General features: G+C 71.8%; 43 protein-coding genes, 8 tRNA genes, 1 pseudogene and 1 riboswitch (1 of these 53 running past the window's edge). Of the genes and pseudogenes, 26 read left to right on the top strand and 26 right to left on the bottom strand.

The features are described from left to right. The 6 genes and pseudogenes from AC07AZ_RS03900 to AC07AZ_RS03875 all read right to left on the bottom strand — a co-directional run. On the bottom strand, positions 1-1,033 hold the 5' portion of the coding sequence (locus AC07AZ_RS03900; RefSeq protein WP_478843525.1) for a sensor histidine kinase. It extends 194 nt beyond the left edge of the window; 1,033 of the gene's 1,227 nt are visible here — the first part of the coding sequence; the start codon lies at positions 1,031-1,033; its stop codon lies beyond the left edge, outside the window. 17 nt (positions 1,034-1,050) lie between these two features. Continuing rightward, positions 1,051-1,827, bottom strand: coding sequence for an ABC transporter permease (locus tag AC07AZ_RS03895; RefSeq protein WP_478843523.1), 777 nt, complete (start codon positions 1,825-1,827; stop codon positions 1,051-1,053). Between the two features lie 340 nt (positions 1,828-2,167). Next, positions 2,168-3,092, bottom strand: a pseudogene (locus tag AC07AZ_RS03890) (ABC transporter ATP-binding protein); the annotation flags it as partial. Positions 3,093-3,241: 149 nt separating this feature from the next. Beyond that, positions 3,242-3,314: transfer RNA gene (locus AC07AZ_RS03885), tRNA-Gly, on the bottom strand. A gap of 80 nt (positions 3,315-3,394) precedes the next feature. After that, positions 3,395-3,466: transfer RNA gene (locus AC07AZ_RS03880), tRNA-Gly, on the bottom strand. Positions 3,467-3,591: 125 nt separating this feature from the next. Continuing rightward, positions 3,592-3,909: a histone-like nucleoid-structuring protein Lsr2 gene (locus AC07AZ_RS03875; RefSeq protein ID WP_356031341.1), complete on the bottom strand. Its 318-nt coding sequence runs from the start codon at positions 3,907-3,909 to the stop codon at positions 3,592-3,594. A 340-nt stretch (positions 3,910-4,249) separates the two neighbouring features. On the opposite strand from AC07AZ_RS03875, the gene purS reads away from it, so the two are divergent. From purS to purM, 7 genes are all read left to right on the top strand, one after another. Next, positions 4,250-4,513: a phosphoribosylformylglycinamidine synthase subunit PurS gene (gene purS / locus AC07AZ_RS03870; protein ID WP_266399704.1), complete on the top strand. Its 264-nt coding sequence runs from the start codon at positions 4,250-4,252 to the stop codon at positions 4,511-4,513. Next, a complete protein-coding gene (gene purQ / locus AC07AZ_RS03865) occupies positions 4,510-5,190 on the top strand; it encodes a phosphoribosylformylglycinamidine synthase subunit PurQ (protein WP_478843520.1) in 681 nt (226 codons plus the stop codon). The genes purS and purQ overlap by 4 nt, the downstream gene beginning before the upstream one ends. Beyond that, positions 5,187-7,445 (top strand): phosphoribosylformylglycinamidine synthase subunit PurL, encoded by a 2,259-nt coding sequence (gene purL / locus AC07AZ_RS03860; RefSeq protein WP_478843518.1) that lies wholly within the window; start codon positions 5,187-5,189, stop codon positions 7,443-7,445. The genes purQ and purL overlap by 4 nt, the downstream gene beginning before the upstream one ends. Before the next feature lie 154 nt (positions 7,446-7,599). Continuing rightward, positions 7,600-8,397, top strand: a complete 798-nt coding sequence (locus AC07AZ_RS03855; protein ID WP_478843516.1) for a maleylpyruvate isomerase family mycothiol-dependent enzyme — start codon at positions 7,600-7,602, stop codon at positions 8,395-8,397. 100 nt (positions 8,398-8,497) lie between these two features. Further along, complete coding sequence (locus AC07AZ_RS03850; protein WP_478843514.1) at positions 8,498-9,256, top strand: META domain-containing protein; 759 nt, start codon at positions 8,498-8,500, stop codon at positions 9,254-9,256. Between the two features lie 73 nt (positions 9,257-9,329). Continuing rightward, on the top strand, positions 9,330-10,859 hold the full coding sequence (gene purF, locus AC07AZ_RS03845) for an amidophosphoribosyltransferase (RefSeq protein WP_478843512.1): 1,530 nt from the start codon (positions 9,330-9,332) through the stop codon (positions 10,857-10,859). Between the two features lie 45 nt (positions 10,860-10,904). Continuing rightward, complete coding sequence (gene purM / locus AC07AZ_RS03840; RefSeq protein WP_478843510.1) at positions 10,905-12,005, top strand: phosphoribosylformylglycinamidine cyclo-ligase; 1,101 nt, start codon at positions 10,905-10,907, stop codon at positions 12,003-12,005. Between the two features lie 100 nt (positions 12,006-12,105). On the opposite strand, the gene AC07AZ_RS03835 is transcribed toward purM, so the two are convergent. Then, on the bottom strand, positions 12,106-12,357 hold the full coding sequence (locus tag AC07AZ_RS03835) for a DUF3073 domain-containing protein (protein WP_010985561.1): 252 nt from the start codon (positions 12,355-12,357) through the stop codon (positions 12,106-12,108). A 287-nt stretch (positions 12,358-12,644) separates the two neighbouring features. Further along, entirely contained in the window at positions 12,645-13,739 is a 1,095-nt protein-coding gene (locus AC07AZ_RS03830) for a Leu/Phe/Val dehydrogenase (RefSeq protein WP_478843508.1), read from the bottom strand. A gap of 223 nt (positions 13,740-13,962) precedes the next feature. Between AC07AZ_RS03830 and AC07AZ_RS03825 the strand changes: the two genes are divergently transcribed. Beyond that, complete coding sequence (locus tag AC07AZ_RS03825; RefSeq protein WP_478843506.1) at positions 13,963-14,814, top strand: DUF8083 family protein; 852 nt, start codon at positions 13,963-13,965, stop codon at positions 14,812-14,814. A 516-nt stretch (positions 14,815-15,330) separates the two neighbouring features. Beyond that, positions 15,331-15,537 (top strand): developmental transcriptional regulator BldC, encoded by a 207-nt coding sequence (bldC, locus tag AC07AZ_RS03820; RefSeq protein ID WP_003949541.1) that lies wholly within the window; start codon positions 15,331-15,333, stop codon positions 15,535-15,537. 462 nt (positions 15,538-15,999) lie between these two features. On the opposite strand, the gene AC07AZ_RS03815 is transcribed toward bldC, so the two are convergent. The 8 genes from AC07AZ_RS03815 to AC07AZ_RS03780 form a co-directional block, all read right to left on the bottom strand. Further along, positions 16,000-16,191: a DUF6274 family protein gene (locus tag AC07AZ_RS03815; RefSeq protein ID WP_478843504.1), complete on the bottom strand. Its 192-nt coding sequence runs from the start codon at positions 16,189-16,191 to the stop codon at positions 16,000-16,002. Between the two features lie 249 nt (positions 16,192-16,440). Continuing rightward, positions 16,441-16,515 (bottom strand) — tRNA-Asp (locus AC07AZ_RS03810). A gap of 94 nt (positions 16,516-16,609) precedes the next feature. Beyond that, positions 16,610-20,566 carry an ATP-dependent RNA helicase HrpA gene (gene hrpA / locus AC07AZ_RS03805; protein ID WP_478843502.1) on the bottom strand — a complete coding sequence of 1,319 codons (3,957 nt, stop codon included), beginning with the start codon at positions 20,564-20,566 and terminating at the stop codon, positions 16,610-16,612. Between the two features lie 82 nt (positions 20,567-20,648). Further along, positions 20,649-21,128, bottom strand: a complete 480-nt coding sequence (locus AC07AZ_RS03800) for a hypothetical protein (RefSeq protein WP_478843500.1) — start codon at positions 21,126-21,128, stop codon at positions 20,649-20,651. 119 nt (positions 21,129-21,247) lie between these two features. Beyond that, positions 21,248-21,321: transfer RNA gene (locus AC07AZ_RS03795), tRNA-Phe, on the bottom strand. A gap of 24 nt (positions 21,322-21,345) precedes the next feature. Beyond that, positions 21,346-21,420, bottom strand: a tRNA-Asp gene (locus AC07AZ_RS03790). A 40-nt stretch (positions 21,421-21,460) separates the two neighbouring features. After that, a tRNA-Glu gene (locus tag AC07AZ_RS03785) sits at positions 21,461-21,533 on the bottom strand. 80 nt (positions 21,534-21,613) lie between these two features. Next, entirely contained in the window at positions 21,614-23,218 is a 1,605-nt protein-coding gene (locus AC07AZ_RS03780; RefSeq protein ID WP_478843498.1) for a metallophosphoesterase family protein, read from the bottom strand. Positions 23,219-23,326: 108 nt separating this feature from the next. Between AC07AZ_RS03780 and AC07AZ_RS03775 the strand changes: the two genes are divergently transcribed. The 5 genes from AC07AZ_RS03775 (at position 23,327) to AC07AZ_RS03755 (ending at position 30,949) form a co-directional block, all read left to right on the top strand. Next, positions 23,327-23,677 (top strand): metallopeptidase family protein, encoded by a 351-nt coding sequence (locus AC07AZ_RS03775; RefSeq protein ID WP_356031301.1) that lies wholly within the window; start codon positions 23,327-23,329, stop codon positions 23,675-23,677. A 942-nt stretch (positions 23,678-24,619) separates the two neighbouring features. Continuing rightward, positions 24,620-26,833 (top strand): DEAD/DEAH box helicase, encoded by a 2,214-nt coding sequence (locus AC07AZ_RS03770; protein WP_478843495.1) that lies wholly within the window; start codon positions 24,620-24,622, stop codon positions 26,831-26,833. A 233-nt stretch (positions 26,834-27,066) separates the two neighbouring features. Continuing rightward, positions 27,067-29,184 (top strand): FG-GAP repeat domain-containing protein, encoded by a 2,118-nt coding sequence (locus tag AC07AZ_RS03765; RefSeq protein ID WP_478843493.1) that lies wholly within the window; start codon positions 27,067-27,069, stop codon positions 29,182-29,184. Positions 29,185-29,232: 48 nt separating this feature from the next. Continuing rightward, a complete protein-coding gene (locus AC07AZ_RS03760; RefSeq protein WP_478843491.1) occupies positions 29,233-30,768 on the top strand; it encodes an amino acid permease in 1,536 nt (511 codons plus the stop codon). Between the two features lie 108 nt (positions 30,769-30,876). Beyond that, a tRNA-Lys gene (locus AC07AZ_RS03755) sits at positions 30,877-30,949 on the top strand. Positions 30,950-31,035: 86 nt separating this feature from the next. Here AC07AZ_RS03755 and AC07AZ_RS03750 read toward each other — a convergent pair. After that, entirely contained in the window at positions 31,036-31,305 is a 270-nt protein-coding gene (locus AC07AZ_RS03750) for a GntR family transcriptional regulator (protein WP_478843488.1), read from the bottom strand. Between the two features lie 188 nt (positions 31,306-31,493). Between AC07AZ_RS03750 and AC07AZ_RS03745 the strand changes: the two genes are divergently transcribed. The 4 genes from AC07AZ_RS03745 (at position 31,494) to AC07AZ_RS03730 (ending at position 34,136) form a co-directional block, all read left to right on the top strand. Further along, positions 31,494-31,826 (top strand): hypothetical protein, encoded by a 333-nt coding sequence (locus AC07AZ_RS03745; RefSeq protein WP_478843486.1) that lies wholly within the window; start codon positions 31,494-31,496, stop codon positions 31,824-31,826. Further along, positions 31,826-32,203 carry a hypothetical protein gene (locus tag AC07AZ_RS03740; RefSeq protein ID WP_478843484.1) on the top strand — a complete coding sequence of 126 codons (378 nt, stop codon included), beginning with the start codon at positions 31,826-31,828 and terminating at the stop codon, positions 32,201-32,203. The genes AC07AZ_RS03745 and AC07AZ_RS03740 overlap by 1 nt, the downstream gene beginning before the upstream one ends. A 143-nt stretch (positions 32,204-32,346) precedes the next feature. Next, complete coding sequence (locus AC07AZ_RS03735) at positions 32,347-33,498, top strand: sensor histidine kinase (protein ID WP_478843482.1); 1,152 nt, start codon at positions 32,347-32,349, stop codon at positions 33,496-33,498. Further along, positions 33,486-34,136, top strand: coding sequence for a response regulator transcription factor (locus AC07AZ_RS03730; RefSeq protein ID WP_478843480.1), 651 nt, complete (start codon positions 33,486-33,488; stop codon positions 34,134-34,136). The genes AC07AZ_RS03735 and AC07AZ_RS03730 overlap by 13 nt, the downstream gene beginning before the upstream one ends. Positions 34,137-34,146: 10 nt before the next feature. Here the strand turns inward: AC07AZ_RS03730 and AC07AZ_RS03725 are convergent, their stop codons facing one another. Together AC07AZ_RS03725 and AC07AZ_RS03720 are read right to left on the bottom strand one after the other, a co-directional pair. Further along, positions 34,147-34,782 (bottom strand): GTP cyclohydrolase II, encoded by a 636-nt coding sequence (locus tag AC07AZ_RS03725; protein ID WP_478843478.1) that lies wholly within the window; start codon positions 34,780-34,782, stop codon positions 34,147-34,149. 142 nt (positions 34,783-34,924) lie between these two features. Then, positions 34,925-35,440 (bottom strand): MarR family winged helix-turn-helix transcriptional regulator, encoded by a 516-nt coding sequence (locus AC07AZ_RS03720; protein WP_478843476.1) that lies wholly within the window; start codon positions 35,438-35,440, stop codon positions 34,925-34,927. Positions 35,441-35,546: 106 nt separating this feature from the next. On the opposite strand from AC07AZ_RS03720, the gene AC07AZ_RS03715 reads away from it, so the two are divergent. From AC07AZ_RS03715 to AC07AZ_RS03700, 4 genes are all read left to right on the top strand, one after another. Further along, positions 35,547-36,674, top strand: a complete 1,128-nt coding sequence (locus tag AC07AZ_RS03715; RefSeq protein ID WP_478843474.1) for a dihydrofolate reductase family protein — start codon at positions 35,547-35,549, stop codon at positions 36,672-36,674. A gap of 82 nt (positions 36,675-36,756) precedes the next feature. Next, positions 36,757-36,830: transfer RNA gene (locus AC07AZ_RS03710), tRNA-Met, on the top strand. A 326-nt stretch (positions 36,831-37,156) separates the two neighbouring features. Continuing rightward, positions 37,157-37,312: riboswitch (cyclic di-AMP (ydaO/yuaA leader) on the top strand. A gap of 11 nt (positions 37,313-37,323) precedes the next feature. Continuing rightward, a complete protein-coding gene (locus tag AC07AZ_RS03705; protein ID WP_478843472.1) occupies positions 37,324-38,367 on the top strand; it encodes a M23 family metallopeptidase in 1,044 nt (347 codons plus the stop codon). A 132-nt stretch (positions 38,368-38,499) separates the two neighbouring features. Next, on the top strand, positions 38,500-39,444 hold the full coding sequence (locus tag AC07AZ_RS03700; RefSeq protein ID WP_478843470.1) for an aldo/keto reductase: 945 nt from the start codon (positions 38,500-38,502) through the stop codon (positions 39,442-39,444). A gap of 111 nt (positions 39,445-39,555) precedes the next feature. Here the strand turns inward: AC07AZ_RS03700 and AC07AZ_RS03695 are convergent, their stop codons facing one another. The 4 genes from AC07AZ_RS03695 to AC07AZ_RS03680 form a co-directional block, all read right to left on the bottom strand. Beyond that, entirely contained in the window at positions 39,556-41,019 is a 1,464-nt protein-coding gene (locus AC07AZ_RS03695; RefSeq protein WP_478843468.1) for a PrsW family intramembrane metalloprotease, read from the bottom strand. Between the two features lie 75 nt (positions 41,020-41,094). Continuing rightward, a complete protein-coding gene (gene trmB, locus AC07AZ_RS03690) occupies positions 41,095-41,979 on the bottom strand; it encodes a tRNA (guanosine(46)-N7)-methyltransferase TrmB (protein ID WP_478843466.1) in 885 nt (294 codons plus the stop codon). Positions 41,980-42,263: 284 nt separating this feature from the next. After that, the gene (gene lhgO, locus AC07AZ_RS03685) at positions 42,264-43,481 is read right to left on the bottom strand and encodes an L-2-hydroxyglutarate oxidase (protein WP_478844144.1); all 1,218 of its coding nucleotides are present in this window, start codon (positions 43,479-43,481) and stop codon (positions 42,264-42,266) included. Between the two features lie 84 nt (positions 43,482-43,565). Beyond that, positions 43,566-44,990, bottom strand: a complete 1,425-nt coding sequence (locus AC07AZ_RS03680) for an MFS transporter (RefSeq protein WP_478843464.1) — start codon at positions 44,988-44,990, stop codon at positions 43,566-43,568. A 715-nt stretch (positions 44,991-45,705) separates the two neighbouring features. Here AC07AZ_RS03680 and AC07AZ_RS03675 point away from each other — a divergent pair. Beyond that, positions 45,706-47,856 carry an asparagine synthase-related protein gene (locus AC07AZ_RS03675; protein ID WP_478843462.1) on the top strand — a complete coding sequence of 717 codons (2,151 nt, stop codon included), beginning with the start codon at positions 45,706-45,708 and terminating at the stop codon, positions 47,854-47,856. Positions 47,857-48,336: 480 nt separating this feature from the next. On the opposite strand, the gene AC07AZ_RS03670 is transcribed toward AC07AZ_RS03675, so the two are convergent. Together AC07AZ_RS03670 and AC07AZ_RS03665 are read right to left on the bottom strand one after the other, a co-directional pair. Continuing rightward, complete coding sequence (locus tag AC07AZ_RS03670; RefSeq protein ID WP_478843460.1) at positions 48,337-50,316, bottom strand: sigma-70 family RNA polymerase sigma factor; 1,980 nt, start codon at positions 50,314-50,316, stop codon at positions 48,337-48,339. Between the two features lie 304 nt (positions 50,317-50,620). Continuing rightward, complete coding sequence (locus tag AC07AZ_RS03665) at positions 50,621-51,427, bottom strand: TetR/AcrR family transcriptional regulator (protein ID WP_478843458.1); 807 nt, start codon at positions 51,425-51,427, stop codon at positions 50,621-50,623. Positions 51,428-51,811: 384 nt separating this feature from the next. On the opposite strand from AC07AZ_RS03665, the gene AC07AZ_RS03660 reads away from it, so the two are divergent. Beyond that, a complete protein-coding gene (locus AC07AZ_RS03660) occupies positions 51,812-53,179 on the top strand; it encodes an NAD(P)/FAD-dependent oxidoreductase (RefSeq protein ID WP_478843456.1) in 1,368 nt (455 codons plus the stop codon). Between the two features lie 222 nt (positions 53,180-53,401). Further along, positions 53,402-55,045 carry an ATP-binding SpoIIE family protein phosphatase gene (locus tag AC07AZ_RS03655; protein ID WP_478843454.1) on the top strand — a complete coding sequence of 548 codons (1,644 nt, stop codon included), beginning with the start codon at positions 53,402-53,404 and terminating at the stop codon, positions 55,043-55,045. A gap of 3 nt (positions 55,046-55,048) precedes the next feature. Here AC07AZ_RS03655 and AC07AZ_RS03650 read toward each other — a convergent pair whose 3' ends face one another. Next, positions 55,049-56,314 carry an MFS transporter gene (locus AC07AZ_RS03650; protein WP_478844142.1) on the bottom strand — a complete coding sequence of 422 codons (1,266 nt, stop codon included), beginning with the start codon at positions 56,312-56,314 and terminating at the stop codon, positions 55,049-55,051. A gap of 134 nt (positions 56,315-56,448) precedes the next feature. On the opposite strand from AC07AZ_RS03650, the gene AC07AZ_RS03645 reads away from it, so the two are divergent. Beyond that, complete coding sequence (locus AC07AZ_RS03645; RefSeq protein WP_478843452.1) at positions 56,449-57,000, top strand: MarR family winged helix-turn-helix transcriptional regulator; 552 nt, start codon at positions 56,449-56,451, stop codon at positions 56,998-57,000. Positions 57,001-57,671: the final 671 nt, after the last annotated feature.

The raw sequence follows: 57,671 nt of genomic DNA, 5'->3' as shown, positions 1-57,671 counted from the left end.
CGTGCTCCGGTGTCACCAGCAGAGCCACCGCGCACTGCCCCGCGTCCCCGTGGCGCAGCACGTTGGTCGTCGCCTCCCGGACCACCCAGCCGAGCGCCGACTGCACCTCGGCGGGCAGCCCGGCGGCCTCACCGCTCACCTCGCACCGGATGCCCGCCGCAGTCAACACGCCCTGCGCACCGGCGAGTTCGACACCGAGATCGGCGTCGCGGTATCCCCGTACGACCTCCCGGACCTCGCGCTGCGACTCCCGCGCGATGCGTTGCACCTCGGTCATCTGGTCCACGGCCTCGGGCCGCCCGCGCCGCGCCAGCTGCACGGCCAGTTCGCTCTTCAGCGCGATCACGGCCAGGTTCCGTCCCATCACGTCGTGCAGGTCGCGCCCGAACCGCAGCCGTTCCTCGGCGACGGCGAGGCGGGCGCGGGTCTCACGGGCCTCGTCGAGCGCGTAGACCGCGTCGAGGAGCCAGACGGAGAACAGGGAGGTGAGGACGAGGAATCCGGCACCGACCAGCACGGCGAGCAGCATGCCGAACGCGCCGGGCGCGGAGAGCCCCAGCGGGAGCGCCAGGACTCCGGCGGCCGCCGCGAAACCGCCCACGACCGCCGGCGCGTGCCACCGGTCGCGCACGCCGAGCGCGACGCCACCGGCGCCGAAGCTGAGCACGCCCACGAAGAGGGCGTCCGCCGTGGAGCGGGTCCCGTCGCCGGCCGGACCCAGTTCGCTGACGGCGATCGCCGTCGCCGCGATCACCAGGGTGACCGCGGTGAGCCCCCACAGCAGACGTGTGGGCCGCTCACGGCGTCCGCGCGTCCAGTCCAGTGCCCGTGACGCGGTGACCGCGCAGAACACCGCGTGCACGCCCACCATCAGGAGCAGCCAGGCCGCCCGCCGCGCCGGCGCCTGGCTGAGCGCCGGGAGCCCGAACGTGGCGACCTCGACCACCATGAAGAAGTGGAACGACCACCGCGTGTACGTCTCGACCTTCGCCGGCGTGCTCTTGCCCCGCCACCATCCCACCGGAGCGCGCACCTCGCTCCCTCCGTCCGTCAGCGTCGCGGCTCCCACCGGAACCACCGCCGTACAGCAAACACTCCCGCGGCGGTCCAGGCCAGGGCGACCAGCAGCGGTCCGAGCGTCTCGTACGCGGACAGGTCGCCGCTCCAGCCGCCGCGCACGAGGGTGATCACCGGGGTCAGAGGCAGCAGTTCGCACAGCACGGCCGTCCGGTCGGGCAGCAGTTCCAGCGGTACGACGACCCCGGAGCCCGTCAGCGAGACGAGGACCAGCGGCAGTGAGGTGACCTGCGCGCTCTCCGCGGTCCGCGTGAAACCGGCCGTGACCGCGGCCAGGACCGCGCACAGCACGAGGCCCAACAGGATTCCCAGCAAGGCGAGTTGGGGCGCCCTGGGGGCGGGCACGTCGAGCAGGACGGCGCAGCCGGCCGCCAGGAGCAGCGACTGGGCGAGACCGAGGGCGGCGGCCGGCAGGGTGGCTCCGCAGAGGATCTCCACGTCGCGCGGCTCACCGACGCGCAGCCGCTTCAGGACGAGTTCCTCACGCCGGGCGGCGAAGACACCGACGAGCGTCGTGTAGACGGCGAAGAGCAGCGAGAAACCGATCGCGGCGGGCAGCATGACCAGGCCGACGCTGAGCCCGGCGTCGCCTAGATCCATCCCGTCGGCCAGTGACCACACGCTGAACGGCAGCGCCAGCGGCACGAACACGGCCGACAGCAGCGCGGTCCGGTTGCGCCCGAGGAGCGTCAGCTCGGCCCGGGCCAGGGCCACCATCCGCCCCGCCGGGGTGGTCAGCACGTCGCTCATGCCACGTACTCCTGACTCGTGCCCGCGGCGGACCGGCCGGCGGCGCACTGCTCCGGCGCCGGCGCCTCCGGCTGCCCCCGCCCCGGCCCGCCCGGCCGGGCTCGCTCCGGCCCGTCCTGCCGTGCCCGCTGCCGCTCCGGCGCGTCGGGCGCGTACGGCTGTGTCCGCTTAGGCCCGTCCGGCCGTGCCCCCTCCGGCGCGTCCGGCCGGGCTCGCTTCGGCGCCCCCGGCACGTCCGGCTGTCCCCGCCCCGGCGCACCACCGCCCTCCCGCGGTCTCCCTCCCGAAGCCCGCCCTTCCCGCTGCCCCCGCCCTTCCCCCTGCCCCTGTCCCTGCCCCGACGCCTCCCGGGCGATTCCCAGGAACGCCTCCTCCAGCGAGGCCGGGCGCACGTCCAGCCGGCGGAGTTCGACGCCTGTCTCCTCGGCCCACACCAGCAGCCGGGTGGCCGTCCGCTGGAGCTGTCCGGTGCGCAGCCGGACCAGGCGGCCGTCGGCCTCGTGTCCGCTCACGCCCAGTTCACCGAGCGGCGGCAGGTCTCCGACGAAGTACCCCTCGGGCAGTTCGAAGGTGATCCGGGACGGCTGCCCGGCGGTCACCTCGTCCGGCGTCCCGGCCGCCGCGATCCGCCCGTCGTGCAGGATGGCGAGCCGGTCGGCGAGGTCCTCCGCCTCCTCCAGGTAGTGCGTGGTGAGCAGCACGGTCGTCCCCGCGTCCCGCAGGGCCCGCACCAAGTCCCAGGTGGCCCGGCGCCCTTCGGCGTCCAGCCCGGTCGTCGGCTCGTCGAGGAACAGCACCTCGGGCTCACCGAGCAGTGCGAGCGCCAGGTCCAGGCGCCGCCGCTCACCCCCGGAGAGCTGCTTGACCCGTACCCCGGCCCGGCGTTCCAGTCCGACCAGCGCGAGCGCCTCCCGTTCGGGACGCGCCCCGCTGGTGCAGCCCGCCCACAGGCGCGCGGTCTCGGTGACGGTCAGTTCGGAGGGGAAGCCGCCCTCCTGGAGCATGACGCCGGTGCGGGGCCGTACGGCGGCACGGTCGGTGTACGGGTCGTGGCCGAGGACCCGCACCCGTCCGCCGGCCGGCCGCGCCAGCCCCTCCAGGAGTTCGACCGTCGACGTCTTGCCCGCGCCGTTGGTGCCGAGCAGGGCGAAGACCTCGCCGCGGCGCACGGAGAACGTGATCCCGCGTACCGCCTCGAACCCGCCCCCGTACACACGCCGCAGGTCGGTGACCTCGATCACGTGTTCGCGTTCGTTGGTGTCCATGCCTTCAGCGTCCCGGCGTCCCGGTCCCGGCAGCAGTGCGCGCTGTCATCACTCGGCATGACAGATGTCAGACGGGCGCCGAGGGTCACCGGACGACAACCGGGGGCACGACAAAGGCCCCAGTCGATGACTGGGGCCTTCATTCGCTGAGCGGACGACCAGGTTCGAACTGGCGACCTCAACCTTGGCAAGGTTGCGCTCTACCAACTGAGCTACGTCCGCATTGCCTCCGACCGGCTCTCACCGATCGGCGCGAGCACCATCCTACCTGATCCACCACAGTGGTCAGATCGGCGGTGCAGAGCGGGTGACAGGAATTGCACACTGCGCCTTCCCCCTGGAAGGGGGATGTTCTACTACTGAACTACACCCGCGTGTACTCCGTGAGGTGGGCTTTTCGGCCTTGCCCCTCGGCGTGCTCCAGACTCTAGCTGACCAGGAGGGGTGCAGCGCAAGTCGGGTCGTCCGAGGGGCGGGTGACCGGCCGTCGGCCCACGGCTCACTGCGCCTCGGCGAACGCCTCGTAGACCTTCTTGGGAATCCGGCCGCGCGCGGGGACGTCCATCTTGTTGGCCTGGGCCCAGGCCCGGACGGCCGCCGGGTCGGGCGCGACCTCCGTCTGCCGGTATGCCTTGCCGGACCGCGAGCGCTTGCGGCCGGCCTCCAGGTACGGCTCGAGAGCCTTACGCAGTTTCTTGGCATTGGCTTGGTTCAGGTCGATCTCGTACGACTTGCCGTCGAGCCCGAAGGCGATCGTCTCCGCCGCTTCCGAGCCGTCGATGTCGTCAAAGAGAGTGACCACGACACGCTGCGCCACGAATAATCGGTCCCTTCGTGCGGCATCTCTGCGATGACGTGCCAGGACGTCTCTGAGATGCCGACTGTCCGCCTGATATTGGGCAAAGTATCGGCTATTGCCAATTCATTTGTACAGTGCCCGGCAATGCATTGTGAAGCCCGACTAAATCTGCCCGCGTGTCCCGGCGCAATGGGTATGCCGGTGTGATCCGGGATCTTTCCCTGAACTTTTCGTGAAGGCACCCCTCCGATGCCGGATCGTGATCGCCGTCACGTAGATTCCTCCAACTCTACCCGCGTAGAAATTTTGTGCGGGTAGTCTGAAGGAACCTGCTCAGCACCACACACCGGGAGTGCCAGTGGCACGCGTCGTAGTCGACGTCATGCTCAAGCCGGAGATCCTCGACCCCCAGGGCCAGGCGGTGCAGCGCGCACTGCCGCGGCTGGGTTTCGAAGGCATCTCCGACGTACGTCAGGGAAAGCGATTCGAACTGGAAGTTGACGGGCCGGTCGACGAGGCCGCGCTCGCCCGCATCCACGATCTTGCGGAATCCTTCCTCGCCAACACCGTGATCGAGGACTTCACCGTCAAGGTGGAGGAAGTCGCGGGGGCCGCGAAGTGACCGCTCGTATTGGCGTCGTCACTTTCCCTGGCAGCCTCGACGACCGGGACACCCAGCGCGCGATCCGTGTCGCGGGCGCCGAACCGGTCGCCCTGTGGCACAAGGACAAGGACCTCAAGCAGGTCGACGCCGTGGTGCTGTGCGGGGGTTTCTCCTACGGCGACTATCTGCGGGCCGGAGCCATCGCGCGCTTCTCGCCGGTGATGGAACCGCTTCTGGAGCAGGCGAGGGCCGGTCTTCCGGTGCTCGGCATCTGTAACGGATTCCAGATCCTCACCGAGGCGCACCTGCTGCCCGGCGCGATGCTCGGCAACGACCACCTGCACTTCATCTGCCGTGACCAGAAGCTGCGGGTGGAGAACGCGGACACCGCCTGGACCGCCGACTACGCGGCCGGGCAGGAGATCCACATCCCGCTGAAGAACATGGACGGCCGGTACGTCGCCGACGAGCGCACGCTCGACATGCTGGAGGCCGAGGGCCGGGTCGCCTTCCGGTACCTGGACGTCAACCCCAACGGCAGTCTCCGTGACATCGCCGGCATCACCAACGAGGCCGGCAACGTCGTGGGCCTGATGCCGCACCCGGAGCACGCCGTCGAGTCGCTGATCGGTACCGGTCGTACCGACGGCCTGCCGTTCTTCACCTCGATCCTCAAGAAGCTGGTCAACGTATGAGCCGGACGCCTCTGGACACGGTCGAGCACGCGGCCGCGACCCCCGACGTCGAGCTGCCCTGGGCCGAACTCGGCCTGAAGAAGGACGAGTACGAGCGGGTCGTGGAGATCCTCGGCCGCCGGCCCACCGGCGCCGAGCTCGCCATGTACTCCGTCATGTGGTCCGAGCACTGCTCGTACAAGAGCAGCAAGGTGCACCTGCGCCAGTTCGGCGAGAAGGCCCCCCAGTCGGACGCCCTCCTCGTCGGCATCGGTGAGAACGCGGGCGTCGTGGACGTCGGCCAGGGCTACGCGGTCACCTTCAAGGTCGAGTCGCACAACCACCCGTCGTACGTGGAGCCCTATCAGGGCGCGGCCACCGGCGTCGGCGGCATCGTCCGCGACATCATCGCGATGGGCGCGCGCCCGGTCGCGGTCGTGGACCCGCTGCGCTTCGGCGCGGCCGACCACCCCGACACCAAGCGCGTCCTGCCGGGTGTCGTGGCGGGCATCGGCGGCTACGGCAACTGCCTGGGCCTGCCGAACATCGGCGGCGAGGTCGTCTTCGACGCCTGCTACCAGGGCAACCCGCTGGTCAACGCGGGTGCCATCGGTGTCATGCGGCACGAGGACATCCACCTCGCGAAGGCGTCCGGCGCGGGCAACAAGGTCATCCTGTACGGGGCCCGTACGGGCGGCGACGGCATCGGCGGCGCCTCGATCCTGGCGAGCGAGACCTTCGACGACGCCAAGCCGTCCAAGCGCCCCGCCGTCCAGGTCGGCGACCCCTTCCAGGAGAAGCTCCTCATCGAGTGCACCCTGGAGGCGTTCAGGGAGAAGCTGGTCGTCGGCATCCAGGACCTCGGCGCGGCCGGCCTGTCCTGCGCGACCTCCGAGCTGGCCTCCAACGGCTCCGGCGGCATGAGCGTCACCCTCGACGACGTGCCCCTGCGCGACTCCACGCTCTCGCCCGAGGAGATCCTCATGAGCGAGTCGCAGGAACGCATGTGCGCGGTGGTCGAGCCCGCGAAGGTCGAGCGGTTCCTGGAGATCTGCGACAAGTGGGACGTCATCGCCACCGTCATCGGTGAGGTCACCGACGGCGACCGCCTGGAGATCTTCTGGCACGGCGGCAAGATCGTCGACGTCGACCCGCGCACGGTCGCCCACGACGGCCCGGTCTACGAGCGCCCCTACGCCCGCCCGTCCTGGCAGGACGCCCTGCAGGCGGACGACGCGAACAGGCTGCCCCGGCCGACGACGAGCGACGAGCTGAAGGACCAGGTCCTCAGGCTGGTGTCGTCGCCGAACCAGGCGTCCAAGAAGTGGATCACCTCGCAGTACGACCACTTCGTGCAGGGCAACACCGTCCTCGCCCAGCCCGAGGACTCCGGGATGATCCGGATCGACGAGGAGACCGGCCTCGGCGTCGCCATCGCGACCGACGGCAACGGCCGGTACGCCAAGCTCGACCCGTACGCGGGCGCCCAGCTGGCCCTCTCGGAGGCCTACCGCAACGTGGCGACGACCGGCGCCAGGCCGCTCGCCGTCTCCGACTGCCTGAACTTCGGCTCGCCCGAGGACCCGGCCGTCATGTGGCAGTTCGCCGAGGCCGTCCGCGGCCTCGCCGACGCCTGCCAGCAGCTCGGCACCCCGGTGACCGGCGGCAACGTCTCGCTGTACAACCAGACCGGCGACGCCGCCATCCACCCGACCCCGGTCGTGGCGGTCCTGGGCGTCATCGACGACGTGGCCCGGCGCACGCCGGTCGCCTTCCAGGAGGAAGGGCAGCTGCTCTACCTCCTCGGCGACACCCGTGAGGAGTTCGGCGGCTCGGCCTGGTCCCAGGTGATCCACGACCACCTCGGCGGCCTGCCCCCGAAGGTCGACCTGGAGCGTGAGCGGCTGCTCGCCGAGATCCTGATCTCGGCCTCCCGCGACGGCATGATCGACTCAGCGCACGACCTGTCCGACGGCGGTCTCGTCCAGGCCGTGGTCGAGTCGGCGCTGCTCGGCGGCAAGGGCGCCCGGCTGGTCGTACCGGACGGGCTCGACGCGTTCACCTTCCTCTTCTCCGAGTCGGCGGGGCGCGCGGTCGTCGCCGTACCGCGCTCCGAGGAGCTCCGCTTCACCGACATGTGCGGGGCGCGCGGTCTGCCCGTCACGCGCGTCGGTGTCGTCGACGGTGACACGGTCGACGTGCAGGGCGAGTTCGCGCTCTCCCTGGACGAGCTCCGGACGGCCCACGAGGAGACCATCCCGGCGCTGCTCGCGTAACCCCCGTCCCGGCATCCGCCCAGCGGAGCGCCGGGACGGTCCCGCGCCGCTGAAGGCCCCGCCCGTTTCGACGGACGGGGTCTTCTCCGTGCCGGCCCACGGACACCGCCCGCGCGATCCGGGGGCCGCGAGGGCGGGCGTTAGGCTCACCGCCATGCCCCCGGCCAAGAAGCGCGCCCGCGCCTACGCCCCCGCCAAGATCCGTGCCGCCGTGCTCGCCCAGTTCGGGAACGTCCGCGCGGCCGTCCGCACCCTCACCCCCGACCAGCTGGCGCTGCCCACCCGCCTCGCGGGCTGGACCGTGCGGGACCTGGCGGCGCACGTGACGATGGCCGTGGAGACCGTGAGCCGCGACCTCGACCGGGAGGCACCTCCGAAGGCCGAACTCACCCTGGTGGAATGGCCGTTCGCCACCGGGGCCCGGGCCGCGGACATCGACGGCGGCACCCGTGAACTGGCCGCCGCCCACCCCGACCTCGACGCGCTGTACGAAGGCGCCGGGCAACGGCTCGCCGAGCGCCTGGCCGACGCCCCGGACACCCGGCTCCTCGCCGCCCGCACCGGCGCCATGACCCTGGCCGACTACCTGGTCACCCGTACCGTCGAACTCGTCGCCCACACCGACGACCTCAACGCCGCCGTGCCCGGCCTCGACATCCCGCAGGACCGCCAGGCCCTGGCCGCCTGCACCCGGCTGCTGGCCGACGCCCTCGCCGCCAGGGCACCCGGCGGCTCGACGGAGGTGCGGATTCCGCCGTACGCCGTCGTGCAGTGCGTGGAGGGTCCCCGGCACACCCGCGGCACCCCGCCCAACGTGGTGGAGACCGACCCGCTGACCTGGGTCCGGCTGGCCACCGGGCGGCTGGCGTGGCGGGACGCGGTGGCGGACGGCTCGGTCCGGGCGAGCGGGGAACGGGCGGACCTGGCCGGACTGCTGCCGCTGATGGGGTGACACGGGGGAACCGGTCCTCCGGGCGGCCCGTCGAACAGCCATGGACACGCACACGGACAAGGAGCGATCGAACCCCTCCGGACACCGGCGGCGCCCTGCGATGACGGCGACCGCCCTGGCCGCCCTCCTCCCGCTCGCCGCCGCGTGCGGCAGCCAGCGGGCCGGCGACAGCGGCAGCGCCTCCGCCGAGGCCGGTCCCCCCGTCACCGGCGTCCACTGGGCCGTCGACGAACTCACCGTGAACGGCCGCACCAGCCGCGCACCGGCCAGGGCCTATCTGCGGATCGCCGAGAACGGCCGGGTCAAGGGCAACCTGGGCTGCAACGGCTTCACCTCCACGGCCGCCTTCACGGGCGACCGGCTCTCCCTCGGCCCCATCGAGTCGACCGCCATGGCCTGCGAGGACGTCCCCCTGGCCTTCGAACGCGGCCTCACCACCGCCCTCGCCGCCCACCCCCTCACCCCGCGGGTCACCGGCGACCGGCTCACGCTGACCACCGCCGACGGCGACCGCGTCACCCTCACCGGGCGGGCCGCCGCCCCGCTCGACGGCACGACCTGGGTCATCACGTCCCCCGACACGGACGGCCGTGCCCACCTCGTCTTCGACGAGAAGGGCGGAAAGGTCTCCGGCAACCTCGGCTGCAACAAGGTGAACGCCACGGCGGCGGTCCGCGAGGGACATATCACCCTCGGCGCCCCGTCCACGACCCGAATGATGTGCGAAGCCTCACTCATGACGTCGGAGAGAAGGCTCCTGCGGCTCTTCGGCGCGACGGTGTCCTCCACGCTCGGTCACGACAGCCTCGCGCTGACCAGCAAGAACGCCGGGACGGTCCGCGCGGTCGCCGACCGCTGACACCTGCCCGCAGTCCGTTTTGGGACCATTCCCCAATTCGGACCAGTGGTCGATCTCGCCTACACTCGGTGGCGTGCCACGTGGTGACGGTCGACTCAGTCATGATCTGCTCCCCGGCGAGAAAGGCCCCCAGGACGCTTGCGGCGTCTTCGGTGTCTGGGCTCCCGGCGAAGAGGTCGCCAAGCTCACTTACTTCGGGCTCTACGCCCTCCAGCATCGGGGCCAGGAATCCGCGGGGATCGCGGTCAGCAACGGCTCGCAGATCCTCGTCTTCAAGGACATGGGCCTCGTCTCCCAGGTCTTCGACGAGACCTCGCTCGGTTCGCTCCAGGGTCACATCGCGGTCGGTCACGCCCGCTACTCGACCACCGGCGCCTCCGTGTGGGAGAACGCCCAGCCGACGTTCCGGGCCACCGCGCACGGTTCCATCGCGCTCGGCCACAACGGCAACCTGGTCAACACGGCGCAGCTCGCCGAGATGGTCGCCGACCTCCCCAAGGACACCAACGGCCGGTCCACCCGCATCGCGGCCACCAACGACACCGACCTGCTGACCGCGCTCCTCGCGGCCCAGGTCGACGACGACGGCAAGCCGCTGACCATCGAGGAGGCGTCCGCCCGGATCCTCCCCCAGGTACAGGGCGCGTTCTCGCTCGTCTTCATGGACGAGCACACCCTCTACGCCGCCCGCGACCCGCAGGGCATCCGCCCGCTGGTCCTCGGCCGGCTGGAGCGCGGCTGGGTCGTCGCCTCCGAGTCCGCCGCCCTCGACATCTGCGGCGCCGCCTACGTCCGCGAGATCGAGCCGGGCGAGTTCGTCGCGATCGACGAGAACGGCCTGCGCACCTCCCGCTTCGCGGAAGCGAAGCCCAAGGGCTGTGTCTTCGAGTACGTCTACCTGGCCCGCCCGGACACCGACATCGCCGGCCGGAACGTGTACCTCTCCCGTGTGGAGATGGGCCGCAAACTCGCCAAGGAAGCCCCGGTCGAGGCCGACCTGGTGATAGCGACTCCGGAGTCCGGCACCCCCGCGGCCATCGGTTACGCGGAGGCGTCCGGCATCCCGTTCGGCGCCGGACTGGTCAAGAACGCCTACGTCGGCCGTACGTTCATCCAGCCCTCGCAGACCATCCGCCAGCTGGGCATCCGGCTGAAGCTGAACCCGCTGAAGGAAGTCATCAAGGGCAAGCGCCTGGTCGTCGTCGACGACTCGATCGTGCGTGGCAACACCCAGCGGGCCCTGGTGCGGATGCTCCGCGAGGCAGGGGCGGCCGAGGTCCACATCCGGATCTCCTCCCCGCCGGTCAAGTGGCCCTGCTTCTTCGGCATCGACTTCGCCACCCGCGCGGAGCTCATCGCCAACGGCATGACGATCGACGAGATCGGCACCTCGCTGGGCGCCGACTCGCTCTCGTACATCTCCATCGACGGCATGATCGAGGCGACCACCATCGCCAAGCCGAACCTGTGCCGCGCCTGCTTCGACGGCGAGTACCCGATGGAGCTCCCGGACCCCGAGCTGCTCGGCAAGCAGCTCCTGGAGACCGAGCTGGCCGCCGGGCCCGCCGCCACGGCCGCGGCCGACGCGATCCGTCGCCCGTAAGCGCGCCGCGAAGCCCCGTTTCACCAACCCGAAAGATCCCAGGCAATGTCTTCTGCGTCTGATCAGTCCGTTCCGGTGACGGGCGGTGTTCCCGGTGCCTCCTACGCGGCTGCCGGCGTCGACATCGAGGCGGGCGACCGCGCCGTCGAGCTGATGAAGGAGTGGGTGAGGAAGACGCAGCGCCCCGAGGTCCTCGGCGGCCTCGGCGGTTTCGCCGGCCTCTTCGACGCCTCGGCCCTCAAGCGCTACGAGCGCCCGCTGCTGGCCTCCGCCACGGACGGCGTCGGCACGAAGGTGGACATCGCCCGCCGGCTGGGCGTCTACGACACCATCGGCCACGACCTGGTCGCCATGGTCATGGACGACATCGTGGTGTGCGGCGCCGAGCCGCTGTTCATGACCGACTACATCTGCGTCGGCAAGGTCCACCCCGAGCGGGTCGCCGCCATCGTCAAGGGCATCGCCGAGGGCTGTGTCCTGGCCGGCTGCGCCCTGGTGGGCGGCGAGACCGCCGAGCACCCCGGCCTGCTGGGCCCGGACGACTTCGACGTCGCCGGCGCCGGCACGGGCGTCGTGGAGGCCGACCGGCTGCTCGGCGCGGATCGCATCCGTACGGGTGACGCGGTCGTCGCCATGGCCGCCTCCGGTCTTCACTCGAACGGGTACTCGCTCGTCCGGCACGTCCTGCTGGACCAGGCCGGTTTGGCCCTGGACGCGCACATCGAGGAGTTCGGCCGCACCCTCGGCGAGGAACTGCTGGAGCCGACGAAGATCTACTCGCTCGACTGCCTGGCCCTGACCCGCACGACCGACGTGCACGCCTACAGCCACGTCACCGGCGGCGGCCTCGCGGCCAACCTGGCCCGCGTGATCCCGGACGGCCTGCACGCCGTCGTGGACCGCTCCACGTGGACCCCTGGCCCCGTGTTCGACCTCGTGGGGCGCACGGGCCGGGTCGAGCGCCTGGAGCTGGAGAAGACACTGAACATGGGCGTCGGCATGATCGCGATCGTGCCCGGGGAGTCGGCGGACGTGGCGCTGGCGACACTCGCCGACCGCGGGGTCGAGGCCTGGGTCGCCGGTGAGATCACCGAGCGCGGCGACCACGGGACGGGCGCCGAACTGGTCGGCGACTACGCCGTGTAGGACCGCGGGGCAGCACAAAACCCGGTCCGGCGCTGCTGCCCTGGACCGGGTGAAGTGCGGTTACTGCGAGAACCGCGGGACACGCCGAACGCGCACTGCGTCAAGCGCCGCGACGTTGAGACGTCGGACCGGACTCGTCGTCCTCGTCCTCGTCGTCGTTGTACAGATCCGCGTACTGTGCGTACGGGTCGTCTTCTTCGTCGTCGTCCTCGAACGGCTCGCCATTCGGCGGCTGACTCGAAGTCGAAGCGCCCAGCTCATTGGCCAGACGCGAGAGGTCAGTCCCGCCGCTGCTGTACTTCAGCTGGCGGGCGACCTTCGTCTGCTTGGCCTTTGCCCGGCCGCGCCCCATGGCTCGACCCCCTCGGATACGGGGCTCGACGGCCCCAGAGTCTTGACACGCGTTCATGATCTGGAACGGGCTCTCCGTGGAGAGACCGGTCCGTAGGGCTTCCACGGTACCTGAGCCCGCGCCCATACGGTACGTCGCCCACCGGACGTGCCCGGTCCCAGAGCCAGAGGGGTGCCCTTTCCCCGCTGGTCAACCGCGATTTTAACCACTTATCGGCGGGCGACCCGCCGACGGACGTGAGAGTTCTCTCCAAGTGCCCGCCGGCGGGCACCGGTCAGCGGTGCGGATCAGCCCGCCCGGCGGCCCTCCGCCATCCGCTGCTCGGCGATCCGGTCGGCCGCCGCGGCCGGCGGAATCCCGTCCGACTTCGCACGTGCGAAGATCGCCAGTGTGGTGTCGAAGATCTTCGCCGCCTTCGCCCTGCACCGCTCGAAGTCGAAGCCGTGCAGCTCGTCGGCGACCTGGATGACACCGCCGGCGTTCACCACGTAGTCCGGCGCGTAGAGGATCCCGCGGTCGGCGAGGTCCTTCTCGACGCCCGCGTGGGCGAGCTGGTTGTTGGCCGCCCCGCAGACCACCCGGGCGGTCAGCACGGGCACGCTGGCGTCGCCGAGGGCGCCGCCGAGCGCGCAGGGCGCGTAGATGTCGAGCCCCTCGACCCGGATCAGCGCCTCGGTGTCGGCGACCACCGTCACGGACGGATGCCGGTCGGCGACACGCCGCACCGCCTCCTGCCGTACGTCGGTGATCACCACCCGCGCGCCCTCGCCCAGCAGGTGCTCGACCAGGTGGTGGCCGACCTTGCCGACGCCCGCGACGCCGACCGTGCGGCCGCGCAGCGACGGGTCGCCCCACAGGTGCTGGGCGCTGGCCCGCATGCCCTGGTAGACGCCGAAGGCGGTCAGCACGGACGAGTCGCCCGCGCCGCCGTTCTCCGGGGAGCGGCCCGTCGTCCAGCGGCACTCGCGCGCCACGACGTCCATGTCGGCGACGTACGTGCCGACGTCGCAGGCGGTGACGTAGCGCCCGCCGAGCGAGGCGACGCACCGGCCGTAGGCGAGGAGCAGCTCCTCGGTCTTGTCCCGGTCCGGGTCGCCGATGATCACGGCCTTGCCGCCGCCGTGGTCGAGACCGGCCATGGCGTTCTTGTACGACATCCCGCGGGCGAGGTTCAGCGCGTCGGCGACGGCCTCCTGCTCACTCGCGTACGGGTAGAAGCGCGTACCGCCGAGCGCGGGGCCCAGCGCGGTGGAGTGGACGGCGATGACGGCCTTGAGTCCGCTGGCGCGGTCCTGACAGAGCACGACTTGCTCATGACCCCCCTGGTCCGAGTGGAACAGGGTGTGCAGTACATCAGCAGGCGCGCCGGTTACGTCGGTCACTGTGGTGACTCCCGGATAAGTAGCGGCGGTTGGACACGGGCTCCCGTACGGGTGGCGGGACCTGTGGCCATGAGATTAGGCCCTGGGTGCGCCCGCCGACCGCCCCGTGGTCAGGATCACCCGTCGGCGGCGTACGGCCGTGCGACGATTTGCATGGATTTACCGCGCGTTCGTCGTAGGGTCCGGCAGGTTTTCCCGGTGGTGGGAGGGGGAGGGAGCAGGCGTGCCCAAGGTGTCCTCGGTGATCGTCCCGTACGCGACCTATCTGCGCGTGTACGAACCGCTGGCCGCCTTCCCGGAAGCCGAGCGCGCCCACTGGGAGCGCTACGCCCGCCGCACCGACCGTCCCTCCTACCAGGACGAGCTGCGCCGCTCCCTGACCGACCTGCTGCCCACCCCGCCCGTCCCCGTGCCGGTGCACGAGAGCGGCGACGCGTTCGTGACCGAGGTCGACGGCGTGGTGTGCGTGTGCCCCTGGCGGACCCGGCTGCGCGGCTGGCAGGCCCTGGGCGAGCTCGGCGGGGAGCTTCCGCCGCCGGTGCTGGACGCGGTGCTGCCCCCGGTGGTGCGCGGCCAGGCCGCCAAGGACTACGAGCGCTGGCTGATCCGCAACCCGGACGCCCGTCCCTGGATCCGTACGGCGACCTGGCAGGTGCCCCTGCACTGGTTCGTGCTGGTCTCCGACGAGGAGCGGGAGCTCGGCAAGGGCTCGGACGACGGGGACGGCGACGCGCCGGTGCTGCGCTACCGGACACCCATGGTGCAGGCCCGGCGGCGGGTGGCGCGGGCGCTGCGGACGCTGCGGGAGACCCTCGACGAGGGACCGCTGATCGACGGCCTGGTCGACGTCGGACGCTGGCTGGAGGAGTTCCACCCGCGCTCGCTGGTGGAGCTGGACTACGGCGGCCTGGTGCACGTGCTGCCGGCCGGCGAGCTGGCCGGGGACCACTCGGCGGCGGACGTGGCCGAGGGCGTCGAGGCGCTGCGGCAGGGCGACGGGGCGGCCGCGGGCGAGGCGTACGGGCGGCTGGTGGAGCGGTGGCGTTCGGTGCGGGACCGCCGGTCTGCGAACTGACGTTTGACCTGACGCCCGTTTTGGGGTTTCGTCTCGCACCGGGGTTCCGATTCCTGAGGTTTCGTCAACAAGGGGCGTAGGTCCCGTACCGGGCGATTGTCGGCAAGCGTGACGGACCGCACGTACGCGGCCCTTGCGCAGCTTGCCCCCCCTCATGCCAAAATAGGACAAGGAGTCCGGGGGAGACTCCGTCTGCCCATGTATGGGTGGAATCTCAGCATTGCACGCTATGGGGGGTCTGATGACTCCCGATCGCCCCTGTGACTGATCGTCACAGGGGCGTGACTGTCCGCTATGGCATGGTCCATCGGCTTCCGTCGCTGATGAACACCTGGGAGGGCAATTCCATCGGTTTGGCCGACGAGGCTGGACGGATGGTGTAGTTGTAGTGCCGAGGACAAGCCGTTCGTCCTATAACCGACTCGACTCGCGTCCGCCATTTCGGGCAACGCGGGTCAAGGTGCAGAATTTAGAGGAAAGAACCGAGATGGTTCGGTTCTCCCGAGGAGGCCGCTCATGACCGCTCGCACCCCTGATGCCGAGCCGCTGCTGACCCCGGCTGAGGTCGCCACCATGTTCCGCGTCGACCCCAAGACGGTCACGCGGTGGGCGAAGGCCGGCAAGCTGACTTCGATTCGCACGCTCGGCGGTCACCGCCGGTACCGCGAGGCCGAAGTCCGCGCTCTGCTCGCGGGCATCCCGCAGCAGCGCAGCGAAGCCTGAACAACTGAATAACCGGACGAACCGGCAGGTCCCCCCACTTGTCGACCCGTTCGGGACCACAGCTCCAAGCGACGCGGGTCCTGCCCCAACAGGCTCCACGCCCAAGCACTTCCACGCTTTGTGAGCAACACACAGGGTGCGTCGTAGATCGCGCTGGACTCCGCCGGGTCCAGCGCGATCTTTTTTGTGCGCGATGAGGGCCGGTGCGGGGGGTCTGTGAGCGCCCTTGTCGGAGTCTGGGGAGGGGTGTCGGATCTCCTGTGGGGAACGCCTGCGGACTGGTGCAATTGCACATATTAAATTGACCAGTTGTAGGTGAGGCGTAAGTACCGCACTTTCAAAAACTCATGCGGTGACACCCGTCACACGGCAGGCTGCTTGTTGCCCCGGGGCGGGTGCGCTAAAGGAGGACCCTCTTTCCCAGCTCCCCACCGCGCGGCGGGTGTTGGGCGCGGGCGGCGCTCACGCGGTGGCCGCGCTCTCGTCCTCCGCGGCCTCCCGGGGGGCCTGTGCGCCCCGTGGCCCGGAGTCCAGGGCCAGTCGCAGCAGGCGGTGGCAGATCGTGCAGTGGCGCGTCAGATGGCCGTAGGAGGAGGCAGCCGACAGATGCGCGCGGAGCAGTGCCCGCGTCTCGTGCCTGACCGACTCAGCCATGCGCCACCTCCGGGGCCGTACGGGAACGAACGGGCCCTGGTCCCTGGTTACCGAGCGAACGGGACGGCGTCAAGACGGCCTGGGGCCCCAGAGGCGTCTTCCGGGCTCCGGGAGCGCCCCGCGGGCCGGAGGGAAGGCGTCACGGCCGGCACCGCAACCACGGGGCCGCGGACGGGCCGGGGCATCGGCCGCGGACGGGCCGGGACACGAAGAAGGCCCGCCCCTTGCGGGACGGGCCTTCCTGCACTGCGGTCCTGACGGGATTTGAACCCGCGGCCTCCACCTTGACAGGGTGGCGAGCACTCCAAACTGCTCCACAGGACCAGGTTTCGCGGCACTTGATGTTGCGCTGTGCTGCGAGAAGAGACTGTACAGGAGGGGGAGCCCCCGGTCGAACTCACCCAGGGTGGGGGCGCTGTTACGGGACAGCCGCGTCGATCGCCTTCACGATCCGCTTGTCGGAGACGGGGTACGCCGTGCCCAGCGCGTGGGCGAAATAGCTGACCCGCAGCTCCTCGATCATCCAGCGGATGTCCAGCACCGCCGCAGGGACCGGGCGGCCCTGGGGCATCTGCTCCAGCAGCCACGCGTACTCGTCCTGCATCTCGTGGACCTTCTCCATGCGGCTGGTGTCCCGCTGGGCGTTGGCCGGCATCTGCTGGAGCCGGCGGTCCGCGGCCACGAGGTAGCGCATCAGGTCCGGCAGCCGGCGCAGCCCCGTCCCCGTCACGAAGCCCGGCTTCACCAGGGCGTCCAACTGCGTGCGGACGTCCGTGAGGTTCGCCAGCAGCGAGGGGCTGCGGACGGCCTTCAGACGGCGCTCACAGGCCTGCCAGGCGGCCAGCACCTGCTGCACCTGCCCCACCGTACGGACCGTGGTGTCGACGATCTCCGCGCGCACCTTGTCGAACAGCTTGCGGTACGACTCCTCGTCCCACGCCGGGCCGCCGAAGTCACCGATCAGCCGGTCCGCCGCTGCGGTCGCGCAGTCGTCGAACAGGGCCTGCACGGAACCGTGCGGATTCGCGGACAGGGCGAGCTTCTGGGCGTTCGTCAGCCGGTCGGACGCGAACTTCCCCGGGTTGACCGGAATGTTGCGCAGGATCAGCCGCCGGGTGCCCTTCCACATGGCCTCGGTCTGCTCGGCCTCCGTGTCGAAGAGCCGTACGGACACCGTGTCGCCGTCGTCGACGAGCGCCGGGTACGCCCGCACCGGCTGGCCGGCCCGGCGGGTCTCGAAGACGCGGGTCAGGGAGCCGATCGTCCAGTCCGTCAGCCCCGCACGCTCCAGGGACTCGCCGCCCTGCCGTTCCGCCGTGGCCGCCGCGGCCTGGGAGAGCGCCTGGCGGGCCTTCGGCTTCAGCCTGATCTTCAGCGTCTCCAGGTCCTTGTCCTCGGCGAGCGCGCGGCGCCGCTCGTCGACGATCCGGAAGGTGACGCGCAGATGCTCGGGGACCTTCGACCAGTCGAAGTCGTCGGCCTCGAAGGGGACACCGACCATCCGCTTCAGCTCGCGCGCCATGGTCACCGTCAGCGGTTCCTGGAGCGGCACCGACCGCTCCAGGAAACGTTTCGCGAAGTTCGGCGCCGGCACGTAGTGGCGGCGGATCGGCTTCGGCAGCGAGCGGATCAGCTCCGTGACGACCTCTTCCCGCAGGCCGGGGATCTGCCAGTCGAAGCCCTCGTCTGCGACCTGGTTGAGGACCTGGAGCGGGATGTGGACGGTGACACCGTCCGCGTCCGCGCCGGGCTCGAACTGGTAGGTCACCCGGAACTTCAGCGGGCCCTGCCGCCAGGTGTCGGGATAGTCCGCCTTGGTGACCGCCTCCGCGGACTCGCGGATGAGCATCTCCCGCTCGAAGTCGAGGAGGTCCGGCTGCTCGTGCCGCTTGTGCTTCCACCACGAGTCGAAGTGGGCGCCCGACACGACGTGGTCGGGCACCCGCTGGTCGTAGAAGTCGAACAGCGTCTCGTCGTCGACCACGATGTCCCGGCGCCGCGCCCGGTGCTCCAGCTCCTCGACCTCGCTGAGGAGCCGGCGGTTGTCGGCGTAGAACTTGTGGTGGGTGCGCCAGTCGCCCTCGACGAGCGCGTTGCGCAGGAACAGCTCGCGGCTGGTCTCCGGGTCGATCCGGCCGTAGTTCACCTTCCGCTGGGCGATGATCGGGACGCCGTAGAGCGTCACCTTCTCGAACGCCATCACCGCCGCCTCGTCCTTCTCCCAGTGCGGCTCGCTGTACGTGCGCTTCAGGAGGTGCCCGGCCAGCGGCTCCACCCACTCGGGCTCGATCCTGGCGTTGACGCGGGCCCAGAGCCGGGACGTCTCGACCAGCTCCGCCGACATCACGAACCGCGGGGGCTTCTTGAAGAGCGCCGAACCCGGGAAGATCGCGAACTTGGCGCCGCGGGCCCCGAGATAGTCGTTCTTCGCGCCCTCCTTCACGTCCTTCATGCCGACGTGCGACAGCAGGCCGGCCAGCAGCGAGACGTGGACGCGGTCCGCCGGGGCGTCCTCCTCCGTGAGGTGGATGCCCATCTGCTTGGCGACGGTCCGCAACTGCGAGTAGATGTCCTGCCATTCGCGAATGCGCAGGAAGTTCAGGTACTCCTGCTTGCACATCCGCCGGAACGACGAGGAGCCGCGCTCCTTCTGCTGCTCGCGGACGTACCGCCAGAGGTTGAGGTAGGCGAGGAAGTCACTCGTCTCGTCCCGGAAGCGGGCGTGCTGCTGGTCGGCCTGCGTCTGCTTGTCGGCGGGCCGCTCTCGCGGGTCCTGGATCGACAGCGCCGCCGCTATGACCATGACCTCGCGCACACAGCCGTTCTTGTCGGCCTCCAGGACCATCCGGGCCAGCCGGGGGTCGACGGGCAGCTGGGCCAGCTTGCGTCCGGTGTCGGTGAGCCGCTTGCGCGTGTCCTTCTGCGCCGGGTCCAACGCGCCCAGTTCCTGGAGGAGTTGGACGCCGTCGCGGATGTTGCGGTGGTCCGGCGGGTCGATGAACGGGAACTTCTCGATGTCGCCGAGGCCGGCCGCCGTCATCTGCAGGATGACGGAGGCGAGGTTGGTGCGCAGGATCTCCGCGTCGGTGAACTCCGGACGGGCCAGGAAGTCGTCCTCGCTGTACAGCCGGATGCAGACACCGTCGCTCAGCCGGCCGCAGCGGCCCTTGCGCTGGTTGGCGCTCGCCTGGGAGATCGCCTCGATGGGCAGCCGCTGCACCTTGGTGCGATGGCTGTACCGGGAGATGCGGGCGAAGCCGGGGTCGATGACGTACTTGATGCCCGGGACGGTCAGCGAGGTCTCGGCCACGTTCGTCGCCAGCACGATCCGGCGGCCGGTGTGCGGCTGGAAGACGCGGTGCTGCTCGGCGTGCGACAGCCGGGCGTACAGCGGCAGCACCTCGGTGAAGCGGTACTGCTTCCTCGTCAGCGCGTCGGCCGTGTCCCTGATCTCCCGCTCACCGGAGAGGAAGACCAGGATGTCGCCCTTGCCCTCCCCCATCAGCTCCTCGACGGCGTCGGTGATCGCGGTGATCTGGTCGCGGTCGGCGTCTTCGCCCTCCTCCTCCAGGAGCGGCCGGTAGCGCACCTCGACCGGATAGGTCCGGCCGCTGACCTCGACGATCGGCGCCTCACCGAAATGCCGGGAGAACCGCTCGGGGTCGATGGTCGCGGAGGTGATGACGACCTTCAGGTCCGGCCGCCTGGGCAGCAGCTGGGCGAGATATCCGAGCAGGAAGTCGATGTTGAGGGACCGCTCGTGGGCCTCGTCGATGATGATCGTGTCGTAGGCGCGCAGCTCGCGGTCGGTCTGGATCTCGGCCAGCAGGATGCCGTCCGTCATGAGCTTGACGAAGGTGCCCTCCGGATTCACCTGGTCGGTGAACCGCACCTTCCAGCCGACGGCCTCGCCCAGCGGGGTGTCCAGCTCCTCCGCCACCCGCTCCGCGACGGTACGGGCCGCGATACGGCGGGGCTGGGTGTGGCCGATCATGCCGCGCACCCCGCGCCCCAGTTCGAGACAGATCTTGGGGATCTGCGTCGTCTTGCCCGACCCGGTCTCACCGGCGACGATGACGACCTGGTGATCACGGATGGCGGCCGCGATCTCGTCCTTCTTCTGGCTGACGGGCAGCTGCTCGGGGTAGCTCACGGCGGGCACCCGGGCGCGCCGCCGGCCCATCCGGGCCTCGCCCCGCTCGACCTCCGCCTCGATCTCGGCCAGCACGGCGGCACGGGCCTCTGGCTTACGGATCTTGCGCGCACCTTCGAGCCTGCGCCCGAGCCGCTGCGCGTCGCGCAGGGACAGCTCGGTCAGGCGAGGGGCGAGGGCGCCGAGGGCGGCCGGGGTTTCGGGGGCAGAGTGCGTAGACATACGCGATCCAGGATCTCATCCCGGGGAAATTCGTGGCGAACGCTTTTGTCCCGGGGTCCGGGACGCGCTCCCGGAAGGCGGCTCAGGGGCTGCGCGGGGCGGGCGGCGCGGGCGGCGGCGGCGCGGCGGCGGGGACCCCGGCGGCGTTGGGGGCGGGGGCGCGCTCGGCGGCGGCCACCGGTTCGGATGGCGTGGCGGGTGTGGAGGCCGGCGCCGGGCCGGATGCCATGGCGGGTGCGTCGGCGGGTGTGGCGGCCGGCGCCGGTTCGGGCGCCGGCGGGGGTGCCGCCTCCCGCCTGATGGCCTCGCCCAGCGCGATGGACCGGGCCGTGTTGGACACCGCCTTGATGCCGAGATAGGCCGTGGTCACGCCGCTCACCGCGGTGAACGCCCCGGTGACGACTCCGACGATCACCGCCTTGTCGCCGCCGAGCCGCCAGACCCCGAAGGCGGCCACCCCGGCGATGGCCAGGTTGCTCACCACCACCGCGATCAATCCGTACCGTGCCCGGACCTTCTCCAGTTCGACGTCCTGACCGGTTCCGGCCCTGTCCCGGCTCATCGTCTCCCCGCCCTCGACCCCTGTGCCGACCGGCCAGAACGTAGCGGTACGGGGGACCGCTGCCAAGCGGAACGCACGAAGACGAAGGCCCCGTCCACAGGGACGGGGCCTTCGGGATGTGGCTGGGGCCGGGGTCGAACCGGCGACCTATCGCTTTTCAGGCGATCGCTCGTACCAACTGAGCTACCCAGCCACGAGATCTCTCGCGAGATCTCAGCGGTCCTGACGGGATTTGAACCCGCGGCCTCCACCTTGACAGGGTGGCGAGCACTCCAAACTGCTCCACAGGACCAAGCTGTTGTGTGCGAAACACTCTCACACACCGTACTGCGTACCCCCAACGGGATTCGAACCCGTGCTACCGCCTTGAAAGGGCGGCGTCCTAGGCCGCTAGACGATGAGGGCTCTCGGCCCGCCTGCGCGCTTCTCAGCGCGTCGGGGACGTGAGAAGCATATGGGATGGCGGGAGGTATCGCCAAAACGGTTTACGGGGTCGCTCCGGAACGGCTGCGCGAGGGTGCGGCCGACGGCGTCCCCGACACGGTGGACGACGCCGTGGACGGTGTGGCCGGCGCTGTGGTGGGGGCTCCGGGCTGGTTCTCCTTCGGGAGGTGACGGCTGACCTCCGCCGTCGTCAGGCCCAGGCCGCCGAGTTTGATCTCGTCCCAGGCCTGGAGGCGGTGGGTGGCCCGGTCCAGGTAGAGGATCGACGCCTCGATCGGGTCGGGGTACCTGCCCTCGACCGCGCGCAGGCCGCTGCCGCCGGTCGAGCCCTCGACGCGCAGCCGGGTGCCCCTCTTGAGGATCTCCGTCTCCTCGTGGTGGAGGTGTCCGGACAGGACCAGCGGGACCTCGCCGTCCACCCGGCGGGCCGCCGACGGTTCGTGCACGACGGCCAGGTCCGCGGGGGTGCCGGCCGCGCGCTGGTCGCGCAGGGCGGCGGCCAGCCGGTCGCCCGCCAGTTCCTGGGTGGCGGCGGCGCCCGGCACGGTGGAGCGGTCCGGGGTGAACTGGGGGTCGCCGATGCCGGCGAAGCGCAGGCCGGCCACCGTCACGGCGCGGCCGTCGTCGAGGACGTGCACGTTCTTCACGCGCTTCAGATAGCGCTGGGTGGTGGGCGAGTCGTGGTTGCCGCGGACCCAGACGTAGGGGGCGCCGAGGTCCGCGACGGGGTCGAGGAAGCCGTTCTCGGCCGCCGAGCCGTGGTCCATGGTGTCGCCCGAGTCGACGATCACGTCGACCTTGTACTGCTCCACCAGCGAGCCGATGATCTTCCAGCTCGCCGGGTTCAGGTGGATGTCGGAGACGTGCAGGACGCGGATCGTGTTCGGGTCCGGCTGGTAGGCGGGCAGCGTGGAGGTGACGTCGTAGAGCTTGGTGACGTTGGTGACCAGGCGGGCCAGTTCCTTCTGGTAGACGTCGAACTCGGTGACGATGCTGCGCGCGTTGCCGACCAGGGAGGGCGCGGAGGACAGCAGGCCGGAGAACTTCGGTTCGAGGACGGACTCGGGGTTCCAGGTCGCGTAGGCGCAGACGCCGGAGGCGGTCAGCAGGGTCAGGGCGAGACCGCCGGCGGCGAGGGCGCGGCGGGGGCGGCGGTAGACGGCGAGACCGAGGCCGGTGGCGCCGGCGACCACCGCGACGCAGGAGCGCAGGGCCAGGTCGAGGGTGCCGTGCTCGACGTCCCGGCTGACCTCGTCCTGGAGGCCGGCGAGGCGTTCGGGGTGGTCGACGAGGGCCTGGGAGCGGACGGGGTCGAGCTGGTCGACGTTGACGTCGAGGCGGACGGGCGCGTGGTGGCTGTCCAGCTGGAGCGCGCCGAGCGGGGAGACGTTGATCTTCGTGCCGCCGGTGAGGGAGGGCCGCAAGGTCATGGTGGTGTTCATGGGGCCCACCGGAACCCGGACGTTGCCCACGACCAGCAGGCCCAGCCAGGCACCCACCACGACGACGGCGACCAGGCCGAACCCCCGCACCCAGGGGCGGGGCCGGGGGGCGAGTTCCAGGGCCGGAAGACGGTGGCGGCGGACGCGGGGGGACCTTCGCAGGGTGTGGAGGGCTTTCCGGGCGGCGACGGGGACGCGGAGCATTGGTCGCGTATGCCCAAGTCCGGGGGGCGCCATGCGGGCGGGCCGGTACGTCTCGCCGGGTGCCGTCTCGCCGGGTGCCGTCGCGGCGCGGTACCGGACAATGGGGTGGTGCTGGAGATGACGCGCGAGGAGTTCGAGGAACTGGTCGCCGAGGCGCTGGACCGGATTCCGCCGGAGTTGACGCGGTTGATGGACAACGTCGCGGTGTTCGTCGAGGACGAGCCCCCGGCCGACGACCCGGAGCTCCTCGGGCTGTACGAGGGGACTCCGCTCACCGACCGGGGGGAGTGGTACGCGGGTGTGCTGCCGGACCGGATCACGGTCTACCGGGGGCCGGCCCTGCGGATGTGCGGGACGCGGGAGGAGGTCGTCGCGGAGACGGAGGTGACCGTCGTGCACGAGATCGCCCACCACTTCGGGATCGACGACGCGCGGCTGCACGCCCTCGGGTACGGCTGAGCCCGCCGGCTCGGCCCCACGTAGGGCTGAGGCCGCCGGGACGCCCTCGGGTACGGCTGAGCCCGCTGAGCCCGCCGGGGCGGGCCGTGGCGCGAACGGGCCACTCGGAAAGCGGGGCGCGTGTCCTCTTGTGGGCGGCGGGAGTTGAACGGGTTGACTGCTTCACCCGCCCGCCTCCGGAGGTGGCTTCCGTGCCCCCCTTGTACGTTTCCGTTCGTCTGGCCGCCACGGTCGTGGCCGTCGCCGCCGCAGCCGGCTGCATGAGTGTGGGCGATGACGACGGAGGCGGGAGCGCGAAGCCGTCGCACTCCGCCGGGCGGCACGGCGCGGAGGCGCCCGGCGGCGGACGGGCCGGGCCGGGCGGGGCCGCGGGGTTCGGTGCGGCGGTGGCCGACGGCAAGCGGGGGAAGGCCAGGGCCGCGGGGAAGCCGGGAAAGTCCGCGTCCGCCTCGGTCTCGGCGCCCGCGGCCGCCGGCACGTCCCCCGCGGCGGCGGCGACGCCGGGCAGGCCCGTGCCGCCGGGGATGCCGTCACCGACGAGGGCGCAGCCCACTCCGACGTCTCCGGCGGAACCCGAGCCACAACCGTCCCCGCCGCCACCCCCGTCCGTCTCGGCGGAGCCGACCGTCGCCGAGCCCTCGTCGTCGGCGCACGAGGAGCCGGGGCCGCAGCTGGCGGACCGGCGGCCGGCACCGACCGCGGGCTCACCGGTCTGGGCCGGAGTGTGACCTGTGTCCCCCTGGCGGGCTCTGGTTTGCCTTGGTGGGCAACGGGTGCGTATGGTGGTAGATCGTTTGATCCCATTGCCCGGCGCCGCACAAGAGCGCGCCGCGTGGCGCGTACTCTCCCTTGCCGTGGCTGACCGCATTGAGGCGGTCGAATTGCGAAATCACGGAGTTGACGGGCGCGTGCCGACGAGACTCCGGAAGGTTTCGCATTCGCATGTCCATTTCCAGTACTGATCACGTCGTCGTGCCCGAGAACATCGAGGGCGACGAGACGACCGCGGCCCCCGAGACCACCTTCTCGGACCTCGGCCTCCCCGAGGGCGTGGTGCGCAAGCTCGCCCAGAACGGCGTGACCGCCCCCTTCCCGATCCAGGTCGCGACCATCCCGGACGCCCTGGCCGGCAAGGACATCCTCGGCCGTGGCCGCACCGGCTCCGGCAAGACCCTCTCCTTCGGTCTGCCGCTGCTGACGCAGCTGTCCGGCGGCCACACCGAGAAGAAGAAGCCCCGCGGCATCATCCTCACGCCGACGCGTGAGCTCGCGATGCAGGTCGCGGACGCCCTCCAGCCGTACGGCGACGTCCTCGGCCTCAAGATGAAGGTCGTCTGCGGCGGTACGTCGATGAGCAACCAGATGTACGCCCTGGAGCGCGGCGTCGACGTCCTCGTCGCCACCCCGGGCCGGCTGCGCGACATCATCAACCGCGGCGCCTGCTCCCTGGAGAACGTCCAGGTCGCCGTCCTCGACGAGGCCGACCAGATGTCCGACCTGGGCTTCCTGCCCGAGGTCACCGAGCTGCTCGACCAGATCCCCGGCGGCGGCCAGCGCATGCTGTTCTCGGCCACCATGGAGAACGAGATCTCCACGCTGGTCAAGCGCTACCTGACCGACCCGGTCACGCACGAGGTCGACAGCGCCCAGGGCAACGTCACGACCATGTCGCACCACATCCTCATCGTGAAGCCCAAGGACAAGGCGCCGGTCACCGCCGCGATCGCCTCCCGCAAGGGCCGCACGATCATCTTCGTCCGCACCCAGCTGGGCGCCGACCGCATCGCCGAGCAGCTCTGCGACTCCGGTGTGAAGGCCGACGCGCTGCACGGCGGCATGACGCAGGGCGCCCGCACCCGGGTGCTGGAGGACTTCAAGAAGGGCTACGTCAACGCGCTCGTCGCGACCGACGTCGCCGCCCGCGGCATCCACGTCGACGGCATCGACCTGGTCCTGAACGTGGACCCGGCCGGTGACCACAAGGACTACCTGCACCGCTCCGGCCGTACCGCCCGCGCCGGCCGCTCCGGCACCGTCGTGTCGCTGTCGCTGCCGCACCAGCGTCGCCAGATCTTCCGGCTGATGGAGGACGCGGGCGTCGACGCCGCGCGTCACATCATCAACTCCGGTACGGCGTTCGAGCCGGAGGTCGCCGAGATCACCGGTGCCCGGTCGATGACCGAGGTGCAGGCCGAGTCGGCGGGCAACGCGGCTCAGCAGGCCGAGCGCGAGGTCGCGCAGCTCACCCAGGAGCTCGAGCGGGCGCAGCGGCGCGCGACCGAGCTGCGCGGGGAAGCCGACCGTCTGGTCGCGCGTGCGGCCCGTGAGCGTGGCGAGGACCCGGAGGCGGCTGTCATCGCGGCCGCCGAGACGGTCGTGGAGCAGGACGCCGCGGTGGCGGCGCCGGCCGAGGCCGTGGCCGCCGAGCAGCCGGCCGAGCGTCCGGCGTACGAGCAGCCGCGTCAGCGCCGGGACGAGCGGGGCAACTACGAGCGCCGTGACGATCGTCGCGACGACCGCGGTGGCCGTTCCTTCGACCGTCGTGACGAGCGTCCCTCCGGTGGCGGCTTCAACCGTGACCGTCGTGACGAGCGTCCCTCGGGCGGCTTCCGTCGTGACGACCGTCCCTCCGGTGGCGGCTTCAACCGTGACCGTCGTGACGAGCGTCCCTCCGGTGGCTTCCGCCGTGACGAGCGTCCCTCCGGTGGCGGCTTCAACCGTGACCGTCGTGACGAGCGTCCCTCCGGTGGCTTCCGCCGTGACGACCGTCCCTCCGGTGGCGGTTTCAACCGTGACCGCCGTGACGAGCGTCCCTCCGGTGGCGGTTTCAACCGTGACCGCCGTGACGAGCGTCCCTCCGGTGGCGGTTTCAACCGTGACCGTCGCGACGAGCGTCCCACCGGTGGCGGTTTCCGCCGCGACGACCGTCCCACGGGCGGCTTCAGCCGCGACCGCCGTGACGAGCGTCCGTCGACCCACCGGGGCAGCGACCGCCCCTTCAACCGCGACCGTCAGGGCGACCGTCCCACCGGCGGCGGCTTCCGCGCCGGCGGCCACGACCGTCCGACCGGCCGTCGTGACGACCACCGCGGCAGCAGCACCGGCGGCTCCTTCGGCCGCCGCGACGACAAGCCGCGCTGGAAGCGCAACGGCTGACGCCGACTGAGCTGATCCCGCAAGGGCCCGTACGACTCCGGTCGTACGGGCCCTTCCGGCGTTCCGGGACGAGCTGTCGGGGCGCTGAACTCGCCGTTCCCGGAGGGTAATTGGCTACCCGAACCGGTGAGGCGGTTGTTAACATCGCCAGGCTGCACGGTGGAGCGTGGCCGCGGGGGGAACGCGACGAGGCCTGCCACCGTGCCTTCTCTTACTTCCCTGGGGAGGGACCCTTGACCCGGCGCGCCCGGATCGCTTTCACTCTCATCGGCCTGGCCGCCCTCGGCGCCGGCTCACTGACCACCGCCGGCCCGGCGGCCGCGGACACCACCCCGACGCCGATCACGACGGACGGCGTGTGGGGCATCGACTACGCGGGCGGCTTCCTGACCAGTGTGGAGAACACACCGAGCGGCTACCAGTGGGTGGCCGGCCGGCAGATCTCCGCCGACGGTGCCACCGTGCTGGACAAGACGTACCGCGGCTATGCGGCGGACTACGCGGACGGCAGCCACGTGCACCGGGTGTCCTGCGACGCCGGCACCTGTGTGCCGATGCGCTCCTTCGGTAACACGTACGTCGGCTACTTCATGGACGACCCCGCCGGCAAGCAGGTGGCGCAGGTCCATCTGACCGCGAACTCGCTCAGCGGCACGGACGAGCCGACCGTCACCGGCGGCCGCTTCGTCGACGCCACCGGCCGCTACTACGTCTACCAGGCCTCCTCCACCGGCAAGCAGTACGTCGACGCGGTGAACGCCTACCGCTACGCCGACGTCCGGCTGACCCGCTCCGTCACGGCCGCCTCGGTGTGGGGCTCGGCGCTGTGGACCCCGGGCTCGGGCAACGGGGTCGTCACCGCGTACGACCTGGAGACGAAGAGGACGACCCAGACCGTCTCCACCGGTGCTCCCTGCACGGTCAAGGAGCTTCAGGTCATCGGCCGCTGGATCTACTGGAACTGCGGTCCTGCGGGCGCCGCGGGCGTGTACGACCGTACGGCGAAGAAGAACATCACCGTTCCCTCCGGGCCCGCCCTCGTCGGTGACGGCTACCTCGTCCAGCACGACCGGACGGCCGGGAAGCTGATGCTGACGGACTACCACTCCGGTACGGCCGCCGCCGCGCGCGAGATCGCCGACCTGCCTGCCGGGAACACCGTCGACCAGCGGCGGCTGACCTGGTCGGTGGACAAGTTCGGCGGCGACATCGCCTACGTCGGCCGGGACAAGGCCATCCGGATCGTGCCGAGCGGGGTGCCGACGCAGTCGCTGGCGAAGATCGAGTCCGACGTGGACGGCTCGAACGTGGACGCCAGGGTGGGCGTCTCGGGCAGTCTCACCTGGGACAGCTTCTGGCAGTTGAACAAGCCTGCGGACTGGACCTTCACGGTGAAGGACGTCCAGGGCCACACCGACCGCACCCTCAAGGGCAGCGGTACGGCGATCGACCTGTCCTGGGACGGGAAGACGGACTCGGGCGCGTACGCGTACAACGGACCGAAGACCTGGACCCTGACCGCCACCGCCGCCGAGGGCTCGGGCACGTTCACGACGAGCGGGAAGTTCGGCTTCACCGGCGGCCGCCAGGGCCACCACGACCAGGGCGGCTACGGCTACGGCGAGCTCGTCACGCTCAACTCCGCCGGCGCCCTGACCCTGCACTACACCGACGGCAAGGGCACCTTCGTCTCCGGGCTGTCGGCGTCCGGCTGGCCGGCCGGCACCGTCGCCGTCCCCTTCGGTGACATGGGCAGCGACCGTTGCGCCGAGCTGCTGACGCGCATGCCGAACGGCGAACTGCGCCGCTACGCGGGCAAGTGCGGTGCCTCGTACAAGCCGGCGAGCAGCCACACCTCGCTCGGCACCGGCTGGAACGCGTACGACGTCCTCACCGCGCCCGGCGACCTGACCGGCGACGGCCGTACCGATCTGCTGGCGCGCAAGGCGTCGACCGGTGACGTCTACCTGTTCGCCAACGACGGGGCGGGGAAGCTGAAGGCGGGCGTCAGGATCCGCTCGTGGTCGACGTACAAGAAGATCGTCGGCGCGGGTGACCTGAATGGTGACGGTTTCGGGGACGTCCTGGCGCTGGACGGGGCCGGGACGCTGTGGCGCTACGACGGCACCGGCACCGGCCAGCTAAAAGAGCGGGTGAAGGTCTTCTCCGGCTGGGGCGCCGGCTACAACGCGGTCGTCGGCGTCGGTGACATCACCGGGGACGGCAGGAACGACCTGGTCGTCCGGGACACGGCCGGCAACCTCTACCGCCAGACCGGCACCGGCAGGGGGTCGTTCGCCGGCCGGCAGAAGATCGGCACGGGCTGGAGCGGCTACAAGGGCCTTTTCTAGCCAAGTTGTGACGTGTGTCACGCCCCCGGGATGGGAATCGCTGGGGGCATGACAGATGACGCCATAGCGAGTGGGCTCACGGACGAAGAACGGCTCGCCCAACTCGGCTATACGCAGGTTCTCGCCCGCCGCATGTCGGCGTTCTCCAACTACGCGGTGTCGTTCACGATCATCTCGGTCCTGTCGGGCTGTCTGACGCTCTACCTGTTCGGCATGAACACCGGCGGCCCGGCCGTGATCACCTGGGGCTGGGTCGGGGTCGGCCTGATGACCCTGTTCGTCGGCCTGTCGATGGCCGAGATCTGTTCCGCCTACCCGACCTCGGCGGGCCTCTACTTCTGGGCGCACCGGCTGGCCCCGCCCCGCTCGGCGGCCGCCTGGGCCTGGTTCACGGGCTGGTTCAACGTCCTGGGCCAGGTGGCGGTGACGGCCGGCATCGACTTCGGGGCGGCGACCTTCCTCGGCGCCTACCTGAACCTCCAGTTCGACTTCGAGGTGACCCCGGGCCGCACCGTGCTGCTGTTCGCGGCGATCCTGCTCCTGCACGGCGCGCTGAACACCTTCGGGGTGCGGATCGTCGCCCTCCTCAACAGCGTGAGCGTGTGGTGGCACGTGCTGGGCGTCGCGGTGATCGTCGGCGCGCTGACCCTCGTCCCCGACGAGCACCGGTCGGCGTCCTTCGTGTTCGGCGAGTTCGTCAACAACACCGGCTGGGGGAGCGGCTTCTACGTGGTGCTCCTCGGCCTGCTGATGGCCCAGTACACCTTCACCGGGTACGACGCCTCGGCCCACATGACGGAGGAGACCCACGACGCCTCCACCGCGGGACCCAAGGGCATCGTGAGATCCATCTGGACCTCGTGGATCGCCGGCTTCGTCCTCCTGCTTGGCTTCACCTTCGCCATCCGGTCCTACGACGACCAGCTCGCCTCCCCGACCGGCGCGCCGCCCGCCCAGATCCTGCTCGACGCGCTCGGCGCGACCTCCGGCAAGCTGCTCCTGCTGGTGGTGATCGGCGCGCAGCTGTTCTGCGGGATGGCCTCGGTCACCGCCAACAGCCGCATGATCTACGCCTTCTCGCGCGACGGCGCCCTGCCCTTCTCGCACGTCTGGCACTCCGTCAGCCCGCGCACCCGCACGCCGGTCGCCGCGGTGTGGCTCGCCGTGGTGGGTGCGCTGCTCCTCGGCCTGCCCTACCTCATCAACGCGACGGCCTACGCGGCGGTGACCTCCATCGCGGTCATCGGCCTCTACATCGCGTACGTCGTCCCGACCCTCCTGCGGCTGCGCAGGGGCGACGCCTTCGTCCCCGGCCCCTGGCACCTGGGCCGCTGGTCCAGGGCGATCGGCGTGGTCTCGGTGGTGTGGGTCGGCGTCATCACCGTTCTGTTCATGCTGCCGCAGGTCTCCCCGGTCACCTGGGAGACCTTCAACTACGCGCCGGTCGCGGTGCTGGTCGTCCTCGGCTTCGCCGCGGCGTGGTGGTTCGCCTCGGCCCGGCACTGGTTCCTCAACCCCGAACACGCCCGGACGATCGCCCGCGGGGAGCGTCGCAAGGGCGCCCCCGAACCGGTCGATCCGTAACACTCCGGGCGGCACCGCCCCGCCCGGACCGACTCGCGAGGCCGGGTCCCCGATACCCGATCGGAGACCCGGCCCGCTCCGGCTATGCTCGGGGAGGCAACATCGCCTGGGCCCTTAGCTCAATTGGCAGAGCAGTGGACTTTTAATCCATTGGTTGTGGGTTCGAGTCCCACAGGGCCTACCGAACCACCCCCGGCTCAGAGCGGATTCGAGCTGGGGGTGTGTCCGTTTCCACCGACGCTGAAGGGGCTGCGGGACGCGGCCACTTCAGGTGTTCGGTTCGCTTTCTTCGGGCGCGTCGCCCGAGGGCTCCGGCATCCCGATGACGTACGTCCCCTTCGCGGGCAGGGTGGCGACGAGCCCCCGCTTCCGGAGTTCCACGACGGCGCGACGGACCGTCCCGATGCTCACGCTGTAGAGATCCGTCATGGCGCGCTCACCTGGTAGCGCGGCACCCTGTGGCAGCTTGCCGGAGGCGATGTCCGCGGCGATGGCGTCGGCGAGTTTCACGTACTCGTAGCGCGGAAGCTCACTCATTCCTCCACCGTGCCGCACCCCTACGCACACTGCAGTATCCGAACGCGTCCCACCGCGTCGGGACGCAGTGGGACGGAGAGGGGTGCAGGGGGACGCAGTTCGCGGTATGGTCAAAAAACGAGCAGACCCCGGCGAGGTGGACAAGACCTCCCGGGGCGCGGCCAACGCTTACTCCAAGGAGCGTCGACATGCACGACCTTATCCGCCGCGCCCTCCACCGGGTGCGCCTTCCCTTCGCCCCCGGGAGCGGAAGGCGGCGCCGTCCCCAACGGAACCCCTTCCCCCGCGTCCACCTCACCCCCGTACGCCCTCCCGCACCCCCGCTCCCGCGCCACCGCTCCCCGTACGGCCTCCTCACCCCCCTCGACGGCGCCGCCTCCAGCCTCGTACGCCCCTACCTCGCCGCCCACGAACACGAGGCCGCCCTCCAGCGGCACCGCCGCCTCGCCCTCGTGCTCGCGGCCGATTTCGGCATCGACCTCGACCGGCACCTGATCGGCGCGTGGGAGGTGGCCGTCTGATGGAACACGTACCCGGCACCTCCCCGCCCCGGCTGCTGCCCTGGCCGTCCCCCGACGGCAAACCCTCCTACCTGGTGAGCGACGACGACGGCAGCTACCTCTCGCGTCTCGCCGACGACCTGGAGGCCACGCAGCTCGCCACCGGCAGCGACGTGCTCGGCCTCGCCCGCACGGTGCTGGACGACCCCACGTCGCCGTACACCGAGGTCCGTTACGCCGGCCTCCGGCTCGCCGAGTGCCTCACCGACGTCCTGCGCGTCGCCGAGTCCCGGGGGATGCGCCTGCCCGCGCCGGACGCGAGGGACGACGCAGCGGGAGAGCCTGAACCCGGTCAAGGACAGTCCAGCCGCGAGACGGGGAGCGGACTGCGGTCGTGACGGCGACACGCCGAAGGAGGCGCCCCGCGCGGTGCAGCCCGCTACACCCCCGTACGGGTGCCGCCTCTCCCACGCCCCGCCGTCCCGGCGCCTGGGGCCTGTCCGGCGACTTGATCCGCCGGACAGGCCCTAGCGTTGGCCCCATGCGGAAGACGGTGCGGCAGGCCGCGTGGGCCACGGTCCACCTCGTCGTGGCCGCGGCGATGGCGTTCGGGATGTACCTCTTCATCACCGTGCTGCTGATCACCGCCGTGGCCACGCTCGCGGTCGTCGGCGCCTGGATGCTGCCGGAGACGGTGCTGTTGATCCGGCGGATCACCGGCGCCAAGCGCGGCCTGACGGCGGCCTGGACCGGGCGCGCGGTGCCCGAGGCGTACCAGCGGATCACCGGCACGCTGCGGGAGCGGCTGCGCACGGCGGTACGCGACCCCGGCACGCACACCGACCTGCGCTGGATGCTCGCCTACTACGTGTACGGCGCGCTGGTGTTCCTCGCGCTGCCGCTGTGGCCGGTCGGGCTGCTGGCCGACGGTGTGTGGTGTGGGCTGCTGCGCCGCCCCGCCGTCGTACTGCCGCTGATCGTCCGGCTCGCGGACCTGGAGGCCCGCTGGTCGACCGTCCTGCTCGCACCCTCGCCGAAGGCGCGGCTCGCCGCGCGGGTGGAGGAGCTGACCGAGACGCGGGCCGACGCGATCGCCGCGCACGGGGCCGAACTGCGCCGCATCGAACGCGATCTGCACGACGGCGCGCAGGCGCGGCTGGTCGCCCTGTCGATGCGGATCGGGCTCGCCAAACGGGCCTACGACCGTGACCCCGAGGGCGCGCGCAGGCTCCTGGACGAGGCCCAGGACCAGGCCGAGGAGGCACTGACCGAACTGCGGCACGTCGTCCGGGGCATCCACCCGCCGATCCTCACCGACCGCGGCCTCGCCGGAGCCGTACGGGCACTGGCCGCGAGCAGTGGTCTCGCGGTGACCGTGACGGACGGCGGTCTGGACGACGGGGTGCGGGCGCCCGCCGCGGTGGAGGCGGCCGCCTACTTCGTGGTGGCCGAATCGCTGACGAACGCCGCCAAGTACAGTGGGGCGCCCCGGGCCGAGGTCCAACTCGCCCGGTTCCGGAGTGGTTTGCGGGTGCGGGTGAGCGACGAGGGCCGCGGCGGCGCCGACGAGGGCCGGGGCTCCGGGCTGCTCGGCATGCGCCGCCGCGTCGCCGCGCTCGACGGGACCTTCGACGTGTCCAGTCCGGCCGGAGGTCCGACCGTGATCGAAGTGGAGCTGCCGTGCGTGTGGTGATCGCCGAGGACAACGCCCTGCTGCGCGAGGGCCTCGTGATGCTGCTGCGATCCTCCGGGCACGAGGTCGTGGGCGTCGTGGGCACCGGCCCCGAGATCCTGCCCGCGCTCCTCGAACACCGCCCGGACGTGGCGGTGCTCGACGTGCGGATGCCGCCGGGCTTCCGCGACGAGGGGCTGCGGGCGGCACTCGCCGCCCGCGAACAGCTCCCCGGGCTGCCGGTGCTGGTGCTCTCGCAGTACGTCGAGGAGTCGTACGCCGCCGAGCTGCTGGGCGGTGGCAGCGGCGGGGTCGGCTATCTGCTCAAGGACCGGATCGGCCGGGTCGACGAGTTCCTCGACGCGCTGGAGCGGGTCGCCGCCGGCGGTACCGCCCTGGACCCCGAGGTCGTCACCGAGCTCCTCACCCGGCGCAGGGACACCCCGCTGGACTCGCTCACCCCGCGCGAGCGTGAGGTGCTGACGCTGATGGCCGAGGGGCACGACAACGCGACGATCGCCAGGACCCTGGTGGTGACCGAGCGCGCGGTCAGCAAGCACATCGGCAACGTCTTCCTGAAGCTGGGCCTGCCGCCGAGCGACAGCGGCCACCGCAGGGTCCTGGCCGTGCTGGCCCATCTGGCGCACACGCCCCACTAGTGCCGGGCGCTCAGCCCACGCCCAGTTCCGTCAGTTCCGCGAGCGGCAGCGTGTGCTGGGTCTGGAGCACCTTGGCGCGCAGGTAGCGGACGTTGTGGGCGGTGGTGAAGACGCCGGTGGGGACGCGGTCGCGGACCTCGACGCCCAGGTCACGCAACTGGCCCGCCTTGTCGGGGTTGTTGGACAGCAGGTCGAGCGTCTCCACGCCCAGCGCCTGGAGCATCTGCGCGGCGGCGGTGTAGTCGCGGGCGTCCTCGGGCAGGCCGAGCGCGGTGTTGGCGGCGTAGGTGTCGAGGCCCTGGTCCTGGAGGGCGTACGCGTCGAGCTTGTTGTAGAGGCCGATGCCCCGGCCCTCCTGGCGCAGGTAGAGCAGGATCCCGCCGCGGTCGGCGATGCGCTCCACCGCCTCGCGCAGCTGGGGTCCGCAGTCGCAGCGGGCCGAGCCGAGGACGTCGCCGGTCAGGCACTCGGAGTGCAGCCGGACCAGGGGCACGGGGCCGGGATCGCCGAGGACCACCGCGAGGTGTTCCCGGCCGTCGGTCAGGCCGTGGAAGGTGACGAGGTCGGCGTCGACGGCGTAGCCGTCGTGGAAGCGCAGCGGCACCCGGACGCGGGAGCGCGGCGTCGCGGCGGGGAAGTCGGGCATGGGGGTCTCCCGGGTCCGGAGGTCCAGATCTGCTTCAGATTTGAAGCAGATCCATGGTCTGGGACCCTACCCCATGCTTTAAATTTGAAGCAACAGGTCTCCGGGTGAGGACGGGAACCGACCGGCCGGTGCGCGGCGGCGGTCAGGAACAGGGCGGCGAGGACCGCCGCCGCCACGGCACCTCGTCGGCGGCCGGGTGCTCCCCGTCCCCCTCCAGGGCCCGCGCGACACCGGTGCAGATCTCCTCCAGCTGGGCCACCTGCTCCCCGGTGAGCCGGTCGAACAGCAGCGTCCGTACGGTTTCGACGTGCCCCGGCGCCGTGCGCTCCAGGACGGCCATCCCCTCGTCGGTCAGCGCGGCGACACTGCCCCGCTTGTCCCACCGGCAGTTCTCCCGCCGGACCAGACCGTCCTTCTCCAGACGCGTCACCGCGTACGTCAGCCGGCTGCGCGTGATCTTCGACCGCTCGGCGAGGTCGGTCATGCGCAGCCTGTGCTCCGGCGCCTCGGAAAGATTGGCGAGGATGGAGTAGTACAGGTGGGGCATGCCGGCGTCCTGCTGGAGCTGCCGGTCGATCGCGTCCTCCAGGAGGTGCGTCGCGGCGATGTACGCGCGCCAGGCGCGCTGCTCCTCCGGGGTGAGCCAGCGAGTCGTCATGGAGCCAGTGTAGTTTTGTTTCAAACTTGAACCAAGCCCGGCCGTCACCACGGACCGGGCCCCGCCCACCACCGTCCCGTCCCACCCAGCCGGGGGAGCACACCCGATGGCCCACCCGTACGTCCTGCTGTCCGCCGCCGTCTCCCTCGACGGCTACCTGGACGACACCGGCCCCGAGCGCCTCCTGCTCTCCGGCCCGGCCGACTTCGACCGGGTCGACGAGGTGCGCGCCTCCGTCGACGCCATCCTGGTCGGCGCCGGCACGATCCGCGCCGACAACCCCCGGCTCCTGGTCAACTCGCCCGCACGCCGGGCCGCCCGGGTCGCCGCCGGCCGGCCCGAGTACCCGCTCAAGGTCACGGTCAGCGGCTCCGGCGACCTCGACCCGGCCGCCCACTTCTGGCACACGGGCGGCGAGAAACTCGTCTGTACGACCGACAAGGGCGCCGAACACCTGCGCCGCTCGCCCGTCGCCGCCGACGTCGTGGCCCTGGGCCCCGAGCTCGACTGGCGCCGCCTCCTGGAACACCTGCACGACGTACGCGGGGTCCGGCGCCTCATGGTCGAGGGCGGCGGCCGCGTCCACACCCAGCTCCTCCAGCAGGACCTCGCCGACGAACTCCAGCTGGTCCTGGCCCCCCGGTTCGTCGGCGACCCGGACGCGCCCCGGCTGTTCGGTCCCGGCTCCTACCAGGGCGGACGGCTGCGTCTGGTGGAGACCCGGCGGATCGAGGACGTCGTCCTCACCCGGTACGAGCCCACCGCCCCCGGCACCGGCGACGTACCCGCCCCGGCCGACCGGCACTGGCTCGCCCTGGCCTGCGAGCTCGCGGCGCTGTGCCCGCCGTCGGACACGGCGTTCAGCGTGGGCGCCGTGGTCGTGGCCGCCGACGGCACGGAACTCGCGCGCGGCCACTCCCGGGAGGGCGGCGACCCGGTGGTCCACGCCGAGGAGGCGGCCCTCGCCAAGCTCGGAGCCGACCCGAGGCTGGCCGGCGCCACGGTCTACAGCAGCCTGGAGCCCTGTGCCCGCCGCGCCTCCCGCCCCGCGCCCTGCGCCCGGCTGATCCTCGACGCCGGGGTACGGCGGGTGGTCACGGCCTGGCGGGAGCCGGACACCTTCGTCGCGGCGGCCGACGGGAACGGGCTGCTCGCGACGGCGGGCGCCACCGTGGTCGTCCTGCCGGAGTACGCGCGGCGGGCCCAGGCACCCAACCGCCATCTGCTCGGCTGAGACGCCTTCGGCCGTGGTCCGCGGGGCCCGGAACAACGCGTGTGCTTCGGGCCCCGCGGATGACGTACACTGGTTTCAACGACGCGGGGTGGAGCAGCTCGGTAGCTCGCTGGGCTCATAACCCAGAGGTCGCAGGTTCAAATCCTGTCCCCGCTACTGAAGGCCGAGGGCCGGAATCCGAAAGGGTTCCGGCCCTCGGTGCGTTCGCCCCCGCGCGAGGGTGCGGTGCGCCACGACGCCCGATGTCACCCCGGGTGAGCGGTCGGAAGCCCTGGGGTGAGCGGCCGTGGAGCCGTCCCTGCCGGTGAGTACCCGTCGGTTCCCTGATCCGCGGTCAACTCGCCCGTTTTCCGCCGCTCATGACCAGAAAGTCCTGCGCGGAAAGTTTAATGATCAAGACGAACATCTTGGAAACGGGTACCCGGGTCTATTAACGTTCGATAACGCAGCGCGGTCGTCCCAGCCGTCACAAGAGTCGGCTCCGTGCGCACACGTCGAATCCCGCAAGGGAACCGGGGAACCACACCTTGGGGTGAATCGCATGTGAACCGCCGTTCGGCACGGTGGGTTTACGCGCGTAGGAGACCTTCCTGCTCCGAACCCGTCAGCTAACCCGGTAGGCGAGAAGGAAGGAAAGGAGCACGCCCACGTGGCGTCCAACCCGCCTGCCCCGCATGCCCCGTTCGTGCCCAGCCCGCGCAGCACCGAGCCCTTCGGCTCCGGCGGCCTCCGCACCGACGAGGGTCCGTGGGAGGAGTGGAATCCCACCGAGGAGTCCCTTCGTCCCGTACGTGGCCGGCACCGCGTCTCCAAGCAGCGCGGCGGGGGACTCGCCCGCAGCTCCACCGTCCTCGGCGTCGGCGTCATAGCCGCCGTCGGCGCGGGCGGCATGGCCAGCGCCAACACCGGCAAGCCGCCCGTGTCCATCTCCATCCCCGACCTGCCCTCCGTGGGTTCCCTGCTGTCGGACGACAACTCCTCCCCGGTTGCCGATCAGGGCGCCGCGACCGCCCTGAGCAGCGTCGGAGTGACCTCCGCCGACACGGCACGGGGCACCAGCGACGCCGGCGAGGCACTGCGCAGCCGGATCATGGCCCAGGCCGAGCAGCAGCAGGACCAGGTCGACACCAAGGCCGCCGCCGTCGCCGCGGCCGCCGCCGAGAAGCAGGCCACCGCCGCCGTCGCCAAGGCGGAGAAGGCGGCCGAGGCCAAGGCCGCCGCCGCGAAGGAGAAGGCGGAGAAGGCCGCCGCGCAGAAGGCCGAGGCCGCGCGCCTGGCGGAGCTGGCCAAGCAGTACACGCTGCCGACCTCCTCGTACACCATCACCTCGACCTTCGGTCAGGCCGGCTCGATGTGGTCCTCCGGCTACCACACCGGCCTCGACTTCGCCGCGCCCACCGGCACCCTGATCAAGGCGATCCACGGCGGCACCATCACCGAGGCGGGCTGGGCCGGCTCCTACGGCTACCGCACGATCCTCACCCTGGACGACGGTACGGAGCTGTGGTTCTGCCACCAGTCGTCCATCAGCGTCACCGTGGGCCAGAAGGTCGGCACCGGTGACGTGATCGGGCGCGTGGGCGCCACCGGCAACGTGACCGGACCGCACCTGCACCTGGAGGTCCACCCCGGCGGCAGCGCCGACGGCATCGACCCGATGGCCTGGCTGCACGGCAAGGGCCTCACCCCCTGACACCCCGCCCTCCTGGACCCCGGTGGTCCTGACGCCAACCCCCCGGCCTCAGGACCACCGGTTTCCCGTGTTTACGGGGTCTTTGCGGCCGGCACGGAATGGGGCACTCCGGACCGCGTGTTGACTTGAGGCATGACTGTTCTCCGCAAGCTCGGCTCATCCGACCTAGAGGTCTTCCCGCTCGCCCTCGGTGGCAACGTCTTCGGCTGGACCGCCGACGAGGCGACCTCCTTCGCGGTGCTCGACGCCTACACGGCCGCCGGCGGCAACTTCGTCGACACCGCCGACTCCTACTCCGCCTGGATCGACGGCAACCAGGGCGGGGAGTCCGAGACCGTCATCGGCAACTGGATCAAGGCGCGCGGCAACCGCTCCGACGTCGTGATCGCCACCAAGGTCAGCCAGCACCCGCAGTTCCAGGGCCTGTCCGCGGCCAACATCAAGGCGGCCGCCGACGCGTCGCTCCGCCGGCTGGGCACCGACCACATCGACCTGTACTACACCCACTTCGACAAGCCGGAGACCCCGGTCGAGGAGATCGTCGGCGCGCTCGACGAGTTGGTGAAGGCGGGCAAGGTGCGGCACATCGCCGCCTCCAACATCTCCCCCGAACGCCTGAGCGCGTCCCTGGAGTTCTCCGACCGTGAGGGCCTCGCCCGGTACGTGGCGATCCAGCCCCACTACAACCTGGTCTCGCGCGACACCTACGAGGGCGGACTGCGCGACCTCGCCGAACGGTCCGGCCTCGCCGCCGTCCCGTACTTCGCGCTGGCCTCCGGCTTCCTCACCGGCAAGTACCGCCCCGGTACGACGGTCGACAGCGCCCGGGCCGGAGCGGCCGGCAAGCACCTGGAGACCGAGCGCGGCCGCCGGGTCCTCACCGCGCTGGACGAGATCGCCCAGTCCCACGACGTCCCCGTGGCCACCGTCGCCCTGGCCTGGCTGGCCGCCCAGCCGACCGTGGCGGCGCCCATCGCCTCCGCACGGACGGTGGAGCAACTGCCCGCCCTGCTCGGCGTTGCGGACCTGCGCCTCGCCGCGCCCGAGATCGACCGCCTCACCGAGGCGTCCGCCTGACGCCGGGGACGGTCGGCGGCGCGTGACCACCGGCAGAGGGCGGCCGGGACCGGCGCTCCGAGTGGTACGGCTGTGACCGGCTCCGAGTGGTACGGCTGTGACCGGTACGCGCTATGAGCGGTACGGGTTGTACACCGGGTACGGGACCATCGGATGTGCTGGGGCGTGGCTGCCGTGCGCGTCACCGCTAAGGACGGGGCCCGCGCTTCCCGCGCCGCCGGGGACGGGTCCGTAGGGGTACCCGTGTCCGGGGCCGTGTCCCTGGCCGGCGCCGTGGCCCGTCCCCGTCCCGGCGGTGGCATGGCCGTAGCCGTACACCCCGTACACGGGCCAGGGCGGCGCGGTCACCGGTACGGGCGGGGCCGTGGCGCGCGCCGCGTAGTCCAGGGCCGGACGGGCCACTTCCCGCCGCCGCCACAGCTCCTGGAGCAACTCGCCCTCCCGCACGACGAAGTCGGGGTTCGCCCTTCCGCTGCGCCCCCGGTGGCGCAGGAACGCCAGCGAGGTCGCGTACGCCTCGTACCGGGCGACCTCCCGGGCCGCCGGTCTGCCCAGACGGCGCCGGGCGTGGTCGCGGGCCAGCCGCCGGGCCCGCATCGAGCCGAGCGCGTACGGCTCGGCCGGGGTCAGCCAGCCCGCCGCCACGTAGGCGGGCAGTTCGGCCCGCACGGTCCTCAGCTCGCGCTGCCGCGTCCAGATGACCAGCCAGGTCAGCAGCCCGAACGCCGGCACCATGAACGCCGCGTACACGGCGAAGAAGCCGTACTCGCCGAACTTCGACGAGCCGTTCCAGATGGCGTGCATCCCCATCGCGAGCAGCAGCCCCGCCGGCGGCAGCGCCACCCGCCGCAGCCGCTGGCGCTCCGCGCAGAGCGCGGCGATCCCGAAGCCGATGCCGGTGAGGACGGTGAAGAGGGGGTGCGCGAACGGCGACATGATGACCCGTACGAAGAAGGTCGCCGCGGTCACCGAGGCGATGCCGCGGTCGCCGGTGAGCTGGTCGGTGCCGAACGCGGTGCCGAGGTAGAGGATGTTCTCGGTGAACGCGAAGCCGGTCGCGGTGACCCCCGCTATGACGACCCCGTCGACGATCCCGGTGAAGTCCCGGCGGCGGAAGAGGAACACGAGCAGGACGGCGGCGGCCTTCGCCGACTCCTCCACGACCGGCGCTATGACGGTCGCGCCGATGGTGTCGGCACTCGACGGATCGGCGGTCGCGGTGGCTATCCATCTGGTCGCGAAACTGTTGGCGACGATCGCTATCAGCGCCGCCGCGCACGCCCCCCACGCGAACGCGAACAACAGGTTGCGCCAGGGCCCCGGTTCGACGCGGTCCAGCCAGCGGAAGGCGGCCAGCAGCAGCGGCACGGGCAGGACGGCGAGCCCGAGGCCGACCAGGAACCCCTCGGTCCCGGTCTGTTCACGGACCAGGGCGAGGATGACGAGCCCGGACAGCGTGAGCAGGGTGATCAGCGCGCCGTAACGCACCCAGGTGCGCTGCCACCAGTGCGCGTGCCGCAGTACGCCACCGGCGGTGTCACGGGGATGCGTCGGGTACGGGGGACAGGTGGCCACAACATTGACCCTAACGAGGGGAGGGCGCCGCCCGCGACGGTGCGCCGTGCCGCCCGCGGGAACGGGCGGCGGGGCTCAGGCGCCGGTGGGGGGCTGGTCCGTGCGGTTGTCTTCTCGCTGTACGCGGCGGCAGAGCAGGTCGTTCACGACATGACCCTTCTCCAGTCCCTGGCCCTCGAAACGGGTCAGCGGCCGGAAGTCGGGACGCGGCGCGAAACCACCGTCGGGCCGGGTGTTCTCGAAGTCCGGGTGCGCGCTCAGCACGTCGAGCATCTGTTCGGCGTACGGCTCCCAGTCGGTGGCGCAGTGGACGATCGCCCCCGGTCTGAGCCGGGTCGCGGCCAGCGACAGGAACTCCGGCTGGATCAGCCGCCGCTTGTGATGGCGCTTCTTCGGCCACGGGTCGGGGAAGAACACGCGCAGCCCGTCGAGGGAGTCGGGCGGGAGCATCTCGCGCAGCAGGATGATGGCGTCCCCGTTGGCCACGCGGATGTTGGTCAGCCCCTGCTGTTCGGCGAGGGCGAGCAGATTGCCCTGGCCGGGGGTGTGCACGTCGACGGCGAGGATGTTGGTGCCGGGGTCGGCGGCGGCCATCCGGGCGGTGGCCTCGCCCATTCCGAAGCCGATCTCCAGGACGACGGGACGGTCGTTGCCGAACAGTTCGGCGAGGTCGATGACCCGCTGCCCGTCGATGTCCAGCCCCCACGCGGGCCACAACCGCTGGAGCGCCTCCGCCTGTCCCGCGGTCACCCGGCTGCGCCGCGGCTGGAAACTCCGGATCCGCCGCTCGAAGTGCGACCCGGCGGGGTCGGGCGCGGGGCCGTCCGGAAAACGGGGCTCGCCCTTGCCCCGGCTGTACCGCACGGAGGCTCCGGAGACTCCGGGGGCGGGCGAGGGGTGCTCGCCGGGCGGGGCGGGGACGGTCCGGGAGGCTTCGGGGGCGTTGCGCGAGTCAGACACAGTGCGGTCGATTTTACGTCCTCGTCGGAAGCCCCGACCGAGCGGGCAGGAACGGGCGGCGGCGAAGCGGGGACGGACTGGTGGTGGAGCGGGGGCGGACCGGCACTGGAGCGGGCAGGAACGGGTGGCGGCGAAGCGGGAACGGACCGGCGGCTGAGCGGGCACGGACCGGCCGATCCGTTCGGGTCGAGCTCGGCCCGCGTTCGGGCCGAGCCCGGCATGGCCGGCGTGCGTCGGGCACCGGTCCGTGCCTCGGCCGGGCGGGCACCGGCCGGCCGACCCGCTCAGGTCGAGCCCAGCACCGCCAGGGCCCGGCGGGCGACCTCCCGGCCGATCGGCAGGGAGGCGGTCGCCGCCGGCGAGGGCGCGTTGAGCACGTGCACGGTTCGGTCGCCCTCGCGGATCAGGAAGTCGTCCACCAGCGTCCCGTCCCGCAGGACGGCCTGCGCCCGCACCCCCGCGCTCGCCGGCACCAGGTCCGCCTCCTCTACCGCGGGCAGCATCCGGCGCACCGCCGCGGTGAACGCCCTCTTCGACACCGACCGGCGCAGCTCACCCGCCCCGTACCGCCAGTGCCGCCCGGCTATCCGCCACGCGCCCGGCCAGGCGAGGGTCCGCCCCAGTTCGCGGGGCCGCACCACGCCCCAGTCGTAGCCCTCCCTCGCCAGCGCGGGCACCGCGTTGGGTCCGACGTGCACCCCGCCGTCGATCCCGCGCGTGAGATGCACCCCGAGGAACGGGAACGCGGGGTCCGGCACCGGATACACCAGTCCCCGCACCAGCTCGGGCCGCGCCAGCGTGTAGTACTCCCCGCGGAAGGGCACGATCCGCATCCCCGGGTCGTCCCCGGTGAGCCGGGCGATCTCGTCGCAGTGCAGCCCGGCGCAGTTCACCAGCACCCGCGCGCGGACGACGGCTCCGTCCCCGGTGAGCACGGCCACCCCGAGGCCCGCGCGCCGGTCGACCCGCACCACCCGGGCCCCGTACCTGATCTCCGCCCCCGACGCCTCGGCCAGCCGCCGGGCCACCCCGGCGAAGTCGCACACCCCCGTCGTCCCGACGTGGATCGCGGCGAGCCCTCGCACCTCGGGCTCGTACTCCGCGATCTGGGAGCCGCCCAGCTCCCGTACCGGAATGCCGTTCTCCCGGCCGCGCTGCACCAGGGCGTGCAGCCGCGGCAGCTCCGCGCGGGTGGTGGCGACGATCAGCTTGCCGGTGACGGCGTGCGCGATGTCGTACTCCGCGCAGAACTTGATCATCTCGGCGGCGCCCCCCACCGCGTACCGCGCCTTGAGCGAATCGGGACGGTAGTAGATCCCGCTGTGGATCACCCCGCTGTTGCGCCCGGTCTGGTGGCGGGCCGGCCCCGGCTCCTTCTCCAGCACGGTGACCCGTGTCCCCGGCGCGGCACGCGTGATCGCATACGCCGTCGACAGGCCGACGATCCCCCCACCGATCACCAGCACGTCACAGTCGTACGCGATCTTCCGCACCTGCACCACCTCCCGGCTTCGATAGTGCACTGCGCCACTGACAATGCCCTCAAACCCGGGAACGCCCCCCGTCCCGAAACGACCCCCGGGCGGCTACGCCGGGGCCATCAGGAGCGGCCGTGCCCGCTCCCGCAGCTCGACCACGCGCGGCTCGTCGCCGTACGGCTCCAGCCGGTGCAGCAGGTCCTTCACGTACTCCGTGGTGCGCGCCGACGAGATGCGCCCGGCGACCTCCACCGCCCGCACGCCCTGCTCGCACGCCGCGTCGAGATTGCCCGACTCGAGCTCGGCGACCGCCGACACGACGAGCCGCAGGCCGTGCGAGCGCACGAACTCCTCCGTCGGCTTCGACAGCGCCTGCTCCGTGAACCGGCGCACCTGACGCGGAGCCTTCAGGTCGCGGTAGCACTCGGCGGCGTCCGCGGCGAAACGGTCGTAGGAGTAGAAGCCCAGCCAGGAGGGGTCGTGGTCGCCGTCGCGGGAGCGCTCCAGCCATCCCTCGGCCGCCTTCAGGGCCGCGCCGGCCGCCTGGGCGTCACCCGCGCGTGCGTGTGCGCGTGCCTCGACCAGCCGGAAGAAACTCATGGTGCGGGCGGTGGCGAGCCCGCGGTTGCGCTCCAGCGCGGCCTGCGCCAGATCCACGCCCTCGTCGCCGAAGCCGCGGTAGGTCGCCTGCAGCGACATCGACGCCAGTACGTATCCCCCGAGGGGGACGTCGGCCGCCGCGCGCGCGAGTCGCAGGGCCTGGATGTAGTAGCGCTGGGCGGCCTCCTGCTGGCCGGTGTCGAAGGCCATCCAGCCCGCGAGGCGGGTGAGTTCGGCGGAGGCGCCGAACAGCGCCCGGCCGACTTCGTCCGAGTAGGAGCCGAGCAGCAGCGGCGCGGCCTCCACCCGTAAGCACTCGGGCACCATGGACGAACGCCAGTCGCCGCCTCCGTACTTGGAGTCCCAGCGCCTGGCGTCCTCCGCGGCCTCCCGCAGCTTCTGCACATCGCTGTGGCCGACTTTGGCCGGTGCTCCGGAGTCCTCCGCGGGCCCCACCTCACGCGCGACCGAGCTGTCGGCCGGGGTTATCAGCCAGCGCGAGGCGGGCGTCGCGTAGGCGCTCACCGCGAACGAGCCGGCCAGCGACTGCCAGATGCCGCCACCACCGGCCCGGCGCCCGGCGAGGTCGAGACGGTAGAGATCGGTCGCCGACCGCACCGCCTGGCCGACGTCCCGGGGGAAGGCGAGGCCCACCTCCGGCGCGGGGTCCGCGTCCGCCAGACCGATCTCGTGGAGCGGCACCGGGCGGCCGAGCTTCTGTCCTATGGCGGCCGCGATGAGGTGCGGCGCGGCACCCTGCGGCACCATGCCCTTCGACACCCAGCGCGCCACGGACGTCTTGTCGTAGCGAAGAGTCAACCCGCGTTGAGCGCCAAGATCGTTGACGCGACGCGCGAGTCCTGCGTTGCTGATTCCCGCGAGGGCGAGAACGGTGCCGAGTTTTTCGTTCGGCCCGCGTTGCTCCCTGGACATGCGCCACCCCTCGACACAGACGGCTGCCGCGCTGGCATAACCATGCGGCATTCGTAAACCCAGCGTAGTTCGCCGCATCCCAAGCGTTAAGGGGCATTCTTCCGGTTGGCGGGATTGTGGTCCGCGCTTGAACGGCCGGGCAGGTACGGACCGTTGCGGCGTGCCCCGGCCGTGTGGCCGTGCGCCCGCCCGTGCGCTCTTCTCCGGCCACCCCGGGAGCGCTTGCATGGATCGTGCGTGGGTCGGCCCGCTGTACTGGATCCAGTGGGCTGGGGGACACCGCCGCCTACATCCCCGCGGGCGGCGGACCGGTCCGGGGGGCGAACTCCGCCTCCCGGACTGCGCGTCGGCCCAGGGTTGGTCACAGCGTGTACGGAGCGTGTGCGGGCTGCGTGCGCGGTCGTGCCTCCGTAGCCGATTTGGCCGAAATTCGACCCTGCCTTCTGTGGGTGATCAGCCCTCTCACCATGGGACTTGAGGGCGCGTTAGGTGTTTTCAGGGAGCGTATCGGGGGCGCATTCGCGTCGCAGCCGCCCGTCCTCGCAGGTCTATTCCCTTGCCCGCCAACGGCGTTCGCCGAGGCACGGGGGCGCCCCCGGGGGCGCAATCCACGGAGCACAAGCGACTCCGCCGCCTCTCTGCGGCGCGTCCTTCATGGCAGCATGGTGCCGAGTTCGTACGGTGCACTGGTTGTCCACAGGCTGTGGAGGCGTCGATGCGGTGGTTGGTCGGGTGGAGCAGCACCTCCGCTGTGGCCGCCGGAATCGGCTCCGCCGGGGCCACCGGCCACGACGGTGAGACCGTGCATCCGGTGGGTTCCCACCTGCTGTGGGGCGATCCCGACCCGCTCTGGGCGGTCGGCGACTGGCGCCCCGACGAGGTGCGGGTCGTCCAGGCCGATCCGCAGACCCGGGTCGCCGTCCTCGGCACCTGCGGCGCGAGCGACGAGCAGCTGCGCGTGGGCCTGTTCGCCGCGCGCGGCGGCGCCCTGCGCCATCTGACGGCCTGGCCCGGCAGTTACACGGCCCTCGTCCAGGTGGGGCGCAGGATCACCGTCTGCGGCGATCTCGCGGGCGCCCGCCCCGTGTTCTACGCCCCCTGGGCCGGCGGCACCGCCTACGCGACGGCCGCGCTCCCCCTCGCCGACCTCATCGAGGCCAACCTCGACTTCGGCCATCTCGCCGCGCTGCTCGCCGCCCCCGACGTACCGGCCGCGCTGCACGACTCCACGCCGTACGACGGCGTGCGGCGCATTCCGCCGGGGCATGCGCTCATCCTGCGAGCCGGCGCGCGCGAGATCGCCGGTTACGAGCCGGTCGCCTCCCTCGCCGTGGCAGCCCCCTCGGCCGACCCCGACAGCGCGGTCGACGCCGTGCGCGACGCCCTGGTGGACGCCGTACGAGCCCGCCTTTCGGCCCCACGGCACGTCCCCGGCGCCGACATCGACCCCGGCCCGGTGCCCGGCATGGGACCGGCCGAGCGGCGCGCCGCGCGCGGGATGCCGGTGCCCGGCATCGGCGCCGACCTGTCGGGCGGCTCCGCGTCCGCGACGCTGGCCCTGCTCGCCGCCGGCCTGCCCGGCATGCCCGGCACCGTCCTGGGCCACGGCACCGGCGCGGGCGAGCGGCTGCTGGCCGTCACCTTCAACGACCTGGCCGTCGCCGGGCGCGAGGCCGAACTGGAGCGGGCCGGCACACTCGCCGCCAACCCGCGCCTGCACCACGTCGTGGTGACCGGCGGCGAGGACACCCTCCCGTACGCCGACCTGGACGGCCCGCTGACCGACGAACCCGGCCCCTGCCTGGTCACGGCCGGCCGCCACCGCACCCGCCTGGCCTCGGGCAGCGCGGACCACTTCACCGGATACGGCGCCCGCCAGGTCCTGGACGCCCACCCCGCGCGCCTGGCCGACCTGCTCATGGACCGCAAGCGGCGCCACCTCGTACGACCGGTCGCCGCGCTGACCAAGGCGGACGGCTCGGTGCTCGTCCCCGCGCGCGTGTACGGCGCCGCCCGGCGACTCGCCCGGACGCCGTACCGGACCGGCCTGGAAGAGCTCGCCGACCGCCTCCTGCGCCGCCGCTTCGACGACCCGGGCGGCGCCGTGGACGCGTCCCTCGCGGCGCTCACCTGGGCCCGGCCGGGCCCCGCGGCCCGCTGGCTGACCGGTGAGGCACTGGCTGAAGTATCGGTTCGCCTCCAGGGCGCGACCCACCGCTCCGGAGTCGGTCCCGGCCAGCGCCCGGGTGACTTCCGCGCGCGTGCGGCGCTCGCGAGACACGCGATCGACCTGCGCGTACTCGAACAGGCCGCCGAGATCCGCTTCCAGCGCCTGCACGCGCCGTTCCTCGACAACCAGGTCGTCCGGGCCTGCCGCGCGCTCCCGGAGGCCCTGCGGGTCAAGCCCGGCGCACGCGCCGAGATCCTGCGCACGGTCCTGGAGGGCGCCGGGATCACCGACCTCCCGCCCGGCTGGGGCGCCCCCTCGGGCGCGTCGGCGACAGCGGCCGCGCGCACCGGGCTGCGGGTCGCCGCGGACTCCCTGCTGGCCCTCTTCGACACCCCGCTGCTCGCGCAGGCGGGCCTGGTCGAGGCCAGAGTCGTCCGCAAGGCGCTGCGCTCGGCGGCAGCGGGCGAACCCCTCCCCCTGGACGGTCTCGCGGACCTGGTCTCCCTGGAACTGTGGCTGGGCCGCCTCCTCGCCCGCCGCGGCACCTGCTGGACGGGCACCCCCGCCCGCGCCCGCGCGGTACCGGCGGGCATCACCCCTCAGCGCGGAGCACTGGGTACGGGGGCGGCGGGAACCGCGGGGGCCACCGGCGGTGCGGTGGTGCGGGTACGGCAGGTGGGCGGGGCGGGGTCTTAGGGGGCGGGTGGCCCGGGGCGGGTGCGTGGCTCCCGGCCGCGGCCCGGCGCCGGACACCCTGATCGACGAGGTCTGGGCGGGCGACCCGCCCCAGGACACACCGGCCGCCCTCCAGTCCCGGCGCGGCGGCGATCCGCGCCCCTGCACGAGCAGACGCGGGCCGAGCGCCCGGAGGCCGCCGCGCGCCGCGCTGGGCACCGGGCTCTACGAGGCGGAATACGCCGGGGAAGCCGCCCCCACCGCCGACGGCATCCCCGGCGACCTCGCAGTGCCTCGACGACCTCGGCGAGGCACTGCGACGACACCCCGCCGAACACGCCGAACACGCCGGACAGGCCGAACCGGGCGGACAGGCCGATCCTGCTGAACCGGCTGAACCGGCTGAACCGGCTGAACCGGCTGAACCGGCTGAACCGGCCGATCCCGCCGAACAGGCAGGACAGGCAGGACAGGCCGATCCCGCCGACCAGTCCGGCCGGGTCACGGATCGCAGGTGAACTTCGACTCGGTCCAGTCCGCGAGGGTCAGGGCGTCGAGGTGGCCGTGCGGCCGCACCACCAAGCGGACGGTGGTGCGGCCGTCGAGGCTCACATGGACCGGCACCGCCGCCGCGCCGCCCCCGACCGGGCCGGAACTCCACAGCGGGACCCCGTCGGCGTAGACGGAGAAGGTGACCGTGCCGAGGCCGAGCGTCAGGTCGTCGACGCCGACGAGACCGTCGTAGGCGGAGCACCGGCGGTTGAGGTCGACGCTCACGGAGGAGTCGCCGCGCACGGTCGCCCCGCGCGTGTATCGCGTGCCGGCGATCGACAGGTCGTACCGCTGCCAGACCCAGCTGCTGTCGCGCAGCCGCATCTCGGGCTTGGTGCCGTCGCCGCCGACGTCGTAGGTCAGCTCGCTCAGCGGGAAGGAGACCGGAGCCGACGGGGGAGCGGGAGCGGGCGGGGGCGTGAGGGTCGGGGTGGGGGCGGGCGAGGGGGTGGCCGACTGCTTCGGCGCGGGGCTCCGGGTGGGCGTCGGTCCCGGCACCCACTCGGCGGCGGACACGGACGAGGGTGTGGGTGACGGCGTCGGCGCCTGCACGGGCGTGGCCGGTGCCCCGGCCGCGATCACCGGCGGCTTCGGTCCGGGCTCCGCCGCCGGCGGCGCGGGCGTGTCCTGGGCCGGCTGGACGGCCGGGGAGGACACCGGCGGCTTGGAGTCCGGCTTCCTCTCGGGGTGGTCGCTGCCGGCCAGCGCGAGCGCGACCGCCACGGCCACGCCCACCGCCACCACGCCGGCCGCGGCACCCGCCTTCAGGGGCGTCCCCAGCCCCTCGGAGGCCGCCGCCCCGGCACCCCCGCCGGAGGAGGAGCCGCCGCCCGCCCCCGCGGCGCCGGCCGCGCCCGCCCCGGCGCCCCCGGCCACGAGGCCGAGCGCCTTGGCGTACCCGGCGGCGCCGAACCAGCCGATGACCGCCACCGGCACCACGGCCGGGATGCCGCCGGCGACCTCCTTGAGCTGGCCCGCCGCCAGCCGGCACTTGGCGCACTCCTCCAGGTGCTTGCGCAACCCGCGCTCGGCCCGGGTGCGCAGGCTGCCGCGGGCGTAGGCGCCGAGCCGGTCGGCATGGCGGGCGCACTCCTCGTCACCGGCGAGGGTGGCGCTGACGTGGGCCTGGAGGTAGGCCTGCTTGAGGCCCTCGCGGGCCCGGCTGGCGAGCACGCGGGTGCCGTTGGCGTCCAGCCCGAAGAGGATGGCGACCTCACTCGGCGACTCGTCCTCGACCTCGGTGTGCCACAGCACGGCCTGCCAGCGCTCGGGCAGCGACCGGAAGGCCTGCATGGCCAGGGACTGCTCGGCCTCGTGCAGGGCGCGTACGTCCGCACCCAGGTCCAGGGTGTCGTCGTCGGACACCTGGGACCCGCGGGCGGAGTGCGCGGCGAACACCGCGAAGTCGTCGACCAGTTGCTCCCGCCTGGCCGACCTGGTCCAGCCGGCGGCCACGCGTCGCACGGTCGTCAACAGGTAGGCGCGCACGGAGTGTTCGGGACCGGAACCACCGCGCACCGCCTGGAGCATGCGGGCGAAGACCTCGGCGGTGAGGTCGTCGGCGGTGTGGGCGTCCCGGCAGCAGGTGCGGGCGTAACGGCGGACGGCGTCCGCGTGACGGCGGTACAGGCCCTCGTAGGCGCTGTCGTCGCCGGCGCGCATCCGGGCGATCAGGTCGGCGTCGGACCAGGGCCGCTCCCACGGCGGCGGCAGCACACCGTCCTCGCGCCGGTCGCGCTGCGCCGGGACGCCGCCCTCGACGGGTTCGCCGCCCTGCGCGGGAATACCGCCACCGGCGAGCTCGCCGCCCGGTGGAAAGGCGGCCGGGCCACCCTGACTCGGCACCTGCGGCGAGGCGGGGCGCCCGGCCTGCGCGTCACCGTCACCCTCACCGTCACCGAGTGACTCGTCCCGCCCGTCAACACTCATCGCGGAAAGCCCCCGCCGCCTGTTCCACCGGTCCCGGACACCGGGTCAGCGTGCCATATCGACTTTTGTTCAGGACCCCGCGATACGGACGGTCCACTCGTCCGCGGGGATTCGCCGCCCGGCGGTGTTGGCCCCCGTGTTTCTTGGGAAGAACCAAGTGCCACTCCCAGCACAGGAGTTGACCGGCATGCCCGACGTGACCGGGTCGCTGCCCGGGTGGCCCGGAGGCGAGGGCGGTGCGACTCCCCCGCCCCCACAGTCACCCTTTCGAGTCGCGCGCCACCAGAGGTTGACCCTCGTGGTCTCAGGCCGGCCGCGAGCGCAGCCCATCCAGCAGGATGTCCAGCAGCCGCGCCGAAGCGGCGGCCTGCTGCGCGGCGTCGGGCAGCGAGGGCGCCGCCGTCGCGATCACCAGCAGCACGTCCGCCACCGACACGTCGGCCCGCAGTTCACCCGCCGCACGCGCCCGCTCCACGAGCCGGCCCACCACGTCGAGCAGCGCCGCCGCTCCGGTGTCGTCGTCCTCGACCGGCGCCGGGACCTGCTCCGGCACCAGCCGCAGCTCCCCGGAACCCGGCTGGACCCGCTGCTGCGGCACCCGCGCCGCGTCGAACACCGAACCGCCGGTGGCGGCGCCATCGGACTCCTCGTCCTGGACGCCGACCCGCAGCACCTGCGGCGGCAGCAGCCGCCCGGCACCGGAGGCCACCGACGTCCGCAGGAAGCGCGAGAGCGCCGACCACGGTTCGTCCTCCTGACCGAGCGCCGTCCGCGCCTGGTCGGTCAGCCGGGAGGTCTCCTCCTCGGCTATCCGCCGCACCAGGACGTCCTTGCTCGGGAAGCGCCGGTACACCGTGCCGACGCCGACCCGCGCGCGCCGCGCCACGTCCTCCATCGGCGCGCCGTACCCCAGCTCGCCGAAGACCTCGCGCGCCGCGCGCAGTACGTGCTCCAGGTTGCGCTGTGCGTCCACGCGCAGCGGCGCCGTCCGCGAGCTGTCCCCGCGTCCGCCGCCCGCCCCGCTCATCGTTCCTGTCATCGCTCCGCCCAAGGGTCCGCCACCGGGTGGGATGGTGGACGCGGACGACCAATGAGAGTTCTGCACATGCATAGGTGTTCCCCCGGTAATGACGTCTCCCCCCGGAGACTCTCCCCGCCATCGGAAGGCGGAGCGTGCGGGAACATGCCCGGTGTTCGAGCCCGCCCGTCGCGGACCCGGTGACCGATGGGCGCATCCCCCTACACCCCGTCGACACACGAACATAGTTGAGTGAGGGTCAATTCAGAAGGGGCAGGTTCCGCACGGAGCGCCCCCCGATCGGAGTACGGGTCGTATACGTCCTGGTTGCACCCCCTGCGGACCCCCGGCGCACACCGGCTGACCTGCGCGCCTTCTGCGTACTCCGGCATTCCGGCCCACCCCGCGCGCACCGGCCTCCCGGTCACACAAATTGTCGGGGCTGTGGACAAACCCGAGCGGCGGGTGCGTCATGGGATGGTGAAGGAACGTGCGCGCATTCTGGTTGTCGGCGGCGGCTACGTCGGGATGTACACGGCCCTGCGTCTCCAGCGGAAGCTGAAACACGAACTGGAGCGGGGCGAGGCCGAGATCACGGTGGTCACCCCCGACTCGTACATGACCTACCAGCCGTTCCTCCCGGAGGCGGCGGCCGGTTCGATCTCCCCCCGCCACGTCGTCGTACCGCTGCGGAGGGTCCTGGACCGGTGCCGGATCGTCGTCGGCGAGGCACGCTCCATCGACCACGCCAAACGCACGGCCACCCTCACCACCCTCGCCACGCAGGAGGAGGGCACGGGCGGACAGCAGATCACCTACGACGAACTCGTCCTCGCCCCCGGCTCCGTCTCGCGGACCCTGCCGATCCCCGGCCTCGCCGAGTACGCGATCGGCTTCAAGACCGTCGAGGAGGCCATCGGCCTGCGCAACCACGTCATCGAGCAGATGGACATCGCCTCCTCCACCCGCGACCCCGCCGTCCGCGACGCGGCCCTCACCTTCGTCTTCGTCGGCGGCGGCTACGCAGGCGTCGAGGCACTCGGCGAGCTGGAGGACATGGCCCGCTACGCCACCCGCTACTACCACAACGTGCAGCCCGAGGACATGAAGTGGATCCTCGTCGAGGCCTCGGACCGCATCCTGCCCGAGGTCGGCGAGGAGATGGGCCGGTACACGGTCACCGAACTGCGCCGCCGCAACATCGACGTACGTCTCGACACCCGCCTCGACTCCTGCGCGGACCGCGTCGCCGTCCTCAGCGACGGCGCCCGCTTCCCGACCCGCACGGTCGTGTGGACGGCCGGCGTGAAACCCCACCCGGTCCTCGCCGCCAGCGACCTGCCGCTCACCGGGCGCGGCCGCCTCAAGTGCACCCCGCAGCTGACCGTCGAGGGCGCCGCGCACGCGTGGGCCGCGGGAGACGCGGCCGCCGTCCCCGACGTCACGGCCGCGGAACCCGGCAGGGAGACCGCCCCGAACGCCCAGCACGCGGTCCGCCAGGCGAAGGTCCTCGGCGACAACATCGCGCACTCCCTGCGCGGTGAGCCCCTTGAGACGTACGCCCACGCATACGTCGGCTCGGTGGCCTCCCTGGGACTCCACAAAGGTGTCGCGCAGGTCTACGGACGCAGGCTGAAGGGCTACCCTGCCTGGTTCATGCACCGCGTCTACCACCTCAGCAGGGTGCCCACCTTCAACCGCAAGGCCCGTGTGCTCGCCGAATGGACTCTGTCAGGGCTCTTCAAACGGGAGATCGTCTCCCTCGGCTCGCTCGAACACCCCCGGGCGGAGTTCGAACTCGCGGCCGGTGGAAAGCCTTCTTCCGACCCGAAGGGGTCGTCCTGACCGGAGCCGGGAACTCCGCCGGCGGGGCAGGCGTCCGACGGATGTCGCCCCGCTCGGTCCCCCTGCCAGACTGACCCCGACCCAGGACGGGCAGACGCCCGCCCTTCGAACTCCCGAGGCTTTCCCCACGGTGCTGCGACCCCGGTGTGCCACCGCCCCCGCCCACGACCGGGTCCGGAGCCGGCCGAAGACGCCGAAGACGACGACACGAGGCAAGGATTCGTGAACTTCACGCGCTGGAGCGCCCGGCTCCCCGGAACGCAGCGCCGCGCCGCAGCGCGGACCGACAACGTGGTCACCCCGGACCGGCTCGGGGAGGGCTCCGTCCCCGCGGCCCGCGCCGGACAGTTCACGGCCGGCGCGCCGGCGCTGCCCGCCGTGGACGAACTCCCGGTACGTGAGGTCCTCGACCGCGTCCCGGCTCTGGTCGCCCTCATCCACGGCCCGGACCACCGCCTCGCCTACGTCAACGACGCCTACGTCGCCGCGTTCGGCGCCCGCCCGGTCGGCATCCCGGCCCGCGAGGCGCTCCCGGAACTCGACGAACTGGGCCTCTTCCCGCTCCTCGACCAGGTCCTGCGCAGCCGCAGGCCCCGCACGGTCAAGTCCCGCAAGGCCCCCGACGGCCGCTCCTACACCTTCAGCTGCACCCCGGTCAGCGACGGCGAGAGCGGTGGCGTCCTGGTCTTCGCCACCGACGTCACCGACCACGCCGAGGCCGCGGAACGCCTCAGAACCAGCGAACGGCGCCAGCGCGAGACCGCCGTCACCCTCCAGCGCTCCCTGCTCCCCCAGGAACTGGAACAACCCGACGACCTGCGCGTGGCGGCCACCTACCAGCCGGGCGGCACGGAAGCCGCGGTCGGCGGCGACTGGTACGACGTGATCACGCTCGGCGGCGGCCGCACGGCCCTGGTCATCGGCGACGTCATGGGCAGAGGCGTGCGCGCCGCGGCGGTCATGGGCCAGCTCCGTACGGCGGTCAGGGCGTACGCCCGCCTGGACCTGCCCCCGCACGAGATCCTCCAGCTCCTCGACGGACTCGCCACCGAGATCGACGCCAACCAGATCGCCACCTGCGTGTACGCCATCCACGACCCGAACGAGGGCCGCCTGGTGTACGCCTCCGCCGGCCATCTGCCGATCCTGGTCCGCGACGAGAGCGGGGTGGTCCTGCGTGCCGACGAGCCCACCGGCCCGCCCCTGGGCACCGGCAACTGGATGCACGCCTCGGGCTCGATCCCCCTGGGCCCCGGCTCCACGGCCGTCCTCTACACGGACGGCCTGGTGGAACGCAGGAACGAGGACCTGGACGAGGGCATCGCCGCCCTCGAACGCGCCCTCGCGGGGGCCACCGGCACGCCCCAGGTGATCTGCGACCGCCTGGTCAGATCGGCCGGAGTGACCGCCGACCACGACGACGACGTGGCCGTCCTGGTCCTCCAGCACCCCGCCCGCACGGGCCCTGACGGCGAACTCTTCCGCAACGCTGCCCTGGAACTCCTCGGCGGTGTCGAGGCGGCCCCCCGCGCGCGTGCCTTCGCCTCCGGCGTCCTGACGAGCTGGCGCTTCCCGCCCGAGCTGCACGACCTGGGCGTCCTGGCCGCCAGCGAACTCGTCGCCAACTCCCTGCAACACGGCACCCCGCCCATGCGGCTGCGGCTGCGCCGCACCGACCGCCGCCTGATCATCGAGGTGACGGACGGCGACGACCACCTGCCCAGGCGCCGCCGCGCGGACCCGGGCGACGAGTCGGGCCGGGGGATCGCCATCGTCGCGACGATCGCCTCGGCCTGGGGTTCCCGCCGTACACCCGGCGGCGGCAAAGCGGTGTGGTGCGAGTTCGCGCTGCCGCGGTCGAAGTGACCCTCAGGCGCGCGCCCGAGCTTCGCCCGGCACAGCAGCGCCGCCCTGCGCCACCACCCGGCTCTTCGCCGACCACGGCTGATCCTGTACGACGGTCAGCCGCCGCCCGAGCCGCACCCCGAGGAACGTGATGCCCAGGGAGAACAGCAGGAACGTCACGACGTACGGCGCGTGCAGCGAGGCCCCCATGGGCCCGCCGACCGCCGGCCCGACGGCCAGCGCGAGCTGCTTGACCAGTGCGAACGCGGAGTTGTACTGCCCGGCCAGTCCCTCCGGCGCGAGATCGGCGACCAGCGGCGCGACCGTCGGCGACAGCATCGCCTCACCGAGCCCGAACAGCGCGTACGTCGACACGAACGCCGCCGTGGCCATCTCCTGGCTGCCGTGCCCGAGGCCCGCGTACCCGGCCATGACCCAGGCCACGGCCCAGATGAGCCCCACCGCGGCGATCACGCGGGACCGCCGGCGCCGCTCCACGAACTTCAGCACGAGGAACTGCGCGACCACGATCATCGCCGTGTTCGCGGCCAGCGCCGTACCCAGCGCGGACGTCGAGATCCCGGCGGCCTCGACCCCGTACGCGCTCAGCCCGGACTCGAACTGCCCGTAGCAGGCGAAGAACAGCACGAAGCCCAGGACGCACAGCTGCACCATGGCCCGGTTGCCGAGCAACTGCTTCCAGCCGCCCTGCCCCGACGGCCCCGGCGCGTCCTCCATGCGCGGCGAGTGCGGCATCCGCACCGTCGCCAACACGACCACCAGCAGCAGGAACACCGCCGCCTCGATCGCGAACAGCAGGGTGAAGGACGCGGCGCTCGTCGTGTCGACGAGATGACCGCCGATGAGCCCGCCGACGCCGAGTCCGAGGTTCTGCAGGAAGAACTGGGTGGCGAAGGCACGCGAGCGGGTGTCGGCCGAGGAGCAGTCCACGATCATCGTGGCCAGCGCCGGCTGCATCACGGCCTGCCCGGCACCGAGCGCCGCCGCCGACACCAGCACGGTCGCGGCGGTCGAGGCGAGACCCAGACTCAGCGCCCCGAGGGCGGCGGTGACCAGGGCGGCGAGCAGCACCGGCAGCGGCCCCCGCCGGACGATGGCCCGCCCGGCGAACGGCAGCACGATCAGCGCGGCCACGGCGAAGACGGCGAGGACGAGCCCCGCCGTCATGGCCCCCAGCCCCCGCACCTGCGCCACGTAGACGTACAGGTAGGGGACGGTGAAGCCCAGCCCGAACGCGCTGAGTGCGTTGCCCATGTGGATCCGGCGCATCGCCGCGCCCATCGCCCTGGTCACGTTCACCTCATTCAATAGTTAGGAGTGAAGACTTCGAAGCTAAAGTTCGAAGCTAAACAGTACACCTCGAAGGACTTCAACGCCAAGCAGCTCCGTGCCATACTGCGACCATGGGTGACACCCCCGGCGGCCTCGGCGAACCGACGCTCGAAGAGCAGATCGCCGCCTACCAGCGCGAGTTCCAGGACCTCGACCCCCAGGTCGAGAAGATCGTCTCGGCGCTCTCCCGGCTCAACCGCCGTATGAACGTCGCCTACGGCCGTCAGACCGCCGCCCTCGGGATCAGCAACGCCGAGTGGGAGGTCCTCAAGGCCCTCGTACTCTCCGGCGCCCCCTATCGCCTGGGTCCCAGCGACCTCGCCAAGCGTCTGGGGCTGACACCGGCCGCGATGACCCACCGGATCGACCGCATGGTCGCCGAGGGTCTGGTCACCCGGGACCGGGACGAGAACAACCGGGTGCGCGTGATCGTGGAACTGACCGCGGAGGGCCGGGGCAGGTGGCTGGAGGCGATGCGCAGGGCCACGGTCTTCGAGGAGGACCTGCTCCAGGACCTCTCCGCCGAGGAGCGGGCCACCCTCGGGGAGGCCCTCACCCGCCTCCTGCGCCGGGTCGAGCACGCCCAGCCGGACGCCGGCGGACGGCTCAGCGACCTCGACTGAGGGCCGGACGTGCCGGAGGGAAAGATCTTGACAGGGGGCGCTTGACACCCCCCTCCCGGATGCGTACAGTTCTTCGGGTTGCCGCAGAGCCGTAACGGTTCTCCGACAGCACCTCCGCCGCGGTAGCGGCACCACAAACCACCAGCAAGATCTCCCAGCGGGGTTGAATTCGGCGTGTCCGAATTGAATTCGATTGGGTACGGCAGCTCGATTAGGAGCTACCGGAACGATCCGCTAGGGTTTGAGACGTCGGAACGGCCCAACGGCCGGGATGACAAGCCCGCTGACTGGGAATCAGGCCCGAAAGGATCTGATAGAGTCGGAACCGCCGGAAAGGGAAACGCGAAAGCGGAAACCTGGAAAGCACGAGGAAATCGGATACGGAAACGGTCTGATAGAGTCGGAAACGCAAGACCGAAGGGAAGCGCCCGGAGGAAAGCCGCGAGAGAGTCTCTCGGGTGAGTACAAAGGAAGCGTCCGTTCCTTGAGAACTCAACAGCGTGCCAAAAATCAACGCCAGATATGTTGATACCCCGTTCCCGGCCTTTTCAGTCGGGGCGAGGTTCCTTTGAAGTAAAACACAGCGAGGACGCTGTGAACGGCCGGGCTTATTCCGCCTGGCTGTTCCGCTCTCGTGGTGTCATCCCGATTACGGGACAACATTCACGGAG

Source organism: Streptomyces sp. NPDC043878, from assembly GCF_056435735.1.
This window is presented reverse-complemented; position numbering and strand designations above follow the sequence as displayed.

Bases quoted from the DNA above. Each gene is read 5' to 3' on its own strand.
- AC07AZ_RS03895 (WP_478843523.1), bottom strand. From the start codon at position 1,827: ATGAGCGACGTGCTGACCACCCCGGCGGGGCGGATGGTGGCCCTGGCC.
- purL (WP_478843518.1), top strand. From the start codon at position 5,187: ATGAGCCGGACGCCTCTGGACACGGTCGAGCACGCGGCCGCGACCCCC.
- AC07AZ_RS03855 (WP_478843516.1), top strand. From the start codon at position 7,600: ATGCCCCCGGCCAAGAAGCGCGCCCGCGCCTACGCCCCCGCCAAGATC.
- AC07AZ_RS03850 (WP_478843514.1), top strand. From the start codon at position 8,498: ATGACGGCGACCGCCCTGGCCGCCCTCCTCCCGCTCGCCGCCGCGTGC.
- purM (WP_478843510.1), top strand. From the start codon at position 10,905: ATGTCTTCTGCGTCTGATCAGTCCGTTCCGGTGACGGGCGGTGTTCCC.
- AC07AZ_RS03835 (WP_010985561.1), bottom strand. From the start codon at position 12,357: ATGGGGCGCGGCCGGGCAAAGGCCAAGCAGACGAAGGTCGCCCGCCAG.
- bldC (WP_003949541.1), top strand. From the start codon at position 15,331: ATGACCGCTCGCACCCCTGATGCCGAGCCGCTGCTGACCCCGGCTGAG.
- AC07AZ_RS03815 (WP_478843504.1), bottom strand. From the start codon at position 16,191: ATGGCTGAGTCGGTCAGGCACGAGACGCGGGCACTGCTCCGCGCGCAT.
- hrpA (WP_478843502.1), bottom strand. From the start codon at position 20,566: ATGTCTACGCACTCTGCCCCCGAAACCCCGGCCGCCCTCGGCGCCCTC.
- AC07AZ_RS03800 (WP_478843500.1), bottom strand. From the start codon at position 21,128: ATGAGCCGGGACAGGGCCGGAACCGGTCAGGACGTCGAACTGGAGAAG.
- AC07AZ_RS03780 (WP_478843498.1), bottom strand. From the start codon at position 23,218: ATGCTCCGCGTCCCCGTCGCCGCCCGGAAAGCCCTCCACACCCTGCGA.
- AC07AZ_RS03770 (WP_478843495.1), top strand. From the start codon at position 24,620: ATGTCCATTTCCAGTACTGATCACGTCGTCGTGCCCGAGAACATCGAG.
- AC07AZ_RS03760 (WP_478843491.1), top strand. From the start codon at position 29,233: ATGACAGATGACGCCATAGCGAGTGGGCTCACGGACGAAGAACGGCTC.
- AC07AZ_RS03750 (WP_478843488.1), bottom strand. From the start codon at position 31,305: ATGAGTGAGCTTCCGCGCTACGAGTACGTGAAACTCGCCGACGCCATC.
- AC07AZ_RS03745 (WP_478843486.1), top strand. From the start codon at position 31,494: ATGCACGACCTTATCCGCCGCGCCCTCCACCGGGTGCGCCTTCCCTTC.
- AC07AZ_RS03740 (WP_478843484.1), top strand. From the start codon at position 31,826: ATGGAACACGTACCCGGCACCTCCCCGCCCCGGCTGCTGCCCTGGCCG.
- AC07AZ_RS03735 (WP_478843482.1), top strand. From the start codon at position 32,347: ATGCGGAAGACGGTGCGGCAGGCCGCGTGGGCCACGGTCCACCTCGTC.
- AC07AZ_RS03725 (WP_478843478.1), bottom strand. From the start codon at position 34,782: ATGCCCGACTTCCCCGCCGCGACGCCGCGCTCCCGCGTCCGGGTGCCG.
- AC07AZ_RS03720 (WP_478843476.1), bottom strand. From the start codon at position 35,440: ATGACGACTCGCTGGCTCACCCCGGAGGAGCAGCGCGCCTGGCGCGCG.
- AC07AZ_RS03715 (WP_478843474.1), top strand. From the start codon at position 35,547: ATGGCCCACCCGTACGTCCTGCTGTCCGCCGCCGTCTCCCTCGACGGC.
- AC07AZ_RS03700 (WP_478843470.1), top strand. From the start codon at position 38,500: ATGACTGTTCTCCGCAAGCTCGGCTCATCCGACCTAGAGGTCTTCCCG.
- AC07AZ_RS03680 (WP_478843464.1), bottom strand. From the start codon at position 44,990: ATGTCCAGGGAGCAACGCGGGCCGAACGAAAAACTCGGCACCGTTCTC.
- AC07AZ_RS03675 (WP_478843462.1), top strand. From the start codon at position 45,706: ATGCGGTGGTTGGTCGGGTGGAGCAGCACCTCCGCTGTGGCCGCCGGA.
- AC07AZ_RS03670 (WP_478843460.1), bottom strand. From the start codon at position 50,316: ATGAGTGTTGACGGGCGGGACGAGTCACTCGGTGACGGTGAGGGTGAC.
- AC07AZ_RS03665 (WP_478843458.1), bottom strand. From the start codon at position 51,427: ATGCATGTGCAGAACTCTCATTGGTCGTCCGCGTCCACCATCCCACCC.
- AC07AZ_RS03660 (WP_478843456.1), top strand. From the start codon at position 51,812: ATGGTGAAGGAACGTGCGCGCATTCTGGTTGTCGGCGGCGGCTACGTC.
- AC07AZ_RS03650 (WP_478844142.1), bottom strand. From the start codon at position 56,314: ATGCGCCGGATCCACATGGGCAACGCACTCAGCGCGTTCGGGCTGGGC.
- AC07AZ_RS03645 (WP_478843452.1), top strand. From the start codon at position 56,449: ATGGGTGACACCCCCGGCGGCCTCGGCGAACCGACGCTCGAAGAGCAG.